This window comes from Pseudoalteromonas sp. S3178, assembly GCF_005886985.1.
GTDB lineage: Bacteria > Pseudomonadota > Gammaproteobacteria > Enterobacterales > Alteromonadaceae > Pseudoalteromonas > Pseudoalteromonas carrageenovora.
On sequence record NZ_PNCW01000016.1, the window covers coordinates 1 to 57,671 of the forward strand.

Annotated in this window: 58 protein-coding genes and 2 rRNA genes (1 of these 60 running past the window's edge); 44 read left to right on the forward strand and 16 right to left on the reverse strand. The window is 39.4% G+C overall.

The window, feature by feature from the left end:
* Positions 1-68 precede the first annotated feature (68 nt).
* From rrf (CWC11_RS03505) to glsB, 3 genes are all read left to right on the forward strand, one after another.
* Positions 69-183, forward strand: a 5S ribosomal RNA gene (gene rrf, locus CWC11_RS03505).
* A 59-nt stretch (positions 184-242) separates the two neighbouring features.
* Positions 243-357, forward strand: a 5S ribosomal RNA gene (gene rrf / locus CWC11_RS03510).
* Between the two features lie 386 nt (positions 358-743).
* Entirely contained in the window at positions 744-1,667 is a 924-nt protein-coding gene (gene glsB / locus CWC11_RS03515) for a glutaminase B (RefSeq protein ID WP_058548714.1), read from the forward strand.
* A gap of 33 nt (positions 1,668-1,700) precedes the next feature.
* Here the strand turns inward: glsB and CWC11_RS03520 are convergent, their stop codons facing one another.
* Positions 1,701-3,005: an inosine/guanosine kinase gene (locus CWC11_RS03520; protein ID WP_058548713.1), complete on the reverse strand. Its 1,305-nt coding sequence runs from the start codon at positions 3,003-3,005 to the stop codon at positions 1,701-1,703.
* 178 nt (positions 3,006-3,183) lie between these two features.
* Here CWC11_RS03520 and tadA point away from each other — a divergent pair, with 178 nt between their 5' ends.
* Positions 3,184-3,705: a tRNA adenosine(34) deaminase TadA gene (gene tadA / locus CWC11_RS03525; protein WP_138681579.1), complete on the forward strand. Its 522-nt coding sequence runs from the start codon at positions 3,184-3,186 to the stop codon at positions 3,703-3,705.
* Here tadA and CWC11_RS22780 read toward each other — a convergent pair.
* Positions 3,702-3,869, reverse strand: a complete 168-nt coding sequence (locus CWC11_RS22780) for a hypothetical protein (RefSeq protein ID WP_165491322.1) — start codon at positions 3,867-3,869, stop codon at positions 3,702-3,704. The two genes, tadA and CWC11_RS22780, sit on opposite strands and share 4 nt — an antisense overlap.
* A 166-nt stretch (positions 3,870-4,035) precedes the next feature.
* Entirely contained in the window at positions 4,036-5,511 is a 1,476-nt protein-coding gene (mltF, locus tag CWC11_RS03530; RefSeq protein ID WP_138681580.1) for a membrane-bound lytic murein transglycosylase MltF, read from the reverse strand.
* A 211-nt stretch (positions 5,512-5,722) separates the two neighbouring features.
* On the opposite strand from mltF, the gene purL reads away from it, so the two are divergent.
* From purL to CWC11_RS03550, 4 genes are all read left to right on the forward strand, one after another.
* Positions 5,723-9,613 carry a phosphoribosylformylglycinamidine synthase gene (gene purL / locus CWC11_RS03535; RefSeq protein ID WP_138681581.1) on the forward strand — a complete coding sequence of 1,297 codons (3,891 nt, stop codon included), beginning with the start codon at positions 5,723-5,725 and terminating at the stop codon, positions 9,611-9,613.
* A 137-nt stretch (positions 9,614-9,750) separates the two neighbouring features.
* Complete coding sequence (locus CWC11_RS03540; protein ID WP_138681582.1) at positions 9,751-12,207, forward strand: intermembrane phospholipid transport YdbH family protein; 2,457 nt, start codon at positions 9,751-9,753, stop codon at positions 12,205-12,207.
* A 2-nt stretch (positions 12,208-12,209) separates the two neighbouring features.
* On the forward strand, positions 12,210-12,407 hold the full coding sequence (locus tag CWC11_RS03545) for a YnbE family lipoprotein (RefSeq protein WP_010556932.1): 198 nt from the start codon (positions 12,210-12,212) through the stop codon (positions 12,405-12,407).
* A gap of 10 nt (positions 12,408-12,417) precedes the next feature.
* Positions 12,418-12,747 carry a YdbL family probable chaperone protein gene (locus tag CWC11_RS03550; RefSeq protein WP_138681665.1) on the forward strand — a complete coding sequence of 110 codons (330 nt, stop codon included), beginning with the start codon at positions 12,418-12,420 and terminating at the stop codon, positions 12,745-12,747.
* Positions 12,748-12,777: 30 nt separating this feature from the next.
* On the opposite strand, the gene CWC11_RS03555 is transcribed toward CWC11_RS03550, so the two are convergent.
* Together CWC11_RS03555 and waaA are read right to left on the reverse strand one after the other, a co-directional pair.
* On the reverse strand, positions 12,778-13,326 hold the full coding sequence (locus CWC11_RS03555) for a DUF1415 domain-containing protein (protein WP_138681583.1): 549 nt from the start codon (positions 13,324-13,326) through the stop codon (positions 12,778-12,780).
* Positions 13,323-14,606, reverse strand: coding sequence for a lipid IV(A) 3-deoxy-D-manno-octulosonic acid transferase (waaA, locus tag CWC11_RS03560; protein ID WP_138681584.1), 1,284 nt, complete (start codon positions 14,604-14,606; stop codon positions 13,323-13,325). The genes CWC11_RS03555 and waaA overlap by 4 nt, the downstream gene beginning before the upstream one ends.
* Before the next feature lie 182 nt (positions 14,607-14,788).
* Here waaA and CWC11_RS03565 point away from each other — a divergent pair, with 182 nt between their 5' ends.
* Both CWC11_RS03565 and hldE read left to right on the forward strand, forming a co-directional pair.
* Positions 14,789-15,379, forward strand: coding sequence for a D-sedoheptulose-7-phosphate isomerase (locus CWC11_RS03565; RefSeq protein ID WP_058548704.1), 591 nt, complete (start codon positions 14,789-14,791; stop codon positions 15,377-15,379).
* On the forward strand, positions 15,379-16,818 hold the full coding sequence (gene hldE / locus CWC11_RS03570; protein ID WP_138681585.1) for a bifunctional D-glycero-beta-D-manno-heptose-7-phosphate kinase/D-glycero-beta-D-manno-heptose 1-phosphate adenylyltransferase HldE: 1,440 nt from the start codon (positions 15,379-15,381) through the stop codon (positions 16,816-16,818). The genes CWC11_RS03565 and hldE overlap by 1 nt, the downstream gene beginning before the upstream one ends.
* A 73-nt stretch (positions 16,819-16,891) precedes the next feature.
* On the opposite strand, the gene CWC11_RS03575 is transcribed toward hldE, so the two are convergent.
* Complete coding sequence (locus CWC11_RS03575) at positions 16,892-18,397, reverse strand: capsule assembly Wzi family protein (RefSeq protein WP_138681666.1); 1,506 nt, start codon at positions 18,395-18,397, stop codon at positions 16,892-16,894.
* 211 nt (positions 18,398-18,608) lie between these two features.
* Between CWC11_RS03575 and CWC11_RS03580 the strand changes: the two genes are divergently transcribed.
* Both CWC11_RS03580 and CWC11_RS03585 read left to right on the forward strand, forming a co-directional pair.
* Entirely contained in the window at positions 18,609-19,679 is a 1,071-nt protein-coding gene (locus CWC11_RS03580; RefSeq protein WP_138681586.1) for a glycosyltransferase family 1 protein, read from the forward strand.
* Positions 19,679-20,761 carry a glycosyltransferase gene (locus tag CWC11_RS03585; protein ID WP_138681587.1) on the forward strand — a complete coding sequence of 361 codons (1,083 nt, stop codon included), beginning with the start codon at positions 19,679-19,681 and terminating at the stop codon, positions 20,759-20,761. The genes CWC11_RS03580 and CWC11_RS03585 overlap by 1 nt, the downstream gene beginning before the upstream one ends.
* On the opposite strand, the gene CWC11_RS03590 is transcribed toward CWC11_RS03585, so the two are convergent.
* The gene (locus CWC11_RS03590) at positions 20,750-21,472 is read right to left on the reverse strand and encodes a 3-deoxy-D-manno-octulosonic acid kinase (protein WP_138681588.1); all 723 of its coding nucleotides are present in this window, start codon (positions 21,470-21,472) and stop codon (positions 20,750-20,752) included. The genes CWC11_RS03585 and CWC11_RS03590 overlap by 12 nt on opposite strands.
* 123 nt (positions 21,473-21,595) lie before the next feature.
* Between CWC11_RS03590 and CWC11_RS03595 the strand changes: the two genes are divergently transcribed.
* The 6 genes from CWC11_RS03595 (at position 21,596) to glpG (ending at position 26,839) form a co-directional block, all read left to right on the forward strand.
* On the forward strand, positions 21,596-22,654 hold the full coding sequence (locus tag CWC11_RS03595; RefSeq protein ID WP_138681589.1) for a glycosyltransferase family 9 protein: 1,059 nt from the start codon (positions 21,596-21,598) through the stop codon (positions 22,652-22,654).
* Complete coding sequence (gene gmhB, locus CWC11_RS03600; RefSeq protein WP_138681590.1) at positions 22,654-23,214, forward strand: D-glycero-beta-D-manno-heptose 1,7-bisphosphate 7-phosphatase; 561 nt, start codon at positions 22,654-22,656, stop codon at positions 23,212-23,214. Before CWC11_RS03595 ends, gmhB begins: the two co-directional genes overlap by 1 nt.
* Positions 23,215-23,371: 157 nt before the next feature.
* A complete protein-coding gene (locus CWC11_RS03605) occupies positions 23,372-24,565 on the forward strand; it encodes a glycine C-acetyltransferase (RefSeq protein ID WP_058548696.1) in 1,194 nt (397 codons plus the stop codon).
* 47 nt (positions 24,566-24,612) lie between these two features.
* Positions 24,613-25,638, forward strand: a complete 1,026-nt coding sequence (gene tdh / locus CWC11_RS03610; protein ID WP_058548695.1) for an L-threonine 3-dehydrogenase — start codon at positions 24,613-24,615, stop codon at positions 25,636-25,638.
* Between the two features lie 68 nt (positions 25,639-25,706).
* Positions 25,707-26,024, forward strand: coding sequence for a thiosulfate sulfurtransferase GlpE (gene glpE, locus CWC11_RS03615; protein WP_138681591.1), 318 nt, complete (start codon positions 25,707-25,709; stop codon positions 26,022-26,024).
* Positions 26,021-26,839 (forward strand): rhomboid family intramembrane serine protease GlpG, encoded by an 819-nt coding sequence (gene glpG / locus CWC11_RS03620; RefSeq protein ID WP_104643192.1) that lies wholly within the window; start codon positions 26,021-26,023, stop codon positions 26,837-26,839. The genes glpE and glpG overlap by 4 nt, the downstream gene beginning before the upstream one ends.
* 4 nt (positions 26,840-26,843) lie before the next feature.
* On the opposite strand, the gene CWC11_RS03625 is transcribed toward glpG, so the two are convergent.
* Positions 26,844-27,242, reverse strand: a complete 399-nt coding sequence (locus CWC11_RS03625) for a flagellar basal body-associated protein FliL (protein WP_138681592.1) — start codon at positions 27,240-27,242, stop codon at positions 26,844-26,846.
* A gap of 156 nt (positions 27,243-27,398) precedes the next feature.
* Here CWC11_RS03625 and CWC11_RS03630 point away from each other — a divergent pair, with 156 nt between their 5' ends.
* Positions 27,399-27,938: a chorismate--pyruvate lyase family protein gene (locus CWC11_RS03630; RefSeq protein WP_138681593.1), complete on the forward strand. Its 540-nt coding sequence runs from the start codon at positions 27,399-27,401 to the stop codon at positions 27,936-27,938.
* Positions 27,935-28,813, forward strand: coding sequence for a 4-hydroxybenzoate octaprenyltransferase (gene ubiA, locus CWC11_RS03635; RefSeq protein ID WP_138681594.1), 879 nt, complete (start codon positions 27,935-27,937; stop codon positions 28,811-28,813). The genes CWC11_RS03630 and ubiA overlap by 4 nt, the downstream gene beginning before the upstream one ends.
* A gap of 34 nt (positions 28,814-28,847) precedes the next feature.
* On the opposite strand, the gene CWC11_RS03640 is transcribed toward ubiA, so the two are convergent.
* The 3 genes from CWC11_RS03640 to CWC11_RS03650 all read right to left on the reverse strand — a co-directional run bounded on the left by CWC11_RS03640 (position 28,848) and on the right by CWC11_RS03650 (position 31,239).
* Positions 28,848-29,468 carry a 2OG-Fe(II) oxygenase gene (locus CWC11_RS03640; RefSeq protein WP_138681595.1) on the reverse strand — a complete coding sequence of 207 codons (621 nt, stop codon included), beginning with the start codon at positions 29,466-29,468 and terminating at the stop codon, positions 28,848-28,850.
* A gap of 86 nt (positions 29,469-29,554) precedes the next feature.
* Positions 29,555-30,439 (reverse strand): LysR family transcriptional regulator, encoded by an 885-nt coding sequence (locus CWC11_RS03645; RefSeq protein WP_138681596.1) that lies wholly within the window; start codon positions 30,437-30,439, stop codon positions 29,555-29,557.
* Positions 30,440-30,816: 377 nt separating this feature from the next.
* Positions 30,817-31,239: a DUF2721 domain-containing protein gene (locus CWC11_RS03650; RefSeq protein ID WP_058548688.1), complete on the reverse strand. Its 423-nt coding sequence runs from the start codon at positions 31,237-31,239 to the stop codon at positions 30,817-30,819.
* Positions 31,240-31,322: 83 nt separating this feature from the next.
* Between CWC11_RS03650 and CWC11_RS03655 the strand changes: the two genes are divergently transcribed.
* The 3 genes from CWC11_RS03655 to tsaD are packed head-to-tail and all read left to right on the forward strand — an operon-like array spanning position 31,323 to position 33,307.
* Positions 31,323-31,673 (forward strand): putative signal transducing protein, encoded by a 351-nt coding sequence (locus tag CWC11_RS03655; RefSeq protein WP_058548687.1) that lies wholly within the window; start codon positions 31,323-31,325, stop codon positions 31,671-31,673.
* Positions 31,666-32,256: a YjaG family protein gene (locus tag CWC11_RS03660; RefSeq protein ID WP_058548686.1), complete on the forward strand. Its 591-nt coding sequence runs from the start codon at positions 31,666-31,668 to the stop codon at positions 32,254-32,256. The genes CWC11_RS03655 and CWC11_RS03660 overlap by 8 nt, the downstream gene beginning before the upstream one ends.
* Before the next feature lie 37 nt (positions 32,257-32,293).
* Positions 32,294-33,307 (forward strand): tRNA (adenosine(37)-N6)-threonylcarbamoyltransferase complex transferase subunit TsaD, encoded by a 1,014-nt coding sequence (gene tsaD / locus CWC11_RS03665; protein ID WP_138681597.1) that lies wholly within the window; start codon positions 32,294-32,296, stop codon positions 33,305-33,307.
* Between the two features lie 2 nt (positions 33,308-33,309).
* On the opposite strand, the gene plsY is transcribed toward tsaD, so the two are convergent.
* Positions 33,310-33,918 carry a glycerol-3-phosphate 1-O-acyltransferase PlsY gene (gene plsY / locus CWC11_RS03670; protein WP_138681598.1) on the reverse strand — a complete coding sequence of 203 codons (609 nt, stop codon included), beginning with the start codon at positions 33,916-33,918 and terminating at the stop codon, positions 33,310-33,312.
* Positions 33,919-34,135: 217 nt separating this feature from the next.
* Here plsY and folB point away from each other — a divergent pair, with 217 nt between their 5' ends.
* The 8 genes from folB (at position 34,136) to trmB (ending at position 40,294) form a co-directional block, all read left to right on the forward strand.
* Positions 34,136-34,495, forward strand: coding sequence for a dihydroneopterin aldolase (folB, locus tag CWC11_RS03675; protein WP_138681599.1), 360 nt, complete (start codon positions 34,136-34,138; stop codon positions 34,493-34,495).
* A complete protein-coding gene (folK, locus tag CWC11_RS03680; RefSeq protein ID WP_138681600.1) occupies positions 34,496-34,984 on the forward strand; it encodes a 2-amino-4-hydroxy-6-hydroxymethyldihydropteridine diphosphokinase in 489 nt (162 codons plus the stop codon). It abuts the gene before it with no gap.
* Positions 34,981-35,781 (forward strand): undecaprenyl-diphosphate phosphatase, encoded by an 801-nt coding sequence (locus CWC11_RS03685; protein WP_138681601.1) that lies wholly within the window; start codon positions 34,981-34,983, stop codon positions 35,779-35,781. The genes folK and CWC11_RS03685 overlap by 4 nt, the downstream gene beginning before the upstream one ends.
* Before the next feature lie 173 nt (positions 35,782-35,954).
* Positions 35,955-37,310, forward strand: coding sequence for a UDP-N-acetylmuramate:L-alanyl-gamma-D-glutamyl-meso-diaminopimelate ligase (mpl, locus tag CWC11_RS03690; protein ID WP_138681602.1), 1,356 nt, complete (start codon positions 35,955-35,957; stop codon positions 37,308-37,310).
* A 1-nt stretch (position 37,311) separates the two neighbouring features.
* Positions 37,312-37,932 carry a flavin prenyltransferase UbiX gene (locus CWC11_RS03695; RefSeq protein WP_131692464.1) on the forward strand — a complete coding sequence of 207 codons (621 nt, stop codon included), beginning with the start codon at positions 37,312-37,314 and terminating at the stop codon, positions 37,930-37,932.
* Positions 37,932-38,861, forward strand: a complete 930-nt coding sequence (locus CWC11_RS03700; protein ID WP_138681603.1) for an ABC transporter ATP-binding protein — start codon at positions 37,932-37,934, stop codon at positions 38,859-38,861. Before CWC11_RS03695 ends, CWC11_RS03700 begins: the two co-directional genes overlap by 1 nt.
* Complete coding sequence (locus tag CWC11_RS03705; RefSeq protein WP_058548677.1) at positions 38,862-39,629, forward strand: ABC transporter permease; 768 nt, start codon at positions 38,862-38,864, stop codon at positions 39,627-39,629. It begins immediately after the preceding gene.
* Positions 39,629-40,294 (forward strand): tRNA (guanine(46)-N(7))-methyltransferase TrmB, encoded by a 666-nt coding sequence (gene trmB, locus CWC11_RS03710; RefSeq protein ID WP_058548676.1) that lies wholly within the window; start codon positions 39,629-39,631, stop codon positions 40,292-40,294. The genes CWC11_RS03705 and trmB overlap by 1 nt, the downstream gene beginning before the upstream one ends.
* Here the strand turns inward: trmB and CWC11_RS03715 are convergent.
* Positions 40,291-42,174: a bifunctional diguanylate cyclase/phosphodiesterase gene (locus CWC11_RS03715; protein ID WP_138681604.1), complete on the reverse strand. Its 1,884-nt coding sequence runs from the start codon at positions 42,172-42,174 to the stop codon at positions 40,291-40,293. The genes trmB and CWC11_RS03715 overlap by 4 nt on opposite strands.
* A 266-nt stretch (positions 42,175-42,440) precedes the next feature.
* On the opposite strand from CWC11_RS03715, the gene panP reads away from it, so the two are divergent.
* Positions 42,441-44,066 carry a pyridoxal-dependent aspartate 1-decarboxylase PanP gene (panP, locus tag CWC11_RS03720; RefSeq protein ID WP_138681605.1) on the forward strand — a complete coding sequence of 542 codons (1,626 nt, stop codon included), beginning with the start codon at positions 42,441-42,443 and terminating at the stop codon, positions 44,064-44,066.
* Between the two features lie 67 nt (positions 44,067-44,133).
* On the opposite strand, the gene argE is transcribed toward panP, so the two are convergent.
* Entirely contained in the window at positions 44,134-45,285 is a 1,152-nt protein-coding gene (argE, locus tag CWC11_RS03725) for an acetylornithine deacetylase (protein ID WP_138681606.1), read from the reverse strand.
* 223 nt (positions 45,286-45,508) lie between these two features.
* Here argE and argC point away from each other — a divergent pair, with 223 nt between their 5' ends.
* From argC to CWC11_RS03780, 10 genes are all read left to right on the forward strand, one after another.
* Positions 45,509-46,519 (forward strand): N-acetyl-gamma-glutamyl-phosphate reductase, encoded by a 1,011-nt coding sequence (gene argC, locus CWC11_RS03730; RefSeq protein ID WP_138681607.1) that lies wholly within the window; start codon positions 45,509-45,511, stop codon positions 46,517-46,519.
* Positions 46,520-47,287 (forward strand): acetylglutamate kinase, encoded by a 768-nt coding sequence (gene argB, locus CWC11_RS03735; RefSeq protein WP_138681608.1) that lies wholly within the window; start codon positions 46,520-46,522, stop codon positions 47,285-47,287.
* A gap of 7 nt (positions 47,288-47,294) precedes the next feature.
* Positions 47,295-48,227, forward strand: a complete 933-nt coding sequence (locus tag CWC11_RS03740) for an ornithine carbamoyltransferase (RefSeq protein ID WP_002958764.1) — start codon at positions 47,295-47,297, stop codon at positions 48,225-48,227.
* Positions 48,224-49,426 (forward strand): argininosuccinate synthase, encoded by a 1,203-nt coding sequence (locus CWC11_RS03745; protein WP_138681609.1) that lies wholly within the window; start codon positions 48,224-48,226, stop codon positions 49,424-49,426. The genes CWC11_RS03740 and CWC11_RS03745 overlap by 4 nt, the downstream gene beginning before the upstream one ends.
* A 51-nt stretch (positions 49,427-49,477) precedes the next feature.
* On the forward strand, positions 49,478-51,343 hold the full coding sequence (gene argH / locus CWC11_RS03750; RefSeq protein ID WP_138681610.1) for an argininosuccinate lyase: 1,866 nt from the start codon (positions 49,478-49,480) through the stop codon (positions 51,341-51,343).
* Between the two features lie 290 nt (positions 51,344-51,633).
* Positions 51,634-51,840 (forward strand): hypothetical protein, encoded by a 207-nt coding sequence (locus CWC11_RS03755; RefSeq protein WP_138681611.1) that lies wholly within the window; start codon positions 51,634-51,636, stop codon positions 51,838-51,840.
* Positions 51,841-51,855: 15 nt separating this feature from the next.
* Complete coding sequence (locus CWC11_RS03760; protein WP_138681612.1) at positions 51,856-52,389, forward strand: hypothetical protein; 534 nt, start codon at positions 51,856-51,858, stop codon at positions 52,387-52,389.
* A 571-nt stretch (positions 52,390-52,960) separates the two neighbouring features.
* A complete protein-coding gene (locus CWC11_RS03770) occupies positions 52,961-53,392 on the forward strand; it encodes a hypothetical protein (RefSeq protein ID WP_138681614.1) in 432 nt (143 codons plus the stop codon).
* Between the two features lie 203 nt (positions 53,393-53,595).
* Positions 53,596-54,039 carry a hypothetical protein gene (locus tag CWC11_RS03775; protein WP_138681615.1) on the forward strand — a complete coding sequence of 148 codons (444 nt, stop codon included), beginning with the start codon at positions 53,596-53,598 and terminating at the stop codon, positions 54,037-54,039.
* Positions 54,039-54,530 (forward strand): hypothetical protein, encoded by a 492-nt coding sequence (locus tag CWC11_RS03780; protein ID WP_349304421.1) that lies wholly within the window; start codon positions 54,039-54,041, stop codon positions 54,528-54,530. Before CWC11_RS03775 ends, CWC11_RS03780 begins: the two co-directional genes overlap by 1 nt.
* Positions 54,531-54,597: 67 nt before the next feature.
* Here CWC11_RS03780 and coaD read toward each other — a convergent pair whose 3' ends face one another.
* Positions 54,598-55,089: a pantetheine-phosphate adenylyltransferase gene (coaD, locus tag CWC11_RS03785; protein ID WP_138681616.1), complete on the reverse strand. Its 492-nt coding sequence runs from the start codon at positions 55,087-55,089 to the stop codon at positions 54,598-54,600.
* Positions 55,090-55,263: 174 nt separating this feature from the next.
* On the opposite strand from coaD, the gene CWC11_RS03790 reads away from it, so the two are divergent.
* Entirely contained in the window at positions 55,264-55,917 is a 654-nt protein-coding gene (locus CWC11_RS03790; protein WP_104643173.1) for a TetR/AcrR family transcriptional regulator, read from the forward strand.
* A gap of 97 nt (positions 55,918-56,014) precedes the next feature.
* A complete protein-coding gene (gene thiI / locus CWC11_RS03795; protein ID WP_138681617.1) occupies positions 56,015-57,472 on the forward strand; it encodes a tRNA uracil 4-sulfurtransferase ThiI in 1,458 nt (485 codons plus the stop codon).
* Between the two features lie 39 nt (positions 57,473-57,511).
* Here thiI and CWC11_RS03800 read toward each other — a convergent pair whose 3' ends face one another.
* Positions 57,512-57,671 carry the 3' portion of a ketopantoate reductase family protein gene (locus CWC11_RS03800; protein WP_138681618.1) on the reverse strand. Its footprint extends 743 nt past the window's final position, so 160 of the gene's 903 nt are visible here — the last part of the coding sequence; its start codon lies off the right edge, out of view; it ends in the stop codon at positions 57,512-57,514.

The following is a 57,671-nucleotide window of genomic DNA, read 5'->3' on the forward strand; positions in this document are numbered from 1 at the left end:
AAAAAATATTATCAGATATTTCCCAAATTCAGTTAGTGCGTAGAAATACGAACTAACGCCCAAATTTGCTTGGTGACAATAGCGTTTTGGACCCACCTGACTCCATGCCGAACTCAGTAGTGAAACGAAACAGCGCCGATGATAGTGTAGCATTTGCTATGTGAAAGTAGGACATTACCAGGCTTCAAATTCAGTCGAAGGACTTTAAACTTAATAAAAATAAGAAAATTGAAAAGAATTTTCTTGGTGACAATAGCGTTTTGGACCCACCTGAATCCATGCCGAACTCAGTAGTGAAACGAAACAGCGCCGATGATAGTGTAGCATTTGCTATGTGAAAGTAGGACATTACCAGGATTTAATTAAAAGAAACCCGTTACAGCAATGTGACGGGTTTTTTGCTGTCTGAGGTTTAGTAAATAGCCAAGAGCCCATGTCGAACTCAGTAGTGGCCACTCTCGTACATCCTGTACTCCACGGCATTTGTATTCCTATACATCAAACAAAACAGCTCGAAGGCGAACCCCGGCCAACGATAGTGAAGCATTTCACTGTGACTCTCCACCGCTGTGGGCATTACGACGTTACCAGGATTTAATTAAGAGAAACCCGTTACAGAGATGTGACGTTTTTTTTGCTTTCAATTTAAAAAATCTCACCTTTGAATTCATTAACAAAACTAGGTGCGCCTCTTGGCGCGTGCTAAAATCCAATTTTTACCAATGACGATATAGAGGTCTAGATTGCCGACTGCTGATTACCAAAAGGTGCTTGATGAGATAGCACATGAAGTACGTCCTTTGTTATCACAAGGGAAAGTAGCTGATTATATACCTGCGCTTGCTGAGGTTGATCCTGAGCAGTTTTCTATCGCCATTTACACCACTAATGGTGAAACTATATGTGCAGGGGATTGCTCTAAACGTTTTACTATTCAATCGGTTTCTAAAGTAATGACTCTTACTATGGCTTTGCAGCGCTATGGTGACGAGCTTTGGCATAGAGTTGGTAAAGAGCCTTCTGGTACTGCATTTAACTCTTTAACTCAGCTAGAGTTTGAAAAAGGGATCCCACGAAACCCATTTATTAATGCTGGTGCAATTGTTACCTGTGATGCGTTATACAGCCGTTTATCTGCCCCGCGTCACTCAATGCTTGAAACGTTTAGGTTACTCTCAGGCAATAGCACTATTGTTATTGATAAAAAAGTAGCTAACTCTGAATATGAATTTAGACACAGAAATGCTGCCATGGCGCATTTAATGAAGTCGTTTGGCAATTTCGAAAATGACGTGGATGATGTGCTGTGGTCGTACTTTAATTTTTGCTCAATTGAGCTTAACTGTGTTGAGCTTGCTAAGGCGTATAACTTTTTAGCTAATAAAGGGATTGATTTTAGCTCTGGTAAACGTGTGTTATCGAGTCGCCAAAACAAACAGCTTAACTCACTCTTATTTACAAGTGGGTTGTATGATGCGGCCGGCGATTTTGGTTACAGGGTTGGTATGCCTGGTAAATCGGGGGTGTCAGGAACCATATTAGCGGTATTACCAGGTAAGTTCACAGTGGCTGTGTATTCCCCGGGGCTTAATAGTTTTGGTAATTCAGTGGCAGGGATAGCAGCACTAGAACTGCTATCTAAAAAGCTCGATATTTCAATTTTTTAAAATACCGATAGGGAGCTATTTTAGCTCCCTATATTATTGTTCCCAATACACTTGCTCGAGACAGTCTTCGCGCTCTGGTAAACCACGGGATAAACGTGGAGAGTGCTGAACTAATACTTCGTAGCTTGCACGGTTTGCATATTTACTGATTTGCGCAAGAGATGAGTAAGTGATTGCTTGTTGCTGATGCTTCGCTGAGTTTGCCACGTTTAATTTATGGTAAACGTTAGCTGATAAATCATGTAATACTGCGGCTAAAGCGCAATCGCCAGCACCGTTTGTATTTTTGATTGAATCAGGACCACCCATAAATGGTGCCGTATGGCTATAAGCTCTAATTGGTGTTTTACAGTCTTCTTTTCGCATAGCGCGAGAAAACTCATAACGGTTAAAGTCTGGGATAGCTCCTGGCAACAACGGGTACTCAGTTTCACGCTTGAGTTCGTCATCAACATAGCCTGCCATAAACAAACCTTTTTCACCTGCAGTACAAATAACTAAATCTACCCAGTCGAGAGCTTTATCTGCAGCAAGAAGAGGGTCTTCAAAACCTGTAATTGCTAGGCCTTCTTCTTCGTTCATTGCAAGTATATCTACGTGCTCATTAACAAAGTTAGCCCACCAAGTAGGATCTTGCTCAATAAGGAACTTGGTACCAAGGGTCAGTACTACCGGTACGCCAGCATCGTTGGCATACTTAACTGCCTGCATGGTCGCTTCGGTCATTGTCTCATTACCTTGAGTACGCATTAAGTAAGCGCTTATAACTAAAGCAGATGATTGTTCAATTAGCTCTTTGTCAATTGACTCAGGGCGTAAGTGATTCATTAACCCTGCGCTAATAGCAAAAGTACGCTCGCCAGTTTCATCAATAAGTGTGAAACAGCGACCTATTGGCCCATCAACAGGTTGAAGATAATCTAAATCTACTCGGCTTGAGGTATTACATAAAAAGCGATAAGCGTAGCTACCTATTTTTATGTTTTCACTCATTACACCAAGTAAAACAGAGCGGTCGTCTGCAAGTACCGAGTAATTGTGCATAGTGTTACCTATAGTTCCACCTGCAAACTCGTAATCAACCATGTCGTTTAATTTTAAACGGTCGTATAAGGCGTTTGTAATATCGCTATCAATAACTTGCGACATACCTCTGCGCAATTGAAACTCGTCTAGGAAAGCTTGATCAACTTTTGCCTCTATATCAACAACGATTTGATCGATACCCGTAATATAGCTACGTTGTAATCGCTCTGTTGCGTTAAGTTGATTGGTAAGTGGATCTTTGGCTTCCACTGGAAAATAATGTTTATGCCTGCGGCGTCCAGGAAATTTCATTTGCTACCCGTGTTGTGAGCTAAATAAAAAAAGCGTGAGATTATAGCGTAAATCACTGGCTATGAGCCATGACAAACCACACTATTTTGTTTTATTTTTGCAATAAACCAATCTCAAAGGCACTTTATTAACCTAAGTTGGTATAATTAGAGCATAAAAAGTTAATTAAGTTGATTGAATGAACGAGCCAATTGATGATTCCTACTGGATGGAATTAGCCTTAGAGTATGCACTTAAAGCACAGGCACTTAATGAAATCCCTGTTGGGGCTGTTGTTGTAAAAGATAATAAGCTTATAGCAGCGGGGTATAATCGCTCAATTACTGATAACGATCCTTCTGCTCATGCCGAAATGATAGCCGTGAGAGAGGCGGGCAAAGTACTTAATAATTACCGTTTAATCGACTGTACTTTATATGTAACGCTTGAACCGTGTTCTATGTGTGCTGGTTTATTAGTACACAGCAGAATTAGTCGCTTAGTATTTGGTGCCTCAGATGCAAAAACGGGTTCGGCAGGGTCAATTATGAATTTACTGCAAGAGCCTAGGTTAAATCATCAGGTTGAAGTATGTGGTGGGGTATTAGCTCAGCAATGTGGTAGTACTATTTCTGAGTTTTTTAAAAATCGTCGAGCGCAAATTAAAGCAGCCAAAAAAGCTGCTCGTGATGCTCAAATAAATAAGCCTTGTTCAAGCTAACTTGCAAGTGGCTCTGATATTGGAGCTTCCATTTGCTGCATTGCAAACATGCGGCGGCGCCAGATTATTTTTTTATGTAAACCACGTAACATAATACGACGGCGAGTTGCGGTTGAGTATATTACATTTCTTTTTAATTTTTGCGTGCGTCTACGTTTTAGCATGTGTTCTCCTAATGCGTGAGAGTGAGAAAGGCACAAGGTATATCTGTATAAAAGTGCAGATATACTATTAACACACATTAGTGATCATTTGATGACAAGTAAACAGCTTTTTAATTTTCTTAGTTTTTGTTTTTAAAGTAATTCGATTATTTATAGAAATTTGGTCTCACTGATTGCTTTCCTCTTCTTTTACTTGGCTTTGAGGTGCCGTTGTTTCTGTTTTAGCTGGTTCAGTAGGCACTGGTTCGTTTTGTACTGGCTCAGACTCAATTTCAGGTTCCGGCTCTGGAGCAATAGCATTGTTTTCATCAAGCCAAACGAGTGCGTCGTAATATCTGCGAATATTATCAACATATTTTACAGCCACATCTCCACGTGCATATCCGTAACGTGTTTTACGGTAGTAACGCTTTTTAATTAGCAGCGGTAGGCGTTTTTTAACATCGGCCCACTTATCAGGACTTGCCCCTTGCTGCTCAGTGATAATACGTGCATCGTTAACATGTCCCCAACCTACATTATATGCCGCCAATGCTAGCCACGTGCGATCTGGTTGCGGAATACGATCAGGAATGCGCTTAATGAGTTTACTTAAGTACTTAGCGCCACCGCGTATGTTTTGCTCAGGTTCTAATCTATTGGTAACACCTACTTGCTTGGCTGTGCTGCGCGTAAGCATCATAATACCACGCACCCCGGTTGGCGATTTTGCTCGTGGGTTCCACATCGACTCTTGATAACTCAATGCTGCAAGCAAGCGCCAGTCGAGAGTACCGGCATATTGCTCAAACCAAGGTCTGTAAGTAGGGAGTGTCTCTTTTATTGCTTCAATATAGGCAAGCGTATTAACGTAGTTAAATTGGCGCACATGGCCAAAGTACTTCTCTTCGAGCACGTAAAGCTGGTTACTTTGCTTTACATCACCAAAAAATGGCACCAATAACGCGTATAAAGAATCATCTTTTGATTTGTTAAGTATCCACGCAATTGGATCGTTATGTGATACAGAAAAGCCAATACTTAAATTAGGGTGGTAGCGCCTAAAAAGAGATAATGTATGGGAATCAGCTAGCGTGTAATCTATTTCACCATCTATAACGGCTTGAAGTAGTTCCTCTTCATCAAACTCTTCGCTTTCGGTCCAGGTGAGTGATGGATTGTTTTTCTTAATTTTTTGTAGGGTAAGCGAATGGCTACTTTTAGCTATTACAGTAAAGTTACCATCTAAATCATCAAATTCTCGCGGACGAACACGCCCTTGCTTATAAACAAGTTTTTGGCTAATTGTTCTGTAGGTAGGGCCATATCTATATTGCTGCGCGCGCGCTTTATTGTATGTAAGGCCTGAGGCAATTAAATCTAAGTCGCCACTTTCAAGGCGCGCAAACATGTCTGATAAATTAAAAAAGGGGACTATTTCAAGCTCAACACCTAGGTAATCGGCAAAAGCTTGAGAAAGCTCATATTCAAAGCCTTGCTCGCCTTGAACTGCTTGATAATAATTACTGGCACTAGCCAGCGTGCCCACGCGTATTTTATTTTGCTCTTTAATTTGAGCAAGTTGGGTTGACTGTTCTTGCATATCACATGCACATAACAGCATAACTAAAGTAATGATTATTATTAGTTTTTCTTTGAACATTCAGTGCCCCTCATACGCGCTAGCACCCGTTATAGCAAAACTTAGCCATTTCGTCACTTTCCCTTTTATTTTATTAGCTAAAACGGATTATAAATAAAGCTAAAAAGTTAATTTTATGAAAAGCGCAATTTGGAGTTAAATCTGGATGCTACTTAGACTATAATGTCGCCCTAAAATATCGTTCAATCCCTAACCCCGGATGAAATTATCTATGTTGATCCTTCGTGGTGCACCAGCACTGTCAGAGTTCAGAGTTAATAAAATTTTAGCGCGTTGCAAACAATCGCAACTTCCAGTCACCAACGTATATGCCGAGTATGCTCATTTTGCCGACTTAACATCGCCTTTGAGTGTTGATGAGCAAACCAAGCTTGAAAAGCTACTTACTTACGGTCCAACTATTGCCGAGCATACCCCAGCTGGCACACTCATTTTAGTTACACCTCGCCCTGGCACCATTTCGCCTTGGGCATCTAAAGCAACCGATATAGCGCATAACTGTGGCCTTAAACAGGTTCACCGTGTAGAGCGCGGTATTGCTTATTATATAGAAGGTGAACTAAGTGCAGAGCAACTTGTACAAGTAACGGCGCTATTACACGACCGTATGACTGAAGCAACACATACTGAGCTTGAAGCTGCAGCGCAGTTATTCCGTAATGATTCTCCGCGTGAAATGTCATCAGTTGATATTTTAGGTGGTGGTCGCGAAGCGTTAGCTGCCGCAAACGTTGAGCAAGGTTTTGCCCTTGCCGATGACGAAATTGACTACCTAGTAGAGAACTTTAAAAAGCTAGGTCGTAATCCTAACGACATAGAATTATTTATGTTTGCCCAAGCAAACTCAGAGCATTGTCGTCATAAAATATTTAATGCTGATTGGACAATTGATGGCATTGAACAGCCAAAATCGCTGTTTAAAATGATCAAAAATACTTTTGAGCACAACCCTGAAAATGTATTGTCGGCGTATAAAGATAACGCGGCAGTAATGAAAGGCTCAAAAGCGGGTCGCTTCTTCCCGAATGCGCAAGGTGAATATGCGTATCATCAAGAAGACATTGAAATATTAATGAAGGTAGAAACGCATAACCATCCAACGGCTATTGCACCGTTTTCGGGTGCGGCTACCGGTTCAGGTGGTGAAATTCGTGACGAAGGTGCAACAGGGCGTGGTTCTAAGCCAAAAGCAGGTTTAGTTGGCTTTACGGTTTCTAACTTACGTATACCAGGTTACGAGCAACCGTGGGAAAGCGACTTTGGTAAGCCTGGTCGTATAGTCAATGCTCTTGATATTATGATGGATGGCCCACTGGGCGGTGCTGCATTTAATAATGAGTTTGGTCGTCCTAATTTATTAGGTTATTTCCGCACGTACGAAGAAAAAGTAACAAGCCACAATGGGGAAGAGGTACGTGGTTACCACAAACCAATTATGCTTGCCGGTGGCTTAGGAAATATTCGTGCTGATCATGTTCAAAAAGGCGATATTCCAGTAGGCGCAAAACTAATTGCGCTAGGCGGCCCTGCTATGAACATTGGTTTAGGCGGTGGTGCTGCATCAAGTATGGCATCGGGTCAATCAAACGAAGACTTAGACTTTGCCTCTGTACAGCGTGAAAACCCTGAAATGGAACGTCGTTGTCAAGAAGTCATCGACAAATGTTGGCAGTTAGGCGACGAAAACCCAATTGCATTTATTCATGATGTAGGCGCTGGTGGTTTATCAAATGCGTTTCCTGAACTGGTAAACGATGGTGGCCGTGGTGGTAAATTCCAACTACGCGATATCCCTAACGATGAGCCAGGCATGGCACCTCATGAAATTTGGTGTAATGAATCGCAAGAGCGCTATGTACTTGCTGTAGGTATTGAAGACTTTGACCGTTTTGAAGCAATTTGTAAGCGTGAACGTGCACAGTATGCAGTGATTGGTGAAGCAACCGCTGAACCTCATTTAACTGTAGCCGATAGCCATTTTGATAATAACCCTGTCGATTTACCGCTAGATGTATTGTTAGGTAAAGCGCCTAAAATGCACCGCGATGTAACATCTCAGCAAGTAACTGGTACTGCCATAGATGCAAGCGCTATTGACGTAGCTGATGCCGCTCAGCGTTTGTTACGCTTACCTACAATTGCAGAAAAAACATTCTTAATTACTATTGGTGACCGCTCGGTTACCGGTTTAGTAGCACGTGATCAAATGGTTGGCCCTTGGCAAGTACCTGTTGCTAACTGTGCGGTTACTGCGGCAACGTACGATACTTATCACGGTGAAGCTATGTCACTCGGCGAGCGTACTCCGGCGGCATTATTAAATTATGGTGCTTCGGCTCGTTTAGCGGTGGCAGAGTCGTTAACTAATATTGCCTGTGCAAATATTGGTAGCCTTGAGAACATTAAGCTATCTGCTAACTGGATGGCTGCAGCGGGTCACCCTGGCGAAGACGCGGGCCTTTACGAAGCCGTAAAAGCGGTAGGTGAAGAGCTTTGCCCGGCACTTGGTTTAACTATACCTGTAGGTAAAGATTCTATGTCGATGAAAACGACATGGAAAAACGATGATGATAGTGCTGAGCAATCAGTAACGTCGCCGTTATCGCTTATTATTACAGCCTTTGGTCGTGTTGACGATGTACGTAAAACAGTAACTCCACAGTTACGCACTGATAAAGGCGACACTTCGCTTATTTTAGTTGATTTAGGTGCTGGTAAAAACCGACTGGGCGCATCAAGCCTTGCACAGGTTTATAAGCAGCTTGGTGATATTACACCAGATGTAGATAGCCCTGAGTTACTTAAAGGCTTTTACAATGCTATGCAAGCACTTGTCGCAGATAGCAAACTACTTGCTTATCATGACCGTTCAGACGGTGGTTTATTTACTACCGTAACTGAAATGGCATTTGCTGGGCACACAGGTGTGACTGTTGATTTAGCGGGTTTAACTGGCTCAGATCTAGAAGCGCTTTATAACGAAGAGCTTGGCGCTGTAATTCAAGTGGCTAACAGCGATTTAGATGCCGTAAAAGCAGTGTTAGAACAACACGGTGTAGCTGCAATTAGTCACGTGATTGGCTCGCTTAATAGCGACGATAGCATTGTATTTAACCGCGGCGAGCAAACTGTACTTAATCACACTCGTACTGAGCTTCGTACTATTTGGGCCGAAACAACGTACCAAATGCAAGCACGTCGTGATAACCCTGATTGTGCTAAGCAAGAGTTTGATGCCAAGTTTGATGCAAAAGATCCAGGCTTAAACGTAAAACTTAACTTTGACTTAAACGAAGATATAGCTGCGCCATACATTGCGACAGGTGCTAAACCACAAATGGCTATTTTACGTGAGCAAGGCGTTAACTCGCACCTAGAAATGGCTGCTGCGTTCAACCGTGCTGGTTTTGCCGCTGTTGATGTGCACATGAGCGATATACTCGAAGGGCGTTTAACTCTTGAGCAGTTTAAAGGCTTAGTGGCATGCGGTGGTTTCTCTTACGGTGACGTATTAGGCGCCGGTGAAGGTTGGGCTAAGTCTATATTGTTTAACGATATGGCACGCGATCAGTTCCAAAACTTCTTCCACCGTGAAGACACCTTTAGTTTAGGTGTATGTAATGGTTGCCAAATGTTATCAACGCTTAAAGAGCTAATTCCAGGTACTGAGCATTGGCCTCGTTTTGTAACTAATAAATCTGAGCGTTTTGAAGCACGCTTTAGCTTAGTAGAAATACAAGAGAATCCGTCTGTGTTCTTCAGTGGTATGGCGGGATCGCGTATGCCAATTGCTGTATCTCATGGTGAAGGCCATGCTGAGTTTGCCAATGATGCTGCCACTCAAGCTGCGCTTGAAAGCGGTACTGTCGCGGTTAAATTTGTAGATAACTACGGTAACCCTACAACGCAATACCCAGCTAACCCGAATGGTTCACCAGAAGGTATTACCGGTATTACCTCTACTGATGGCCGTGCAACAGTAATGATGCCGCACCCAGAGCGTGTATTTCGCGCTGTAGCTAACTCGTGGCACCCAGATGAGTGGAAAGAGGATAGCCCGTGGATGCGTATGTTCCGCAATGCACGTAAAAATGTAGGCTAGTGATCACAATCACTCCCTATACAAGCTAGATTCATAATCTAGCTGTAAAATAAAAAAGGCTGCCTGTGCAGCCTTTTTTGATTGCGTAGATTTAAAATTACGATAATTTGTTAGATATAAAGCTTATTAAGGATAGTATGTTAAAGCGCATTGGTTTAATTGTTGGTTTTGTATTACTAAGCATAGTATTGCTTGGTTATGTATTTCGTTTGCCATTATTACAATGGGCTGTAGCGCCTCAGCTTGAAAAAGCGGGCGTTACTTTAAGTTGTTTAGACTTTTCGCTTACCAGCAAGCTAAATGTGCATGTACAAAAAGCGTGCTTGAGTTACCAAAACCAAGAGCTTGTTGTTACAGGCATTACCGCAAATACTCGCCATGTTGAAATTAAACATGCGGCGCTTAATATAAATTCACTTCCTCAAAGTGATAAAGCAAGTAACCCTGCAACAATTTTAGATTTAGCCCTGCCCGAAAAAAGACCAACAATTACAGTTGAGCAACTAAGTATAAACAGTGGATTTTTAAATCAGCCATTAATTTTAAGTATTAACGAGCCTAAGCTTAACCAGTTTGTAGTAAGTGGTGATTTAAGTGCCAGCGCAACGCTTTACAATAATAAGGTACAAGGGCTGCTTAAAGTTAGTGATGAATTGCTTAAACAATTACTTAAAACCGATAACGCGTTATTAAGTCGGCTTAGCTTTAATACGTCGCAAGCATTTAGCTTTAATGGAATAGAGGGAAGCACCTCTGGTAATTTACAGGCGCGGTATGACTATAAATTTAAGAACTGCGACATTAGTAATAATACTGAAGGGGTGCTAAGCGCTGCGTATAATTTAAATAGCCAAAAGCTTGGGCTAGACTCAAGTAAGCTTAAAAACAATGTAACGCTTGGTAATAACTGCCAATCTCTTATTCCTGAAGGTGACTACAAAGCCTTTGCAGTTAAGCAACTTCCCCTTAATTGGCAGTGGGCTTTACCTAAACCAATAAGCCTAGTAGGTAATAATTTAACCTTGCCGTTAATAACGCTTACAAGCGATGAGCAAAGCGAGCAAGACATAGACATAACTTTTACAGATACGTTTGTTAATACAGCTACACCGTTGCAAAGTGCGCGCACGCAGCTTAAAGCACAGCTACACACTGATGATATAAGGGCTGTAGTGCTAAACACGCAGCTTGAAAACGCACAACTAAGTGGAGATTACGATATTGCGCTTACTGCTTTGCCTGAATTTTTACCGGCTCAGGCTAATAATGTAAAAGCCTACGGCGACTTTATACTTACTCAACTTATTGACTCTAAACCCATAGGTAAAGTAAGTACTACATTTAGCTTTAACAAAGCCGTTGCTTATGGCACTACTATTAACGCTTACACAGGTAAACTAGTGGCAAATATGAATGAAGAGCTCGATGCAAGCGTGGTTTTAAAAAGTGAGTTTAAAAGCGCTCAATACGATGAGTATAAGCTCACTGGTATCAACAATACCCTCAGTGCAAAGGCAAACTTAGGCGTGGGTGAGTTATTTGCTCATTTAGCAGCGAATACTCAAATAAGTACACTGACAAGCCCGAGCATTGATTTAGAAAATATAAACGTGGATTCAAAGGGCATTCAAAGCCGAGCGCTTAAAGCGTCTCATCATATATTTGTAAACGGTATAGAGCTGGTGGCTAATCACCATATTTCAAAAGTAGAACACCCGTTTGAAGTAATAGTTCCGCAGCAAAATGTACTTTCGCTAAATTCAATTATTAGCCAATTTGAGCCGTTAGCTCAACTCACTCAAGGCGAGTTTGGTGGGCGTATTAGTGGCGATGTTAACTTACAAAAAGCCAATTTTAATTTAACTATTGATAACACCAGCGCGCTTTATAACGATTACTTAGCTAATCAGTTTAGGGCGCAACTTAGTGGGCAATATGATTCAGGACAGCTTAATGTTGAGCCTACTACCTTTAAGGTTAATGAATTAAGAGCGGGCGCGGTAGTTAATAATATTAATGGCAAAATAGAAGTGGTAAATAATAGCGCGCAAGCATTTGATGTAAGTGGCAATGTGTTTGGTGGGGTATTTGAATTAAATAAATACTCGCTTTTAAAATCGCAGCAAACAGCTAATGTTACGTTTGAAAATGTTGATGCCAGCAAATTAATAACGCTTGACGATAAGTCGGGTATTACCCTAACAGGTAGGCTAAAAGGAACGTTGCCATTTTATTTTGATGAAACGGGGATTGAGGTAAAAAATGGCAGCCTAGTCAATCAAGGCCAAGGGAGGCTTATTATTAGTAATAACGCAGCGTTTGACTCTGTTATGCAACAGCAACAAGAACTACAGCCTGTACTGAGCTTACTTAAAAACCTTGATATACAAAAACTTAATAGTACAGTAGCACTTAAAAGTGATGGCTGGTTAAATTTAGGTGTTAACTTACAAGGCTTTAATGAGCCACAACAGCAGCAAGTTAATTTTAACTATAGCCACGAAGAAAACGTGTTTACGCTACTAAGAGCGCTAAGATTAAGTGACGAAATAACACAAAAAGTTGAGCAGCAATATTCTCAAAAAGGAAACTAATGATGAAAAATTCGTTAAGCATTAAGGCAATCATTGCCCTTGCTGCTATTAGCGCATTGAGCGCATGTACACACAGAGTAGAAGTAGCAGCTAAAGAGCCAATAACTATCAACCTTAATGTAAAAGTAGATCACGAAATTCGTGTGAAGGTGGATAAAGAACTCGATACCCTGTTCAGTGACGACAGCGAATTATTTTAGGAGCTAAATGATGACTATAAAAAATAAATTAAGTATTGCCACTTTAATTAGTGCGGTGTGTTTGTCGTTTTCGGCGTGGGCGATTAGTTTAGATGATGCTAAAAGCCAAGGATTAGTGGGTGAGAACAGTTCGGGTTATTTAGGCTTAGTTGTACAAAATAGCGAAGCTAAAGCCGTTGTTGAAGAAATTAACGCAAAACGCAAAGCTCAGTATTTAAAACTAGCTAAAAAGAACAATTTATCGCTCGCCCAAGTAGAAGCACTCGCAGCGGCTAAAACAATCGAAAAAACCCAAAGTGGTCATTATGTTGAAGTAAATGGCAGCTGGGTTAAAAAGTAACATTGAATTTGATACATAAAAACCGAGCGGTTATACGCTCGGTTTTTTTATGCCTTCTAAAAGCTGCTGCCAAAAGTCGATGCCTTTTCGCCTTGCAAGTTTAATATTGTGCTCAGGAATAGATTCTGGCTCGTCATAGCTTTCAAGCGCTTCACTCATACTTAGTTCGCGTATTAAATGCAGTGTAGGGTAGGGAGCTCGGTTTGTATAATTTGCGGCATCATCTTCGTCGCTGTCGGCAAATACGTAGTCAGGGTGGAAATTAGCAATTTGATATTTACCTTCAAAGCCTTGTGCAACCAGTAGCGCATTGGCTAAATCAACTAAATCTAAAAAGTTTTCAAAATCGCTAAAGCCTTTATCAAACAGTATTAATGTGGTTTCACGCTCTGGATTTTGATCAAGCTGTGTGCATTGCTCAAGCATATCCATTACTGCATCATCAATTTTTACTGCTGGGCTAAGCACATAATGAATGCAGTTGTTCTCAACTTCTTTGCGGGCAAAAGGACAAAAGTTATATTTTACAATTACAGAGGTTACCCACTCACGGGTTTGAATAATAGCTAAATTGGTCATGCTTGTGGCTCTAAATACTGATTAATTATGGTTAATGTTTTTTTTATGGCGCCTTGGTTTTTTAATACGCACTGCTGCGCTTTGTTCCCCAAAGTTTGGCAGGCTTTAGTGTTTTGGCTTAAATTAATTAATTGTGTAGCAAGCTCATCGGTATTTTCAACAACCACAGCGCCTTTTAACTTTATAAGCTCAGGATATACATGATCAAAATTATACGTATGTGGGCCAGTTATAACACCAACTGAAAAAGCTGCAGCTTCAAGTGGGTTATGCCCGCCGCGGCGAATTAAACTGCCGCCTACATAACTTACATTACCTGCGCCATATAAACATTGCAGCTCGCCAAGTGTATCAGCTAATAGTACGTGCTCGTTTTGATAGTTATTGTTGCTGCGACGACTAAAACTAAGGGGGCTTTGAGCTAACGTGTCGGCTACTTTATCAAACTGTTCAGGGTGTCGAGGGGCAATAACTAAAAGTGCATTTGGGTACTTTTTTAATAGTTGCTGGTGGGCATTTAATATCATTTCGTGCTCAAGTGGGTGAGTAGAGCCTGCCACCCATACAAACCGCTCTTGAGTTTTATATTGTGCTTTAAGGTTTGAAACTGAAGCTAGCTGCTCATTGCTTGGGCTTATATCAAACTTAATTGAGCCTGTAACATGGCTTTTTGAGGGGGTTAAACCTAGCTCAATAAACCGCTCAGCATCTTTTTTATTGTGACTTGCAAGTACCGTGATTGAACGCATAATTATCTGCGTTAACTTGGCAACCTTTTGATACCCTTGTTGCGATTTTTCGCTCAAGCGAGCATTAAGTACCAGTACCGGAATATTCTTTTTATGGCTTATTGCCATTAAGTTGGGCCAAAGCTCGGTTTCTAATATACATAGTGCTTGTGGGTTTATACGTTTTAAAAATCGGGCGGTCGAAAGCGGGAAGTCCATAGGTAAATAACTACACGCCACGGTATTTTTAAACTGATTAATTATTTGCTCGCGACCTGTAGGGGTATTGCAGGTAATAAGTATATTAAGCTGTGGGTGTTGTTTTTGCAGCGCTTTAATAAGTGGTGCAGCTGCAAGTACTTCACCTACAGAGGCGCAGTGCACAACTAACGGTTTGCCTTTGCTTGTAAATAAGCTTTTGCTTACAAAGCCAAAACGTTCTTTAAAGTGTGCGCGGTAGCCTTTGTTTTTTTTACCTCTTAATACATATAAGTAAAATATAATCAGCGGGCTAATTAAAATTAAAGCGAATGAGTAAAAAATGCGTGCCATACTGAACTTTTATTGAGGTAAGTGCCCTTAGTTTAACGCGAAAGTGATAATTTCTGAACATGTGAAGCACTAAATTATGCTCCAGTTCAGCTATATTCCTATAAAATACACACAACTAAATAAAACTGTGGAATAATGGATTTAATTTTTTCCTGCCATTTCAGTTCCTAGAGGAATTTTTCATGTCAATTATCGATTCTGTGGCAACAAGCTACGTTGAAAGTTTAAACCGTCATCAAGCCTTATTTGAAACGATGGAGGCTTATCATCAAGAGTCTATGCAGTTATTAGAAGCATGCCATAGTGCATTACAAGCTGGTGGTAAGGTTATTTGGTTTGGTAACGGCGGAAGTGCAGCGGATGCTCAGCATTTAGCGGCCGAATTTGTAGTACGTTATAAATTAGAGCGCGGACCGCTTGCGTCTATGGCATTAACAACCGATACGTCAATTCTTACTGCGCACAGTAACGACTACCATTTTGATACCGTGTTTGAGCGCCAAGTTCAGGCGCTTTGTAAACCAGAAGATTTAGTGATTGGTTTAACAACATCAGGTACCAGTGCAAATATTAATTTAGCACTTGAAGCCGCTAATAAAATTGGCGCATTTACTGTTGCATTAACAGGCCGTGATGGCGGAAAAGTAAAAAACATTGCCAAGCTGCCAATTATTATCAAAAACGATGAAACAGCACGCATTCAAGAAGCGCATATGTTTATTGGCCACTGGTTATGTGAAGCCATAGATATGGTTGTTGCGGAGCAGCAGTAATGGATTTATCGCTATTAAAAAACTTATCTAAAGCGCGTATTTTAGTGGTGGGCGATGTAATGCTCGATCGCTACTGGTACGGTGACACAGGGCGTATTTCGCCAGAAGCGCCAGTCCCTGTAGTAAAAGTAAGCAAGTTTGAAGACAAAGCCGGTGGTGCTGCCAATGTTGCCAAAAACATTGCTAGGCTTGACGCCAAAGTAGGGTTACTTGGCTTAATTGGTGAGGATGAAAGCGGGCAAATTTTAGAAACAATTTTAAAAGGTGAAAAAATAAGCTCACAGCTTGTGAGCGTATGTGATTTACCGACTATTTCTAAAATGCGCGTTATTAGCCGCCATCAACAACTTGTGCGCCTTGATTTAGAAGAGACATTTACTGAGCAGCATAGCCAGCTGTTATTAAATCGCTTAGAGCTGGTGCTTGATGAGTACGACTTTGTGGTGTTTTCTGATTACAGTAAAGGCTCACTAAGTTTAATTAAAGAGATGGTGAGTATTGCAAAAGCAGCGGGTAAAACCGTACTTATCGACCCTAAATCGCCAGACTTACACTTATACGAGGGCGCAGACTACATTACGCCTAACTTGCATGAGTTTAATTTAGCAGGTGGTAAAACTGGCTCTGAAGAAATTTTAGCGCAAAGTGCCCGTGAGTTGATTAGTAAAAATGGTATTAAAGCCATGCTACTTACACGCTCAGAGCAAGGCATGTCACTGATTAATGCCGATGAAAAACACGACTTTGCAGCTCAGCAGCTAGAAGTAAGCGATGTAACTGGCGCAGGTGATACCGTTATTGCAACTTTAGCTGTAATGCTTGGTGCAGGTATGGCCCCTAAAGATGCGGTAGAAATTGCCAATTTAGCTGCGGGCATTGTGGTAAGTAAACTGGGGGCAGCTACAGTGTCACCAGAAGAGTTAAGCCAAAAGCTTGGCCAGTACTTACACACTAATGGTGAGCACTACCAAACGCCGTTTGATGATGTACTGCAGCATATTGAGTTTGCAAAGCAAAACGGCGAAACCATTGTATTTACCAATGGTTGTTTTGATATTTTACACGCAGGCCACGTGCGCTATTTAGCACAAGCTAAAGCGCGCGGAGATAGACTCGTTGTTGGGTTAAATAACGATGAATCTATTACCCGTTTAAAAGGCCCTGAGCGTCCGATAAACCCGCTTGATGAACGCGCGATGGTATTAAGTGCTCTTGCCTCTGTTGATTGGGTAATCCCCTTTGGCAGCGCTGAGGAAAACGATACACCCGCTAAATTAATCGAGCAAATTAGCCCTGATATTTTAGTAAAAGGTGGCGATTATACTGTAGAGCAAATAGCTGGTGCCGATCATGTACTGCGCCATGGTGGAAAAGTAGAAGTGCTGACATTTTTAGATGGTTGCTCAACATCAAAAGTGATTAGTAAAATAAAGCAGTAATATAGATATTTTTTTAAATAAAAAGGGTTGAAAACTGCGTTTTCAACCCTTTTTATTATCACTCTACAACTTTTTAAAAGTTATATTCGTACTTAGCAAACGCAGATGTGTCGTTTTCAGCGCCATCATTGTTTGATGCAAAAGCGCCCAGAGTTAAACGTCCACCCATTGCAAGTTGCCTGTAACGTAGTTCAACCTGTTTTGAGTTATAACCCGTTTTAGTAATTGTATTACCTAAATCTGGATTATTAGGGTAGCGGTCGCGATTATCGCTGTTGTAATCAACGCTACGTAATTTTACTTGCCAGTCATCACCGTTTGAAAGTTGCCCAAGCAGTGTTAAAACCACCGATTGTGCATCGTTATCAAAGGTTGAGCCTATGGTGCGGCCATGGTAACGGTAACCTGATTTATAATCTGAGTGCTCGTAATAACAGTTTTCATTAGTTGATTCAGCAGTGCACGAAACACCCGTATCGATATATTCAACATTCACTAATACACTTTGATCGTAAATACGTTGGGTCGTTTGCACACCAAATAAGTAAGCTCTATCGGCAGGTTTAAACTGTGAGCTGGCATCTTCACCTACGGTACTGGCATAAATGGCATAGGGGTGGCTAAATAATGTATCAGACCAACGAACGTCTATACCGGCAAGCTGGTTACCAATTTTAGACTCTAATGAGCTATCGCAACTTTCATTGCCGTCAATACAGTTAGTTTGCCCAGTAATAACATCAATAAAGTCACCGGCAGAGCTTGGTTGGCCTTCGCCAGCCCATTGTGCAGACCAACTTAACGCAATTTCCAACTCTTGAATTGGACGAAAGTTTAAACGGCTGCTCCACAGTAACGCATCAGGAATTACGCGGGTTGATTCCAGCTTTGCCATTTGGGCGGTAAAGCTCCATTGGCCTATCCAGCTTAACCACGGTGTTTCAAAAGCAGTGCTTTGCTCACGCGTTACACTCAAAGCAGGTAGTGGCTTTGCATTACCCGACATAATTAAACTGTTATCAACACCAGGTCCCCAAAATTGCTCTACGGCGCCGGCTCTAAAAATCCAATTACCTAAGCGGTATGCTAAATAGCTATCGTCAAATGAGGTGTCGTTACAATCTTCCAGTGCTTGCTCATTTGCGGCTATATCATCAGTTGTTTTACCTTCAATTAAACACTTTTTGCCATCGTTTCGGTAGTTAATTGCAACCTTTGCTGCAAAATTATCCCCAAGGTAAGCGTATGCTGCGCTTAATTCAGACTCTTGAGTGTTTGTAGCGCCAAAGCTTGTAGCTATAATTGGATCTGATGCTGCAAAAGCTGAAAGTTGTACACTATGAGAACTACCATTTTCTGATTTATAACGATGTTTTACACGAAGTAACGCATCTTGTAAGCTCGGTGATAAAAGCTCAAGCTTGGTAGACTCAACCTCTCCAATAAAGCTTTTCCACATTAAAGGGTACGTTGTTACGGGCGCTAAAATAACGCCAGCATCAGCAAGCTGTTGAATATCGGCTCTGAGTCCGTAGTCGTCTGGTTTTACCCATGGCTCTGCATTTACTGATACGCTCATAGCGCAAAATAGAGAAGAAAGTAGGAAAATTCTGTTTCGCAAAGTTCAGATCCTTGTGATTAAGATTGCGGCTAAGTTTACCAACCTAGGGCGGTTAATGCAGTAAATAATCAAAATAATAGCGTTAATTTAATGTATAAAAATGTAACCTATCTATCGTAAAAACTATGGTGTTGATATACTGCTGCGCAAATAGGAAATAGAGAATGCAATGAGCAACAAACGACTTTTATTTATACCCGTATCATCACCGCAAGGGATTGGTGAATACATGCGCTCGTTGTTGCTAGCTCAAAGCCTACAAAATGAATGCTCAAATACTCTCGATATACACTTTATTTTAAATAAGCACACTGCTTATGCTAAAAGCTGTCCATTTAATACAACTTTACTTGAACATTCGCCGACAAAAGAGCTTGATAAGGTATGTCAATTTATAACTGAATATAAACCAGATGTTGTAATTTTTGACTGCGCAGGGCGCGCTGCACATATGAAGGCGGCTAAAAAAGTAGGCGCAAAAGTAGTGTTTATTTCTCAGCACGCAAAAAAACGTGCTAAAGGCTTAAAACTCAATCGTATTAATTTAATAGATAGTCATTGGGTAGTGCAACCCGATTACTGTATTGAGCCACTTAGCTGGGCAGAAAAAACCAAAATAGATATGTTTTCGCTAGCTATGCCCAAAAATGTGGGGCCTTATATTGCGTTTTCTTCAAAGCAACAAACTCAGCAAGTGCTAGATACCTATAAACTCGACAAAAAAGATTATTTTATTGTTAGTGCAGGCTCTGGAGGTCATTTGCTCAATGGTGAGAATTGCGCAGATGTTTTTTTTGCTGCCGCAGAGCAAATCTCATCTAAAACGGGATTAAAAGGGATGGTGGTCTTTGGCGCTAATTATAATAAGACCTTACCAACATCGAGTACAGTAATTAGTCTCACAAGCTTAGATAACAGTGAGTTTTTATCGCTGTTGGAACAAGCTAAATTTGCACTATTAAGTGCAGGCGATACCTTATTGCAAGCTATTGCTGTAAACACTCCTGCTGTTGCTTGTGCTATTTCAAAAGATCAAAATGAACGTCTAACTAGCTGTGAAAGTACAGGCGTAGTACTTAAAGCTCGTTTTGATAAAAACGACATTGTAAATAAAGTAGAAGCCTTACTTATAGAGCCTCACTTTAAAGAACTTTTGAGTAAATACTCACGCATTAAAAGTCCGCAAGGTTATGAAGTTATAACCCAAGGTGTAAAAAATATGCTATTGGATAAGCATTAATGAATGTTGTTATTGTAATTGATTCATTAGCGGGTGGTGGTGCTGAAAAAGTGATGCTAACCCTTGCTCAGCAACTTATAAAAGAGCATTGCGTAACCATTTTATCGCTGGCAGATAATTTTGAATACGCTATACCCGAGCAAATAAAGGTAGAGAGTTTATTTACTGATAGGGCATCTAAAGTCGATCGCTTTTGGAAAATAAATAAAAGCGTAGCAAAGTTAGAGGCCTGGTTTAGTAATAAAAAACAAGACATAGGCGTGATAGATTTAGTGCTTTCAAACCTTGATAGAAGTAATAATTTACTCGCTAAAAGTGCAGTTAAAAATGTGCATTTTATTATGCATAACTCAGTAAATGCAGAGCTTGCAAGGCAAAAAAAATTAGGCCCATTTTCTTATCGCTATCTTAAAAAATCAAAACAAAATTTAAATAATAAGTCACTCGTTTGCGTATCTAAAGGGGTGGAGCAAGAAATCATCGAAGGCGATTTAATTACGCCCAGTGCAATAACCACTATTTATAATCCATTTAATTTAGCTGATATAAAACGCCAATCTAATGAAGTAAATACGGCTATCCCGCAGTCTCCTTATTTAATTCATGTTGGTCGCTTAGCTAAGCAAAAGCGCCACGATATTTTATTTGCAGCATTTGCCAAGCTTGATAAAAAATATAAATTGGTACTTTTATGTAATAAGCCAGTAAAGGCATTTAAACTTGCAAAAGAGTATGGCATTGAAGAGCAACTTTTTGTCCCCGGGTTTGAGCAAAACCCATATAATTGGATTAAACACGCGCAGGCGTTAGTTTTAAGCTCTGACTTTGAAGGCTTGCCAACAGTGTTAATTGAAGCGTTAGCAGTGGGTACGCCTGTCATAAGTACTAACTGTACCTTTGGACCAAGCGAAATATTGACTGGCGAACTGGCTAACTACTTAGTGCCTGTAGGAAATAGCGAAGAGCTATCGGCTAAAATAAAGCAAGTTTTAGCAAATAAGCCTAATGTAGAAAATGCGGAAATTTTGCAAAAAGTGAATGCTGAACTAGTAGCTCAGCAGTATTTAGCTTTAAGTTGTTAGCTTCTTTTCGTAAAGAGTACACAAAGCTTCCCAATCATTACTTTGCCAATTGAAGACGTTATTACGGCCTTGTTCTTTTAGGAATGAACGCTCCAAGCGAGCCATATTAGCTTGCTGCCACTGCGCGTTTGGCTGCTTAATTTCACCCCGATCAAAATCGATAATATATACGTCGCCTTTTTCATTAAATAAAATATTATTGATATTTAAATCGGCGTGATACACCCCTTTGTTATGAAATAACGCAAGAGTGTTGGCTATATTTTCAAGCTCTTCACTATTTAAAGGGCGCTGAATTAAAATGTCGAGCAGGCTTTTAGCACCGCTTACGGCTTGTGTAATTATATCGCCTCGGTAAATCAAACCACTTTGAGATACTTTAGCTGCAATGGGCTTTGGCACATTTAGGCCTAGTTCAATAAGCTTTACCATTAAGCTAAATTCTTTATACACACGGGTGTTTTCAAGGCCAGGGTAAAGGTATTGATCGCTTAATACCTTACCAACCAAACCGCCACGCCAATAATGCCTAAGTACAGCGGTTAAATTATCGTGTTTAAAAAACCATGCTGTAGCGCGGCCTTTTTTAGCTCCCACTATTTTATTTTGCTGTTGCCAATAATCTGCATCAAACCAGTTTATATCAACAAGGTTAAAATATTCTGGGTGGCTTAAAATAGTGTGCTTGCCTTGCTTTCGTGTTTTAAACATAGCTCGTTAAAATAATTCAATAATAGGTCTATATTAACGTGTTTTATGGCGCAGGATAAGTGCTTGCATTAACGCGAGTATAATTTAAGATCCGTGCATACTATTTAAAGCCTAACGGAATGCGTGACTCAAGTGCCTAATTACTCCTCTATTTGTATTTTAAGACTCTCTGCTATTGGTGATGTATGCCATGCGGTTAGTGCAGTTCAAGCAATTCAAAAAGCGCATCCTAATGCAAAAATAACGTGGGTAATGGGTAAAGTAGAGGCTATGTTACTTGCTGATTTATCAGGTGTAGAGCTGGTAATATTTGATAAAAAAGAAGGTAAGGCTGCGCTTAAAAAATTAAAAAACACCTTTAAAGGTAAGCAGTTTGACGTGCTTCTTAATATGCAGGTGGCACTAAGAGCAGGCTTTGTAGCACGCTGTGTACCTGCAAAAGTAAAATTAGGGTTTGATTGGGCGCGCTCAAAAGAGCTACACAGCTTATTTATAAATAAACGCATAGCAGCACAAAAAGAGGCGCATGTATTAGAAGGCTTTAAAGGTTTTGCTAAAGCGATAGGCGTAGATAATTATACGCCTACTTGGCAAATGCCTTACACGAGAGAAGATGAAGTTAAAGCGGATGAGTTATTAGGGCAAGACTATTTAGCTAATAAGTTATTTGTTATTTCGCCAGCGGCTAGTAAAGCTCAGCGTAATTGGTTGCCTGAACGTTATGCCGCACTTGCAGAACACGCACGCGCGCAAGGTTTTAACGTTGCTTTAACAGGCGGGCCTACCGAGCTTGAAGTAAACTTAGCAGAGAATATTATAAAACACTGTAACAGCCCTATTTTAAATCTTGTAGGTAAAACAAAACTTAAAGAGTTGCTATGTGTTTTGAAAAGAGCTGATTTAGTACTTGCCCCAGATACCGGCCCGGCTCACATGGCAGTAACCGTTGGTACGCCAGTAATTGGTTTATATGCACACTCAAACCCGGCTCGTACCGGCCCTTATTTATATCAAGACTACGTAGTTGAGGTTTATCATAAAAATTTACTTAAACAAACCGGTAAAACTGCGCAGCAAGTACCGTGGGGCACCCGAGTAAAAGGCGATGGTTTAATGGGCCAAATAAGCGTAGAAAGCGTTAAGGCAATGTTTGATCATGTTGTATTAAAAGAGTCTTTATAATGAGTGGACTACAAAATAAAGCCCTTTTTTTAGACCGTGATGGTGTTGTTAACGTTGATCACGGCTATGTATATCAAAGTGAAAAATTTGAATTTATTGACGGCATTTTTAGCACCTGTAAAAAGTTTTATGATGCAGGCTACAAAATTATAGTCGTTACTAACCAATCAGGTATTGGGCGTGGTTATTATACTGAGGCTGATTTTATAGCGCTCACCCAGTGGATGAAAACGCAATTTAGTAACCACAATATTGAAATTGCCGATGTTTATTTTTGTCCTCATCACCCTAAAAAGGCTTTACCAGAATATTTAAAGCAATGTGATTGCAGAAAGCCAGCTCCCGGTATGTTACTACAAGGCATTAAAGAGCATAACATCAACCCCAAGCACTGCATTATGGTGGGCGATAAACTTAGCGATATGCAAGCTGCAAAAAAGGCACATATTGCTACACGTGTTCTTGTACGTTCAGGTCAAAGTTTTGACGAAAACGCAAAGCAATCTGCTGATCTAGTAATTGATTCAATAAATGATTTACCTGCATTTATAACATTATAAACCTAACCCACTTATCAGTGTGTAAAGTGGCAGGAATTCCTGCCACTGCATGTGTTTGCGATAAACTGCAAACCGTGCATTTTACTCATGAAACTTTTACAATACCCACCATATTAAACAGTACCTGTTTACCCGTTCAATTAAATGGAGACCACAGATGAGAGCATCTGCTTTTTTTAGCCAGCTACAGCAGCAAATTGAAGACGTAAAAACCGAAGGTTTGTATAAAAACGAACGTATTATAAAGTCTCAGCAACAAGCTGAGATAGAAGTTGCATCAGGCAAAGTAATAAATTTTTGCGCGAACAATTACTTAGGTTTAGCAAATAGCCCTGAGCTAATAAAAGCAGCTCAAAATGGTTTAAACGATCATGGCTTTGGTGTTGCTTCTGTTCGCTTTATTTGTGGCACGCAGGATATTCATAAAACACTTGAGCAAAAAATTAGTGCATTTTTAGAAACCGAAGACACCATTTTATACTCGTCTTGTTTTGATGCTAATACAGGCTTGTTTGAAACAATTTTGGGGCCAGATGATGCCATTATTTCAGATTCATTAAACCATGCGTCAATTATTGATGGCGTACGTTTATGTAAAGCTAAGCGTTTTCGCTATGCGAACAACGACATGGCCGATCTTGAAAAGCAACTTATTGCTGCAGACGAAGCGGGTGCTAAAACGAAACTAATTGCTACCGACGGCGTGTTTTCTATGGACGGCGTAATTTGTAATTTAGAAGCCGTGTGCGACTTAGCCGATAAGTACGATGCTCTTGTAATGGTAGATGACTCACATGCGGTAGGCTTTGTTGGCGAAAACGGTAAGGGTACACCAGAGTATTGTAATGTACTTGACCGTGTAGATATTATTACCGGCACACTTGGTAAAGCTCTGGGCGGCGCGTCAGGGGGTTACACTTCAGGTAAAAAAGAAATTGTTGAATGGTTACGCCAGCGCTCTCGTCCATACTTGTTTTCTAATTCACTAGCACCTTCGATTGTTACAGCATCAATTAAAGTACTAGAAATGCTAGAAAATGGCGGTGAACTTCGCGCTAAGCTTTGGTCAAACGCTAAGTACTTCCGTGAGCAAATGGAAGCTGCAGGCTTTACCTGTGCAGGTAAAGACCATGCCATTATCCCTGTTATGTTAGGCGACGCTAAAGTAGCATCACTTATGGCTGATAAATTACTTGCAGAAGGCATTTATGTGACTGGCTTTTCATTCCCAGTAGTACCAAAAGGCCAAGCACGTATTCGTACGCAAATATCAGCAGCGCACAGTGTTGAGCAGCTTGATACAGCGATCGCTGCCTTTACTCGTATTGGTAAAGAAATAGGCGTTATTTAATTTTTAATAAACCGGAGTCTTTTCGGTTTTTTTGTTGAGTGTAATTCATGAAAGCATTATCTAAATTAAAAGCAGAGCCGGGCATTTGGATGACAGATGCGCCAAAACCAGAAGTTGGCCATAACGATCTGCTTATTAAAATTCGCAAAACGGCTATTTGTGGAACCGACGTTCATATTTATAAATGGGACGAATGGGCAAGTAAAACGATACCTACGCCTATGGTGGTTGGCCACGAATATGTAGGTGAAGTAGTTGATATGGGTCAAGAAGTTCGTGGTTTTGCTGTAGGTGACCGCGTATCTGGCGAAGGCCATATTACCTGTGGGCATTGTCGAAACTGCCGTGCTGGGCGCGTTCATTTATGTCGTAATACCACAGGTGTTGGTGTTAACCGTGAAGGTGCTTTTGCTGAATACTTGGTGATCCCTGCATTTAACGCCTTTAAAATTCCAGATAACATTTCAGATGAACTAGCGTCTATTTTTGACCCGTTTGGCAATGCTGTACACACAGCACTTTCGTTTGATTTGGTGGGTGAAGATGTCCTTATCACAGGCGCAGGCCCAATTGGTATTATGGCTGCAGCCGTTGCAAAACATGTAGGTGCACGCCATGTCGTAATTACTGATGTAAATGAATATCGCTTAGAGCTTGCCCGTAAAATGGGGGCTTCACGTGCTGTAAATGTTGCCAATGAAAAGCTTGAAGATGTAATGAATGATTTAGGCATGACAGAAGGCTTTGATATTGGCCTTGAAATGTCAGGCGTGCCAAGTGCATTTAATTCTATGCTTAATAACATGAACCATGGTGGTAAAATTGCCATGTTAGGTATTCCGCCATCAGATATGGCGGTAGATTGGAACCAAGTTATTTTTAAAGGCTTAGTGATCAAAGGTATTTACGGTCGTGAAATGTTTGAAACCTGGTACAAAATGGCAAGTTTGATTCAATCAGGTCTTGATCTAAACCCAATCATAACGCATCAGTATTCTGTAGATGACTTCCAAGCTGGCTTTGATATGATGATTTCAGGTCAGTCAGGAAAAGTAATTTTAAACTGGGATTAATTCCACAAAAAATTACAAGAAGGGCGGCTATGGCCGCCTTTTTTATTTAATTTATTAAAGAGATTTCAATGGCATTTAAAAATATTTCTATTGCGCAAACGCATGAGCTGTTAGATAAAGAAGACGTAGTAATTGCAGATATACGCGACCCAAACTCGTATCAAGCAGGGCATATTCCAGGCTCTGAGGCACTATCAAATGCAAATATAGCCCAATTTATGATGGAAAAAGAATTCGACCAGCCCATTATTATAGTGTGTTACCACGGCATGAGCTCGCAAGGTGCTGCAAGTTACTTAGTTGAGCAAGGCTTTGAAGATGTGTATAGCATGGATGGCGGCTTTACTGCCTGGGAAGCTGCATATAGCGAGAAAGTCGAACGATGATTGAACTTGGCAGTTTAAATAACCCGCGCGCCGCACAAGGCTTTATAGATTATTTAAAAAGCCAAGGTTTACAAGGGCAGTTAAGCTCCTCTGATGGTAGTAATGTAATTATTAGCGTTGCGCCTGAGCATTTTCATAAAGTACAACCTTTATGGGATGAGTTTGTACAAAACCCTAATCATGCACGCTATCAGCAAGCTTCTTGGGATGTAGGAAGTACGCAATCAGGACTTACCTACCAAGGACAGTCGCTTAACTTAATAGCGCGATTTAAAGCCCTTAGCTGGTTAAACCAAACGGTAAGTATTGTAAGTGTAATTATTTATTTTGCATTTTTACTCGGCGGCTTTGAGAAAATATACACCGCGCTTCAATTTAATCCTGCTCAGCCTTTAAGTTGGCTTACACCTGCACTCGTGCATTTTAGTGCTATGCATATAGTGTTTAATTTAATTTGGTGGATGTCGCTTGGTGATAATATTGAAAAACAGTGTGGTAAAATTAGCTTAGTAGGGCTTTTTGTTGTAACTGCGCTTATTAGCAACTGGGCTCAGTACCTAATTGTAGGCCCCAATTTTGGTGGCTTAAGCGGTGTGGTATATGGGTTATTGGGCTTTTGCTGGATCCATAGCTATTTAAACCCTAAGCGGCCTGCGCTAGTTAGCACACCAATCATTGGCTTTATGCTTATTTGGTTAGTACTTGGTTTTGCTGATGTATTATTTGTTGGCATGGCAAACTGGGCACATTTAGGTGGGCTTTTAAGCGGTATGGCCTACGCATTTACCGCTAATATTTTTAATGCAAAAAAATAGCTCTCTAGTGATACAGGTATTTAGTAAACAAGACTTCACGGATGATCTCTTGGCCTGTTTCCTCTTTGAGTAACATTTTTAATTTTTCAGCACATTTTGCTCTGATCTCTTCACGACCAGTTAACGACTTTATTTTTTCTTCAGGCTCTTTTGATAGTATTTCAACCAAGGCATCACGTAGTAATGGTGTATGGTGCTCAACTATAGCAATGTCTGAAGTATCGGTTAGCATTAAATCGATAGTAACCCTTACGTAGCCCATTTTTTTACTAGAGGCGCCAATATAGTTAGTGATTATATCTGGCTCAAAACCAAAGTATCCTACGCTCGACTCAGCACGAGCACTTAAGCTCATTATGCTAGCTAAAAGTGTAAAAAGACCTGCGTATACTATTTTTTTCATAATTTAGTGCGTTTCCGTAAACCAGTTATAAATAGTTTATACTTAATAGTAGGTAATAAACAGCGCCAAGCAATTATTTATCGGCAATAAAACATCACTTTTTCAAATGCTTTGGCAATGTTATCATCGCGTTGGTTTTTATTTTATCGAGCTATTGTGATTACTTATCCCTTGTCTATTTCTGCTAATTGGCAGTCCACTTCATCTGTAAGTGATTTATCTTCTGCTGAACAAGAATGGCTATTTGAGCCAAATTCTTTAACCGCTAAATTAAAAAGTAAATCACAAATATTTAGTGTGAAAGTGTTAAGTGAGCAACTATTTACTTTAAGTCCTGAGCAACAAAATTTGCTAAGTTGTGCTATTCAAACAGCAATTAATCGAGAAGTTATTTTACTGTGCGATAACGTACCTATGGTATATGCACAAAGCTGGTTACCTAAAAGTGATGCAAGCAACCCGTTGCATACTATAGGGGAGCGTCCGTTAGGGGATGTGATTTTTCAAGACCCTGCATTAAAGCGTACAGATATAGAAATAGCTTCTTTCAACTTCTCTCATTCAATACAACAATTAGTGACGTTGCTAAACTTACCAAACAGAGATCTTTTAGGGCGCCGTAGTGTTTTTTCCCTACACGAATATAAATTTTTAGTGTGCGAAGTATTTTTACCAGGAGCGTATTTGTACTCATGAAATTAGCCTCATTGCATATCAAGCATATTCCTTTTTATATTCAACTAATGCGTATCGATAAGCCAATAGGTACTTTATTACTCCTGTGGCCTACATACTGGGCGCTATGGCTTGCAAATAGTGGTATGCCTAGTTTGCTTAACTTTATTGTATTTACACTGGGAGTGGTTGTTATGCGCAGCGCCGGTTGCGTTATTAACGATTTTGCAGATAGAAAAATAGATGGAGCTGTTAAGCGCACTGCAGGGCGGCCGCTCGCTACTGGGCAAGTAAGCGCTGGTGAAGCATTAAGCTTATTTGCACTGCTTATTACCATTGCTTTTGTACTCGTGCTGTTGCTGGATATAAACACTATATTATTGTCGTTTGGGGCGCTTGCTTTAGCATTTTGTTACCCTTTTATGAAGCGTTATACCCAATTACCCCAAGTGGTTTTAGGTGCTGCGTTTGGCTGGGCAATTCCAATGGCCTATATGGCATCGATTAATTCAGTACCACCGCAAGCGTGGCTATTATTCATTGCTAATATCTGCTGGACTGTAGCCTACGATACTATGTATGCAATGGTCGATAGAGATGACGATTTAAAAATAGGGGTAAAGTCTACAGCCATCTTATTTGGTCAATTGGATCGTCATATTATTTTTATATTAAATACTGTATTTATCGCAATTGTTGCTTTTATTGGGTTAAGTAATAATTTAGGTGCGGTATTTGGCGTTGGCGTAAGTGTTGCTGCGGGTTTACTTATTTATCAGCAAACACTTATTCATAAGCGCGATAGAAGTGATTGCTTTAAAGCATTTTTAAATAACCATTATGTGGGCTTAGCTATTTTTATAGGGTTACTAGTTTCTTATCCAATGGCAGCTTAAAGCCTCTAGGCAGGCTTCAAACTACTTATTATTACTACCTTGGTGGGTCTATAATACCGCTTATAGAAGCGTTTTTTCTAAACCATCCGGCTATAGAGTAACGCTCATCAACGGCGGGTAATACTTCATGGGCAAAACGCTCACTTTCAAACATAACTAATGTACCCGCAGTTGGTTTAATCGTTATTTCTATTTCTTTACTTTTAGGTTTATAAATAACAAGTTCACCACCTTGCTTAGGTGTATTTAAATAAAGCACAGTTGTAAATACGCGATTAGAGCGTCCTTTAAATGCATCTATATGTTTTTTATAAAAGTCACCATTCGTATACTTTGCATAGTGACATTCGTAATCAAATAACCCCATAAAAAAAGTACGGTTTAGCGTTGTTTTTATACTTTGCATAATAGCTTGATAGGTAAGCTGCGCCTGAGAGCTGCCATCAAACCAATAGGTTTTATCTTTACGAATAGTTTTATCTATTTGTAAATCATTTAAACGACCAATACCGGCAAGACTAAAGTGAGGGTTTATACGGTGACAATCGGTTACTAACTCATTAACTAATTCAGCAATAAGCGCGTTATGAATTACGGCGTATCCTTGGCGTTCTATATCATCTAAATAGACATCGGAACCAAAAAGTGTGTTCATTCATGTCAGCTGTTTAAAAAAGGTGCGACAGTGTAGCCGAAAAACAGCTAAAAGCTACTGTTTATTATGCCGCACTTTTTTAATCATTAGTTAAACGTAGTGCCTGCTTTTTTAATTAGCGATAATAAGTGCTCTACATGTTCACTAATCGCTGTTTGTTGGCTTGTTTGCACTACAAGCTGTTCATGGCTTAAATCTTTATTCGTTTTTAATTGCACTAAATTCGAGTGTTCAGCAATTGTATTAGCATGCTCAATACTTGCAATTGCAAAGTGATTAGACTTAACAACGCCCGCTATTACTTGCTCAATACTGCCTACTTTAATACTTGATGATTTGTTTAAAGAGTCAATGGCTTCGTTTAGCATAGTTTGTACTTGTTTTGATTGGGAAAAACAACCGTACATAGGGTAACTATCTAAGTCGTGCTTACTGATATCGTTTTTATGAGCCAGAGGGTGGTTTGTTGACACAAATAAAACAAGCTGATCAGGTAAATGTATATCGCTTCCAATACTATTAATAGCTTGCGAATATACGCTTATGTCTATTTCTCCTTGCTGGAGTTTACGTGTCAGTTCTTGCTGGTCTTGTAGCTGCATCTCTATTTTAATGTGAGGATACTGCGCTAAAAATTGTCCGCACGAAATAGGCACGATGCTACTGGCCTTATTGGTATAGCCAATAACTAGCTTTTCATCAGCGTTGCCATTAACAGATTGAAAAATTCGTTTTTTAGTTAGTTCAAGTTCCGACAGTGTGTTTTTCGCGTAATCAAGAAAAAGCTCGCCTTCAGGCGTTAATTTAACAGAGCGGGTTGAGCGTTTAACTAATTCATATCCCATTTCATCTTCAAGAGTTTGAATGCTGCGCGTAAGCGCTGAAGTACTGATTTGGGTTTGCTCAGCTGCTTGTCTAAAGTGACGTAACACACCAAGCGCTACAAATTGCTCTAATTGTTCAAATCTCACTTTATAGTCCCTTTTTATAAGTAAGTCGCAGTTACCGCGAACATCAAATATATTAATTTTTATTCTAAAGATTAGTAAAATTTAATACTGAAATACGTTTGCAAGTTCATGCATGATTTAGGCAGGATACCCCCCTTTAAGTATTAATTAAAGAGAAAAGCGACCAAATAGTATTACTTTTTTAATTTAAAACTAGTTGTTCATTCTTATTTATTTATCTTTATGCAATTATTTTTATTTTAAAGTTATTTTTACTCAGTAAGTTAGATGTAAAAGGTTAAGTTTATTATTCTAGTTAATGAAAAGGTATATGCTCAAATTAGTAGCCCATACCATGTAATTGTTACAATCAATAGGTGTGCTTAAGCGTATACGTATTATTTTACAAAGTTACGGTTTACTCTGTTACTTAATGGCTTGTTTTCAATACTTTGTAGCTCTATTTCAATTGCATCACAAGATATGTGTATTTCAAAAAGAGAAGTTAATAGCGATAAGCTTAAACACGCCAAACTTACGCCAAATAAAATAATGCCAGTGGTATTAAATTCAATAAACAATGCAAACATTGATAGCGTGCAAAGTAAAAATGATGCTACACCATACACTTGCATAGTTCGAATCAGCTTTATTCGCTTTCTTAAATTAGTAATTTGAGCAACAACAACTGGACGTATAGACTCACCTTCTCGCGCATTTAGCTCTCTAATTAATTGCGCTAAAACTAAAAAGCGGTTTGTATAAGCAAGTAACAAAAGTGAAATTGCCGGAAAAAGTAAGCCAGGGGTCGTAAGAGTCATTGTTTTATCCTAAAAAGTTACTTACTACACAGTTTAGTAGAGTATCGTAGGATATTGTAAACGCAAAACAAATGAGGTGATAATTGCAAAATATTAATACTGAAAACTCTCACAATGCATTTCATTGGATAACACTCTACAAAGCTGACAATAATCTTGAAGCGAATATTGTAAAAGGGCTTATATTGAGTGCTGGCATAGAGTGTCAAATTCAAGGTGAAATGTTACAAGGTGCGTTAGGTGAAATCCCATTTGAGCAAACCCAAGTTAGTGTGCAGGTTTATGCGATAAAAGAGCGCCACGCGCGTGAAATATTGGTAAACTATCAGCAAGTAAAACAATCCGCTCCAGATTGGGTGTGCCCTAATTGTAATGAGCATAATGGATCAACATTTGATTTTTGTTGGTCATGTGAGACTCTAAAGAATGACTAAAGCGAATAATTTTCAACGTATTAGAGAGCTAAACTACTTACAAAAAGCAGTGCTAGCAGGTGCTTTAATTGAGCGTATGTTGCCAAACTACGGTTTATTTAGTGAGGCCACTGGTTTTGGTGATGAAGCATTACTACGTAGTGCGCTTAACGTTTGTTGGGAAAAAATATTACTACCTAAAAGTAAAATTGATCTTGAAAAACAAGTTGAAAAAATTGAGCCAAATGTTCCAGAGCTTGCTGACTTTGATATGTTTGGTACTTACCCTGCGATAGATGCTGCTACCTCTTTGTTAAGTCTTATGCATGGCCTTATGGGTCAAGATGAGCAAGAGTTTATTAGCGTAAGTAAAATTTCGCAGGCTACAGTAGCGCGTTTTATTGAATACCAAATGACTGTTGAAGGCGAAGTAGCTGACAATAAGGCAGTGCGTGAGCACCCATTAATGCAATACGAAATTGACGTGCTTAGGGAGCTAATCGACTTTGTTGAAAATATGGGGCGTATTACCTCAGAAAACGTTAAAGCACTCAAAAAGCAAGCTATCGCAGATGGGCAAACCAACATTGGTTTGGCGTTATAAACACATTAAGTAGTGATTAAAAGGCAGGAGAAGTACAGTGCGAATTTTGGGCATTGAGTCATCGTGTGATGAAACAGGTATTGCGATTTACGATGATGAAAAAGGCTTATTGGCTCATCAATTATACAGCCAAGTTAAAGTACATGCAGATTATGGTGGTGTAGTACCTGAGCTTGCATCGCGCGATCATGTTCGTAAAACATTACCACTTATTGACGCCGCTTTTGCTCAAGCAGGTTGCGGCCCTGAAGATTTAGACGGTATTGCCTATACCGCAGGCCCAGGCTTGGTTGGTGCGTTACTTGTTGGTACCTCTATTGGTCGCTCTTTAGCATATGGTTGGGATATTCCAGCTGTTGCAGTGCATCATATGGAAGGGCATTTACTTGCGCCTATGCTTGAAGAAGACGTACCTGAATTCCCTTTTATTGCTTTACTTGTATCTGGTGGTCACACCATGATGGTGAAAGTTGCGGGCATAGGCCAGTACGAAGTGCTTGGTGAATCGGTAGATGATGCGGCCGGTGAGGCGTTTGATAAAACTGCCAAACTGTTAGGGCTTGATTACCCAGGTGGGCCACGCTTAGCTAAAATGGCAGAGCAAGGTGTTGCAAAGCGTTTTGTATTTCCGCGCCCAATGACAGATAAACCCGGTCTTGATTTTAGCTTTAGCGGTTTAAAAACAGCTGCTTCTATTGCGATTCGTGAAAATGACGACGACGCGCAAACCAAAGCAGATATAGCCCATGCGTTTCAAACTGCAGTAATAGATACTTTAGTCATAAAATGTAAGCGTGCGCTTAAACAAACGGGTATTAAACGCTTAGTTATTGCCGGTGGGGTAAGTGCAAATACACAGTTGCGTTTACAGCTAGAGCGCGTAATGCACGGTATGAAAGGGCAAGTATATTATCCTCGCACAGAGTTTTGCACAGATAACGGTGCGATGATTGCTTATGCAGGTATGCAGCGTTTAAAGGCCGGCCAATTTGCTAGCCTAGATATGAAAACCAAACCACGTTGGCCAATAGATAGCTTAGAAGCTATTTAAAGCTAGTGTTTTTTGTCATCAGTGGGGGCTTTTTTAGCGCCCACTTTTGGTTCGTCTCCGCTAAATAAACGAATTATATTAGTGCGGTGACGAAAAATGATTAATAGCGTAATAAACGCAACAGGCAAAGTGTAAAGCGGTTTTATTAACCAAGTATATAGCGGCGCTAAAGAGACAGCCACAAGCGCAGCAAGAGAAGAGTAACGCGTTATTGCAACAATAACCAACCATGTACAAATTAATAAGCCAGCCAAAGATAAACCAATAGGTAGCAATGAGCCAAATGCTGTGGCGACTGCTTTTCCACCTTTGAAACTAAAAAATACAGGGTACATATGCCCTAAACATGCAGCTACGGCTACTAAGCCAAGCTCTAAAGGTTCTAGCTTTAAAAAATAAGCGCCCCAAACGGGGATCGTGCCTTTTAAAATATCAAAAACCAATACCAAACACGCAGGAAGCGTCCCACCTAGTCTATAGACATTTGTAGCGCCAGGGTTATTTGAACCACTATTACGAGGATCTGGAAGTTTGAATAGCCGCGACACTAAAATAGCCGACGAAATCGACCCAAGTAAATAAGCTAAAACAAACATTAATGTGGCTAACACGCGCTTCCTTATTTTTTAATTGCTATACCAATTGAGGGTACTTTTAAGCTATTATTGGCGACAAAATTTATCGTAAAAATTATTAACAGCCTATTTAATAGCTAGCTTAGTTAATTTGCTATTGTAGAAGTTATTTTTACATATTTAAACACTGGCTAAACCATATACAGTATTAATTTTACTGATGCTTAGTAGTTTATTGTTATTTGGAGTATCAATGGATAAGGTTTTTATATCTCAATTGCACGTCGACACGATTATTGGCGTGTACGATTTTGAAAAAGAAAGTAAACAGAGCCTTTATTTTGATATTGAAATGCTTAGTGATATTAAACCTGCAGCAGAAAACGACGATATTAACTTAGCGCTTGATTACGCTAAAGTAAGCGAACGTATTATTGAGCACAGCACAGCCAAACCAGTCGAATTACTAGAAACACTGGTAGAGCAGTTAGCAAAAATAATATTAACCGAATTTAATACACCAAAAGTGACTATAAGAGTATGCAAACCTGCAGCAGTACCTCAAGCAAAAACTGTTGGTGTAGAAATTACTCGCACTAAGGTTTGTGATTAAATGGCGCAAATTTATATCAGCTTAGGCTCAAATATAAATAAAGCGCATTATATACAATGCGCACTGATAGCACTTAGGCAACATTTTGAGCATATCGTGCATTCGTCAGTATTTGAAAGTGAGGCAGTAGGCTTTGCAGGAAGTAACTTTTACAATTCTGTTGTTGCTGCAAGTACTGATATGAAATTGCATGATGTGTGTGCTTTATTAAAGCAAATCGAGCGAGATAATGGTCGTAACGCGCATGATAAAAAGTTTAGTCCTCGTACACTCGATTTAGACTTATTATTTTATGATGATGTTATTTGCGACTCTCCAGCACAATTACCACGCGACGAAATTACAAAAAATGCATTTGTACTTCAGCCACTGTCTGAAGTAGCCCCCAATTTTTATCACCCTGTAGCTAAGCAAACCATAGCTGAGCTTTGGGGTGAGTATAACAACCCTCAACAAAAACTATGGAAGGTGGAGTTTTCTAACCCATGAGCATTATAGAAATAATTGTTTTAGCCCTGATACAAGGATTTACTGAGTTTTTACCTATCTCAAGTTCAGCACATTTAATTTTACCTTCGCAAATATTAGGCTGGGAAGATCAAGGCTTAGCCTTTGATGTAGCAGTACATGTAGGGACGTTAATAGCCGTAGTAATTTATTTTAGAAAAGAGGTTGCCGATATACTCACGGCTTGGTTTAAATCGTTTGGTGCTCAAGGTACTACAGACGATAGTAAATTAGGCTGGTGGATTATTCTTGGTACTATTCCAGCTGCTATTTTAGGGCTGCTTTTAAAAGACTTTATAGAGCTTTATTTAAGAAGCGCTTGGGTAATAGCAACTACCACAATCGTATTTGGTTTATTGCTTTGGTACGCAGATGCCAAGGGCAAACAAATTAAAACGATTTATCAGCTTAACTGGAAAACGGCACTTATTATTGGCTTTGCACAAGCTGTTGCCATGATCCCGGGGACTTCTCGCTCAGGTATCACCATGACAGCTGGTTTAATGCTGGGTATGAATAAACAAAGTGCTGCGCGTTTCTCATTTTTATTAGCAATACCAATTATTTCTATGATGGGCCTTTATTACACTGCGGAGCTTGCGTTAGGTGACCACGTTGTTGATTGGAGCACATTACTATTAGGTGTAGCGCTTTCGTTTTTATCAGCTTACGCATGTATATTTATGTTTTTAAAAGTAATTGAGCGAATGGGGATGTTGCCATTTGTGATTTACAGATTGCTACTAGGCATTGGATTAATTGTTTTTTTTACACTGTAGTTTAGCTTAAAAGTAAAAGCCCTCTTTGTTAAGAGGGCTTTTTTATTTCTAATTAGCCGTATTTAGGCATTAGTGAATTGTGTATACGTGCATAGTAACTAAGCGCGAAATTTGGCATTATAGCGCCATTAAATTTGCAGACGTGCAAAGCAGTGAAGGATTAAATAAAAGTTATGCATATACATATTTTAGGCATTTGCGGCACCTTTATGGGCGGTATAGCAGCTATAGCTAAGTCACTTGGCCATAAGGTAACTGGGTCGGATAAAAATGTTTATCCGCCAATGAGCACGCAACTTGAAGAGTTAGGTATTGAGCTGACTCAAGGTTACAACGTAAACCAGTTAGAGCCTAAGCCAGATATGGTGGTAATTGGAAATGCAATGAGCCGTGGTAACCCGTGCGTAGAGTATGTGTTAGATAAAGGCCTACCTTATACGTCAGGTCCTGAGTGGCTTAAGCATAATTTATTACAAAACTCATGGGTGCTTGCAGTCGCTGGCACGCATGGTAAAACCACTACAGCGAGCATGCTGGCGTGGATACTTGAATATGCAGGCTTAAAACCAGGTTTTTTAATTGGTGGCATAGTACAAAATTTTGGTGTGTCGGCCAAAGTGGGCGAAACCCCATTTTTTGTAATTGAAGCCGATGAATACGATACCGCCTTTTTTGATAAGCGTAGTAAGTTTGTTCACTATTTACCGCGTACGCTAATTTTAAATAATCTTGAATTTGATCACGCAGATATTTTTGAAGATTTAAATGCAATTAAAAAACAATTTCATCATTTAATGCGTACATTACCTCAAAGCGGCAAAGTTATTTGGCCAAAGCAAGATGTAGCACTTAGCGATGTTATTAACCAAGGCTTATGGAGTGAAAGCGAAACGCTTGATGGCGATTGGACGTACGAGTTAATAAAAGCCGACGGTAGTGAATTTAATGTACTGTTAAATAATGAACACCAAGGCACTGTTAACTGGCAGGCAATTGGCGAGCATAATGTTAAAAATGCTATTATGGCTATCGCTGCAGCGCGCCATGTAGGTATTGCTATAGATCATAGTATTGCTGCACTTGGGGAGTTTATTAGCCCTAAAAGGCGAATGGAGCTTAAAGCAAATATAAATAACATTAAAGTGTACGACGATTTTGCGCACCACCCAACAGCCATTAAAACCACACTTGCTGGGCTTCGAGCAAAAGTAGGCGATGAAAAAATTATCGCTATTTTAGAGCCTCGTTCAAACACCATGAAAATGGGCGTACATCAGCATACATTGCTTGATTCGTTACGCGATGCTGACGATGTACTGTTATTTGAGCCAGATAACTTAAGTTGGTCACTGAAAGAGCAAGCAGATAAAGCGGGTATGCAATGCTTTAACAGCACGCAAACTATTATTGACAGTGTACTTGCAAATATAAAACCTGATCAGCACATTCTAATTATGAGTAATGGCGGCTTTAATGGTCTTCATCAACAGCTTGTTGATGGTTTGAGTAATAAATACAGCGGAGAATAATGTGCAATTTAAAGACAGAATCACACTGGCATTTAGTGGCGCTTCAGGTGCACCATATGGCTTAAGACTACTTGAAGTATTACTTGAACAGCAATTTCAAGTGTACGTACTTATATCAAGCGCAGCCCGTGTAGTACTTGATACAGAATCAAATATAAAGTTATCTGGCAACGAAGACAAAGCAACTGAACAGCTAAGTACGTTATTTAACGCTAAAGATGAACAGTTAAAAGTATTCGGTAAAGACAATTGGTTTAGTCCGGTAGCCTCAGGCTCTGCGGCACCTAAAAAAATGGTAGTATGTCCTTGTAGTGCAGGCTCTGTTTCGGCAATTGCGGTAGGTGCGTCAGATAATCTACTAGAGCGCGCCGCCGATGTTGTTATTAAAGAGCGCGGACAATTAATTTTAGTACCACGTGAAACGCCATTCAACGAAATTCATCTGGAAAATATGCTTAAGTTATCTCGTTTAGGGGTGACTATTATGCCCGCAGCACCTGGCTTTTATCATAAACCGCAAAGCATAGAAGACTTAGTTGATTTTATGGTGGCGCGAATTTTAGATCATTTAAACATTGAACATAACCTAACAAAACGTTGGGGTTATGGTGAGGGTAAATAATGAGTAAGCAAAATATTGCTTTAAATATAGAAGGCCTTACCAAGGTTTATAAAAATGGCGTAGAGGCTATTAAAGGTGTTGATTTACAAGTTAATGAGGGCGATTTTTTTGCTTTATTAGGTCCTAATGGCGCGGGTAAATCGACCACCATAGGTGTTATATCGTCTTTGGTTAATAAAACAAAAGGCAAGGTTGAAGTATTTGGGCACAATATTGATACAGACTTAGAGGCAGCTAAAGCGCATTTAGGGCTTGTTCCGCAAGAGTTTAACTTTAGCCAGTTTGAAACGTTAGGGCAAATACTGGTTAACCAAGCAGGTTATTATGGTGTTACTCGCAGCGAGGCGCACAAACGCGCTGATAAGTATTTAAAGCAACTAGGTTTACTTGAGAAAAAAGACAAGCAGGCACGCACGCTTTCTGGCGGTATGAAGCGCCGATTAATGATTGCTCGCGCACTTATGCACGAACCAAAGCTACTTATACTTGATGAACCAACAGCAGGGGTTGATATAGAGCTTCGTCGTTCAATGTGGGAGTTTTTACGTCAAATCAATGAGCAAGGCGTAACAATTATCCTAACTACCCATTACTTAGAAGAAGCAGAGCTATTGTGTAAAAACATTGCCATTATTGATACCGGTCGTATCGTTGAAAACACGACGATTAAAGCGCTGCTAGCAAAGCTTGATAAAGAAACCTTTATTTTAGATTTGAAAATGCCAGCCAACCCTGTAACGCTTGAAGGCTATAAATTTACAATGACGGACGATCATACAATTGAAGTCGAAGTTGCTAAGTCACAAGGCTTAAATGCTGTGTTTAGTGCGCTTACTGAGCAAGGTAATACGGTATTAAGCATGCGTAACAAAGCAAACAGGTTAGAAGAGTTATTTGTAGGACTACTAGAGCAAGGGCGGGGCGAATAAATGTTTAAGTATGGCGTAGCGCTAAAAAGTTTATGGATTAAAGAGTGTATTCGTTTTTTACGTATTTGGGTGCAAACCTTAGTACCGCCAGCGATTACAATGAGCTTATACTTTGTTATTTTTGGTAATTTAATTGGCTCACGTATTGGTGATATGGGCGGCTTTAGCTACATGGAGTTTATCGTACCTGGGCTTATAATGATGTCGGTCATAACTAACTCCTACTCTAATGTGGCCTCTAGTTTTTACTCAACTAAATTTCAAAAAAGCATTGAAGAGCTACTTGTTGCACCTGTACCTAATTACATTATTGTACTTGGCTATATGGGCGGCGGTATGACACGAGGCATGATGGTTGGCTTTATAGTGACCTGTGTATCGTTGTTATTTGTTGATATTCAAATACATAATATATTTGTAATTATGGCGACGGTTATTTTAACGTCAGCTGTATTTGCATTAGGTGGGTTAATTAACGCGATTTACGCAAATAGCTTTGATGATATTAGTATCATTCCTACCTTTATTTTAACGCCCTTAACATACTTAGGTGGTGTATTTTATTCGATTACACTATTACCTGAATTTTGGCAAAATGTGTCGCAAATTAATCCAATTATATACATGGTTAATGCATTCCGTTACGGCTTTTTAGGTGTGTCGGATGTTGATTTAAGCGTAGCACTTGGGGTTATTTTAGTATTTATTACGGTATTATTTACTTTAGCACTTACGCTAATTAAAAAAGGTGTGGGGCTAAGACACTAATGAGCGATGCAAATTCACGCAGTATTGTATCTAACCAAGCGGGCATTCACGAAAAGCTTGATGAAATAGTTAATAAACATTTAAATGCTGAGTTTAAAAAGCCAATTGCTGAGCATACTCAAAAAGCGTTTGATGAAGTAAACGCTAAAGTGCAGGCCTTTAATGGCCCGCTTATTTTAGACTCGTGTTGTGGAGTAGGTGAGAGTAGCGCGAACTTAGCTAAGCGCCACCCCGATGCACTGGTTATAGGTATTGATAAATCGTCTCATCGACTTGATAAACACGATGTAGAATACAAGCAAACAGATAGCGGGCAGTATATTTTAGTGCAAGCCGATTTAAACGACTTTTGGCGTTTAGCGGTTGCAGCTAACTGGCAGCCTACACATCATTATTTGCTTTACCCTAACCCGTGGCCTAAATCTAAGCATATTCAGCGCAGGTGGCACGGTGCGGCTATTTTTCCGTTTATTGTTAAGCTAGGCGGGCAATTAGAAGTACGCAGTAACTGGGATATTTACGTAAAAGAGTTTGCAAGGGCGCTTGCGCTAACTGGCAACCCTTGCGATGTAACATTGTATGAGTCAGATGATGCAATTACACCCTTTGAGCGTAAATACTGGGCTAGTGGTCAACAAAGCCACCGTTTAGTTATTAATCTTTAAAGTATTGTTTCTTCTTCAGTTACAGTATTAACGTGTGGCGCTGGATGAGCAAAGTAATTGCCTTGCATAAGTGTCACATTTGCTTTTTTTAGCGCCGTTACTATGGTGGTATTTTCAACTGATTCAGCTATTAGTTTTAGCCCTAATTGGTTTGCAAAACTCGCTATATGTTCGATAAACAAGTAAATATCTTTATCGTTTACTATTTGTTTTATTAGTGCGCCATCTAACTTTATTCCATCTACTTCAAGTTTTAGTACATTTGATATGTTTGAATAACCGCTACCAAAGTCATCAATAATTACTTTTACACCTTTTGCTTTTACCATACCAATAAAGGCTTTTACTTCTGAGAAGTTAGCAATAGCTTGGGTTTCTAAAAGCTCTAACGTGATATTACCTGGGTGCGGGTAACGTTTAAGTTCATAGGCAATGAATTCACTTAAATTAGGGTCAAGCATATCTTGTGCGGTTATATTTAGGCTCCAGCAAATACTGCTTTTTCTAAAGCGGCTTACACATTGCGAAAATATAGTACGAGTTAGTAAGCCATCCATTCGTGAGCGAGTTACTACATTTAAAAATGCGTCGGGTTTTAATATTTCACCTTGGGCCGTGACCATGCGCGCTAAACATTCGTATTGCACAATTTTATCTGTTGTTGTATCAACTATTGGCTGAAAGTAAGGGACTATTCGATTGTTATCAAATGCTTCGCGAACCTCTTTAGCCATTTCTACATTGTATTGGTATTGCGTTTTTACATCGTGCAGGGCTTTTGAATAGTTCACTATACTGTGGCGGCCTTCTTTAGCTTGCAGCGCTGCAATATGAGCATTTTCAAGTAGTAATGATTTATTACCGCTAGCAATGCCGGCACACAGAGTTATATAAATAAAAGGGTCGGTTAAAACGGGCGTATTAAAGTTATAAGTTTTAACAAGCTCGGTAAATTCATCATTACTCATTTCTTTAGGTGCAAGCAACACAATTTTATTGGTGGCTAAACGGTATATATAGCAATGTGCAGAACTGCGAAGTTTAAAGTGAGTAAGCAAATTTTTCATTACTTTATCGCCTACTTCGGTGCCGTAAAAACTGTTTATGTCTTCTATTTCATTAACCCAAATTACGGCTAATTGCATATGATGAGCATTGCTTTTTTTTATGTAGTATTCAAGCGCTATATGGTTTGAAAAACCTGTACTTGAGTCGGTCGCTAACGAACGTTTTAATAAATATATATAGATAGCAGAAACTAATATGGCGATAAAAAAGAAAAAGCTCGCCATAGCAGCAGCCTTCGATACGCTCTCTTTAAGTTGCTGGTTTAAATTATAAATAGTTATATCGGCACCGGTTAAGTAGGTTTTGCCGTTAATTGGGTCAACAAAGGGAATAAAAATAGTTTTAAAATGACCCCACTGATCACTCGAAATTTCAAACACAGGCTCAGTAGAATAAAATGCGCTAATGTTAGCGTCAGTGGCTTCAGGGTAGAGGTCTAAAAATTGAGTCACTTTGCCATTATCTTGATCGTCTTGGGTGTAGCTTGATGAGCTAAAGTGTACTTTGCCATCTTTTAGTATCATTGAATATACATATGCAATATCAAGGGCTTGAGCAAACTCAGAAAGCTGCTTACTTTTATTTTGATAGTCAGCAAAGCTAACATTGTTGCCTTGGTTTACTGCAATTAAGTATTTTTCACCTAAAATATGTTTAACGCTGGTGGCAGCATTTAATAAGCGGTTATCAACCGACTGCATTATTTCAGCACGTGTAGTTTGGTAAGTGTAGTAAACATAGGTAAGTAAACTTATTAAAAACAAGCTAAAACCAGCCATAATCCAACTAACTTTTACTCTTCCTTTAAGCATGTGTGTCCCTTTTTTAATATCAAATTTATTATACGCAAAATAAACAAATGCCCAATAAATAATTAGGTTTAGTGGAATATTAATTAAATTATCATTTTTTTGTCATCGCTTTGATTGCTTTTATGGGTTTAAACGAGACATTTTAGTTATATTGCAGTAAAGTTAGCGCAATTTTTAAAGAAACACGGTTGCTTAAAATAATGTCTTAATTTGACATTTTTAATAGGTAAATACGTGTTTTAGCTACACACACACTAGGTATAAAGATGGATCAAAAGCGTTGTGCCGTCGCCTCTAAAGAAAGCCTTAAGCGTATATTTACTGTACCTGAAGCGCCAGACTCAACTTTAAGCAAAATAGAGCTTGAAATTTCGAGTAATTTAGCAGGATTTCTAAACGAAAATATTGCGGCAATTGAAAAACCATTACACGAAATTGAAAAAGACTTTCAATCGGCAGTGATCCCAGAAGATCCAACGTTTGTATCTGCCTATGCACAAGATATTATGGACCAATTAGTTGCCCATTCTGTGCACACGGCTGCGCCGAGCTTTATTGGGCATATGACGTCGGCATTACCGCATTTTTTACTGCCACTTTCAAAGCTAATGGTGGGTCTTAATCAAAACTTAGTAAAAATAGAAACCTCAAAAGCATTTACCCCACTTGAGCGACAAGTACTTGGGATGATGCATCATTTGGCTTATGGGCAGGATGATGACTTTTATTCTAAATGGATGCATAGCGCTAAAACATCATTAGGCGCTTTTTGCTCTGGTGGCACTGTAGCTAACATTACTGCACTTTGGATTGCACGTAACCGTTTATTAAAACCCCAAGGTAGTTTTAAAGGAATTGGGGCACAGGGTTTAATTGCTGGCATGCTGCATTATGGTTACAAAGGATTGGCGGTATTAATTTCTGAACGCGGACATTACTCTCTCGGTAAGTCGGTTGATTTGCTGGGCATTGGCCGTGAAAATTTAATCGGTATTAAAACCTGCAAAAATAACAAAGTTGACGTTGCTGCCATGCGTGAAAAAGCCTTAGAGCTTGAAGCTCAAGGTATTAAAGTCATGGCAATTGTGGGTGTAGCTGGTACTACCGAAACCGGTAATATAGATCCACTTGATGATATGGCCGACTTAGCACACGAAATAAATTGTCATTTTCATGTAGATGCAGCGTGGGGGGGAGCGACTCTTTTATCGCAAACACACCGCCCACTTTTAAAAGGGATTGAGCGCGCAGACTCTATTACCATAGATGCACACAAACAAATGTATGTACCCATGGGCGCGGGTTTAGTGCTGTTTAAAGACCCTGCGGCAACCGATGCAATTGAGCATCACGCTGAGTATATATTACGTAAAGGTTCAAAAGATTTAGGTAGCCATACACTTGAAGGCAGCCGACCTGGTATGGCTATGTTAGTACATGCATGCTTACGGGTTATTGGTCGTAAAGGCTACGAAATGCTAATTGATCGTAGCATTAAAAAAGCACATTACTTTGCCGATTTAATAAAAGCAGATGAAGATTTTGAGCTTATTTCAGAGCCAGAGCTTTGCTTATTAACCTATCGCTATGTGCCTAAACAAATTAAGCAAGCTATTGCAGAAGCTGATGAAAAAACACGTATTGATATTTTTGCATCGCTCAATCGTTTTACTGCTAGTATGCAAAAACGCCAGCGTGAATCGGGTCGTTCGTTTGTATCGCGAACACGTTTAACACCCGTTCAATATGATAACCAGCCTACAGTTGTATTTAGGGTGGTACTTGCTAATCCACTAACCTCAGGTAAAATTTTGAAAGAAATTTTAGCTGAGCAAAAAGAGTTAGCAAAATCAGATCCGGTATTTAAAAAGTACTTAAGTAAATATATGTAATAACGTTAAAGTAGTTGCTAAAAAGGCGCCGATTGGCGCCTTTTTTGCTTTTTAATGCGCAATTACTTTAAGCGTTAAAGCAATTGGCCTTAATAATGTCAGTAATCATTTTTTGTGATGGGTTTATTTTTTCCATAGCTAAAAACTCATCAGGCTGATGGGCTTGATTAATAGAGCCAGGCCCCATCACTATTGTTTCACAGCCAAGCTGTTGTATAAAAGGTGCTTCAGTACAATAGTTTACTGCAACCGCTTTTTGTCCCGCTATTTTCTCTGCCATTTTTACTAAGGCGGTGTCGGTGCTACCACTAAATGCAGGTATAGGATCGTGTAAATCAATTACACTAACTGCATTAGGGTATTGCTCATTAATCTCTTTAGTTGCATCAATAAGTAATGCTTGTAAGTCTTTTATACTTAGCCCAGGTAATGGGCGCATATCTATGTGCATTTCACAGCAGCCGCAAATTCTATTTGCGTTATCGCCACCATGTATATGGCCCAAATTTAACGTAGGGTAGGGAATTTCGAAGTGCTCTACTGAATATTTATTCTTTAATAGCTCTTTTAAGTTTAGTAATTTTGTAGTCACTTTATGCATTACTTCGATGGCATTAAGACCACGTTCGGGATCGGAGCTATGGCCAGAACGACCGACAACTCTTATTGCAGTACTCATATGCCCTTTGTGTGTAAATACTGGTGTCATATCAGTAGGTTCGCCAATTATACAGCGAGCAGGTTTTAAATTTGGGTGCTTACAAATTTGCTGTGCCCCTGCCATTGTCGTTTCTTCATCGGCAGTGGCAAGTATCAAAATTGGCTGGGTTTGTTGTTTTTCATCAAGTTCATTAATTGCTTGCAGCACAAAAGCAAAAAAGCCCTTCATATCAATGCTACCTAAGCCATACAACTTATTATTGTGTTCCGTTAGTTTAAATGGATCGTGATTCCAACGGCTATCATCAAAAGGCACTGTATCGGTATGTCCTGCAAGCATTAAACCGCCATCACCTTGGCCGCGTTTAGCTAATAAGTTATAGCGGCCTTTACCACCTTCTAGCTCAATAATTTCACAGGTGAAGCCTAAGCTTTCACACCACTGTGCAAGTAGTTCAATTACGTTTTTATTACTCATACAAAGCGTATCTTCTATTGCGCTGATAGAAGGAGCGGCAATGAGTTGTTGGTACATAGAAATAAACGAAGGCAAAGGCATAAAAAATCCAAAATTATTATTCAATTTAATTGCATAACAATATAAAAGTATTTATGATGAATATCAATTCACTTTTTAAGCATAAATATATTAAAGTAAAGCTATGACAATAATGCGACGATAATCTACAAATTCATTAAATTAAGTCTTAATTTAGCGTTTTAGCTAATTTAAGCGAACAACATATATATTTAGTAATACATTTTAAAATAACGAGTAATCAATGAATGTAGTAATTATTGGCGCAAGCGGTTACAGCGGCGCAGAGTTAGCAAGCTTAGTTGCTAATCACCCACACCTTAAATTAGCAGGTTGTTATGTATCTGAAGGTAGTTTAGATAAAAATAAATTGCTAAGCGATCTTTATCCTGAGCACCTAGGCTTACTCGATACGCCTTTACTCCCTCTTAGCGCTTCAGCATTTAATGACATTAACAATAGCGCTGACTATGTTTGTTTATGTACAGACCATAAGGTAAGTGTTGATTTAGCACCCCAATTTTTAGCTATGGGCAAAAAGGTATTTGATTTATCAGGTGGCTACCGCCTAGCAAGCAACGACGATTACGTTACTTACTATGGTTTTGAGCATCAACACCCTGAACTATTAAACGAAGCTGCCTACGGTTTAGCTGAATGGAATAGTGATGCTATAGCAAATGCACAACTTGTTGCAGTGGCAGGTTGCTACCCGACTGCGGCACTTAATGCACTAAAGCCTCTTAAACAAGCCGATTTATTAAGTGATGAAAATATTATTATTAATGCGGTATCGGGTGTCACTGGTGCTGGGCGAAAAGCAAGCGTAGGTACTCACTTTTGTGAAGTGTCGCTGGCTCCATATGGTTTGTTTAACCATCGTCACGGTCCAGAGATTGAACAGCACTTAGGTCACAAAGTGCTATTTACTCCGCATTTAGGTAATTTTCCGCGTGGTATTTTAGAAACTATTTATGTACAGCTTAAGCCTGGCGTTACCAAGGAAAACGTTTTAGGCGCTTATAAAGTACTTGCAGATGAGCCATTGATTCGTCTACTAGAAAATAAAATACCGTCTATTAAAGGTGTTGCAAAACAACCGTATGTTGATATTGGTTGGCAACAACAAGGGACGCAGTTAATCGTTATGTCTGCTATTGATAATTTATTAAAAGGCGCTGCAGGCCAGGCATTACAGTGTATTAATTTATCCATGAATTTAAAACACACTACTGGCTTAAAAGGGGCGCTTTAAATGAGCAAAAAAACGTGGGTAATTAAACTCGGTGGTGCTGTACTTAATATAGATGATGCGGCAAAAGCTTTGTTTGATGTATTAAATGAGCAAAACAATGATGAGTTTGTCATTGTGCATGGAGGCGGCGCTTTAGTTGATACATGGTTAAAACAAGCGGGTTTTGCCAGTGCTAAACACCAAGGATTACGTATTAGCCCAGCAGAGCAAATGCCTTATATAGTCGGAGCACTCGCAGGTTGCGCTAATAAACAATTAATGACTCAAGCTATTAGTGTAGGGCACAAGCCTGTGGGCTTAAGTCTTTTTGAGGCAGGTGTTACTGCCACTCAAAAGCTAAAAGCGCTTTGCTTAGTGGGTAAATGTAAAAGCAACGACGATTCTATTGTTAATGATTTACTTAAAATCGGTCGCCTACCCATTGTTAGCTCTATAGGCTTTGATGAGCAAGGGCTTTGGTACAACGTAAATGCAGATGAAGCAGCAGCGGCTATTGCTAGTAACTTAAATGCTGAGCTTATTTTTATGACGGATGTTGAAGCTGTGCTTGACGAAAATAAACAGCCGTTACATCAACTTGACACAAAACACATTGATACTTTAATTACAAATGGAGTAATTGTGGGCGGGATGGAGGTCAAAGTTAAGACCAGCCTTCACGCTGCCCAACATTTACGACGCGGTGTGTATATTTCCAGCTGGCAAAAGCCAGAAAATTTAACTGCTCTGCTACAAGGCGAGCATGTCGGAACTAAGATTACACCATAGGTTTATTATGTTTGAGAATTTTTTAACGGGTTTAGAGTTAGACCAAGAAGGCGCACTTAATTTATTAAAGTTAGCGCAAGATATAAAAGCAAAACCAGAAAAATACAGCAACGTATTAGCGGGAAAATCAATCGTAACATTGTTTGAAAAACAAAGTTTACGTACTCGCTTATCGTTTGATATAGGTATTAACCGCCTTGGTGGCCATGCAGTTTATTTAGATCAGCAAAATGGCGCTATGGGTGCACGTGAATCAATTAAAGATTTCGCACTTAATATTTCTACTTGGGCCGATGGTATTGTTGCACGCGTAAATCAGCACAGCACATTAACTACATTAGGTGAATACGCATCAGTACCGGTAGTAAATAGTTTGTGTGATTTATACCACCCATGCCAAGCTCTTGCTGATTTTTTAACGCTTCAAGAAGTTCACGGCGATGTGAGCGAGCTTAAAGTGGCTTACTTAGGTGAGGGCAACAATGTAACTCATTCATTAATGCTTTTAGCGGCAACGCTTGGCACTGATTTTGTTGCTGTAACGCCAAAAGGCAGCTCGCCTGATTCGCAAATCCTTAAAAAGGCAGAGCAAATAGCGGCAATGAATGGCGCATCAGTGATGGTAAGTGACCGTGTTGAAGCGGCTGTGGGTGCAAACGTTGTATATGCAGATACTTGGGTATCAATGGGTGATACAACACCGCTTGAGCAAGTTAAAGAAAAATATATGCCTTATCAATTAAATCAGGCATTGCTAGATCAAACAGGTGCAACTACGGTATTACATTGCCAACCGGCACACCGTGAATTTGAAATTACCTCTGAGGTAATGGATGGTCCAGCATCTAAAATTATTCAACAAGCAGAAAATCGCATGCATGCGCAAAATGCTCTGCTAGTTACATTACTAAATCCAAATTTTGTTAAGGAACACCTATGAGTTCAATTAAAAAAGTCGTTTTAGCCTATTCAGGTGGTCTTGATACGTCGGCTATCGTGCCATGGTTAAAAGAAAACTACGATTGTGAAGTAATCGCGTTTGTTGCCGATGTAGGCCAAGGCGCTGAAGAGCTTGAAGGCGTAGAAGCTAAAGCAATCGCATCAGGTGCATCTGAATGTTACGTAGTTGACTTAAAAGACGAAATGGTAAGTGAATACATTTACCCAACGCTTAAAACGGGTTCTATTTACGAAGGTACTTATTTACTTGGTACTTCAATGGCGCGCCCAATTATCGCTAAAGCGCAAGTTGAAATTGCACGTAAAGTAGGTGCCGATGCACTTTCTCATGGTTGTACTGGTAAAGGTAACGACCAAGTTCGTTTTGAATCGTGTTTTGCAGCACTTGCACCCGATTTAAAAGTAATTGCGCCATGGCGTGAGTGGGACTTATCGAGTCGTGAATCATTACTAGATTATTTAGCTGAGCGTGATATTCCGTGCTCTGCTTCTGCTACAAAAATATACAGCCGTGATGCTAACGCATGGCATATTTCGCACGAAGGTGGTGAGCTTGAAGATCCATGGTGTGAGCCTAGCGACCAAGTGTGGACGTGGACTAACTCACCAGAGCAAGCTCCTGATAAAGCTGAGCATGTAACGCTTACTGTTATCGAAGGTGAAGTAGTTGCGGTAAATGGTGAAGAGCTTAAACCTTACGACTGTTTAGTTAAATTAAACGGCATTGCTGCACCGCATGGCGTTGGCCGAGTAGACATTGTAGAAAACCGTTTAGTAGGCATGAAATCGCGCGGCTGTTACGAAACGCCAGGTGGCACCGTTATTATGGCGGCACTGCAAGCCATTGATGAGCTAGTACTTGATAAATCAAGCCGTAAATGGAAAGAAGTATTGGGCGGTGAGTTTTCGCACTTAGTTTATGATGGTCGTTGGTTTACACCTCTTAAAGATTCTATTTTAGCGGGCGCAGAAGCACTTTCTACTTTAGCAACGGGTGAAGTTGTACTTAAGCTTTACAAAGGCCAAGTGACAGCTGTTCAGAAAAAATCACCTAATAGCTTATACAGCGAAGACTTTGCTACCTTTGGTGAAGACGATGTGTATGACCAATCGCACGCTGAAGGCTTTATTCGTTTATTCTCGCTTTCGAGCAGAATTTCAGCAATGGCTAAAAAGTAAATTATTTATAGCCCCTTGTAAAAGGGGCATTATAGGGTTTGGAGAGATTTCATGGCATTATGGGGCGGACGTTTTTCTACGGGTCCAGATGAGGCGTTTAAACAATTTAACGACTCACTTCCGTTCGATTACCAGTTAGCAGAGCAAGATATTATTGGCTCTGTGGCATGGGCAGGCGCACTTGAGCAAGTTAATGTGCTTTCAAGTGAGGAGCATACAAAATTAGTAGCAGCATTAAACGAACTGCTTGAAGAAGTAAAAGCAGATCCACAGGCTGTAGCAACCTCAGGTGCTGAGGATATTCACTCGCACGTTGAAGCTGCACTAATCGAAAAAGTAGGCGATTTAGCTAAAAAGCTACACACAGGGCGAAGCCGTAATGACCAAGTAGCCACCGACTTTAGATTATGGTGCCGCGATACTGCCGATCATTTGCTTGGTGCTATTGCCGGATTAAAAGCTGAATTTGTTGCCCTTGCAGAGCGTGAACTGGGTACTATTTTACCTGGCTACACTCACTTGCAACGTGCTCAACCTGTATTATTTAGTCATTGGTGTATGGCCTACGTAGAAATGCTTGAACGTGATGAAAGCCGCCTACAAGATGCCAAAGCACGTTTTAATTTTTGCCCGCTTGGCAGTGGTGCATTAGCTGGTACAGCTTACCCAATTGATCGCCAAGCTTTAGCGCATGGCTTAGGTTTTACAGGCGCGACGAAAAATAGCCTTGATGGTGTATCTGATCGTGACTTTGTAGTCGAGCTTTTAAGTTGTGCATCTATTTCGATGATTCATTTATCACGTATGTCTGAAGATTTAATTTTTTATAACTCGGGTGAAGCTGGCTTTATTGAGCTTGCAGATAATGTAACGTCTGGCTCATCTTTAATGCCGCAGAAAAAGAATCCAGATGCATTAGAGCTTATTCGTGGTAAAACTGGCCGTGTATTTGGCGCTTTTAGTGCCATGATGATGACCCTTAAAGCACTCCCTCTTGCTTATAATAAAGATATGCAAGAAGACAAAGAAGGCTTATTTGATGCTATGCCAACATGGCTTGCGTGTATTCATATGGCACAAGCGTGTATTAAGGGCGTAAAAGTAAACGGCGATAAAACGTTAGCCGCGGCAAAAGGTGGCCACGCTAATGCAACAGAACTCGCTGACTACTTGGTTGCTAAAGGTGTGCCATTTAGAGAAGGTCACCACATCGTTGGTGTGCTGGTGCAGCTTGCCATTAGTGAAGGTAAAACCCTAGAGGAGCTTTCACTTGAGCAGTACAAATCGGTTAATGACGTATTTGAAGATGATGTTTACCCAGTACTTGAGATAGATGCCTGCATAAAAGCTCGTCAAGCGCTTGGTGGTACATCTATCGAACAAGTAACGAATGCTGTTAAAGAAGCCAAAAAAAAACAGCAAATAACGGTTCGTGATGCAAATTTAGATGATGTTGAGGCTATTGCAACGCTCATTCAACACTGGGCAACCGTAGGTGAAAACCTACCTCGCGCTAAAAGCGACATGGTGCACTCTATTAACGAGTTTGCGGTAACTGAAATAAATGGAAAGGTATCGGGCTGTGCGTCGTTATATATTTACGACACTGGCCTTGCTGAAATACGCTCTTTAGGTATAGACCCTAAAAGTGCTGTATCAGGGCAGGGCAGGCAGCTTGTAGATCATTTATTAACAAAAGCCAAAAAATTGGCGCTTAACCGCGTTATTGTATTAACGCGAGTGCCAGATTTTTTTGAGCAACAACGTTTTACTTTTTGTAGCAAAGAATCGTTACCAGAAAAAGTAATGAAAGATTGCGAGCTTTGCCTTCGTAAAGAAAACTGTGACGAAGTTGCGATGGAATATATTTTGAAGCCGAGTACACGTGCGGAGATCCCGTGTAAATACGTGGCTTAAATTCCCTGGATACAAAAAACGTACGGTTACCCCTGTGCGTTTTTTTATGTGTATAATGCACTGGTCTGATGAGCTTGCAGTCTAGTGAAGGTTTTAGGTTAGTTTTAATAAATTGCTGCTGATAGCATATATTTTTAATATGTCAAAAAATGTTGGCACATTGGTTGCTTTGTATAAGTCAGATAGCAAAATAGCTATCACTGCTTAAAACAGGTAATGCAATTACCTAGATGATGGTGTGATTAAAAGTTGCGCCAAATAATATTAAAACTTTTACAAGGATCAATCACATGCAAGTTTCAGCTAATAGCCAGTTACAAATGCAAGCATACAATAAAACACAACAATTACAGCCTGCAACGGAACAAACTGCTAGCCCTAAAACCCTACAATCTGATACAGTAAGTTTCTCTCAAGAGGCAATGAGCGCTTCTAGTAATGATTTACAACGTGGTGGTACATTACTTTCTGGCGGTACTGGTTCTCGCCCAAAATAGTTATATAGGTATTTAATGTTTTTATTTGAGCTGTTTGGTCTTTTTTCGCTATCAGCCTTAGTTATGTGGGCTTTTCTCATGGCTTTCTTTTTCAACATTTTTGTTTATAGCTTAGGTGTTAAAAGAAATACGACTTTACTAATCAGCTCAATTATTATGATGGTTTCTTATTCTGCAACTGACTACTTTTATACTTGGATATCATATTATAATACGACCTACTTTGATTGGGCTATGCATGATGCTATCACTATTGTCAGTTTAATAATTGCTTATGGTATAGTTAGGCTTTCTAGTGCTTCTCTTTTGTATTTAATTACAGGTCTTTCTATAAATATGTTTCTTATGTTATCTATGCATTTAGATGTTTATGTTTATGGCAATCAAGAGCCTTGGATTTTATGGGATATTTATCTTTATAGTGTAAATGTAATTGATTTAACAATGGTCGTGGCTCTTATCGTTGATAGGGACTTTCTCGGTCTTCATAAATTAAAAAGCAAAGTCCTCAACTACTTCAAATCAAAAGATTCTCACGTAGTAACCTAGATTAAATGTACTTATCTGAAGCCCTAATGGATTATATCGCGGCTTTCTCTCAATGGGGCTTTTTAATGGCCTTCCTTTTTTGTTTAGTCTCCAGCATAAACAAAGAAAATAAGTCTCCTGTTTATTTGTCTGCGCTAATGCTCTGCTCATATATTGTTAGCAGCTATGTAAAATTGTTAGATAACCTATATCTTAATTGGGCTTTATACGACTTTGTTACAATTATCGCGCTATTCACTTTACAATACTTTATTGTTTTTCAACGTACTAAAGTTTTTCTGTTCCTCGTTCTGGCTTTAACTGCTAATGCCGTACTTACGTTGCTTTTGTATTGTGATATATACATTTTGTATAACTTTGAGCCATGGTGGTATTGGAGTGTTTATTCTATCGGCGTAAACGTAATTGATGTTTTAATGATGCTTTCATTAGTATTCAATCAATTAAAGAGTAATCGATTTAGTGAGAAGCTATAAGTGTGGTTGAGCTTTAATAACATGGCTATTTTTGATGTAATCTCTAACTTCGATTTCGCTTATGTATTAAGCGTCATTGTGAAGTGGGGGGGCTTATGGCCTTTTTATATTCATTCGTATCCTCAATTAATGAATCCTTTAAAGGCTTAGTCGCACTTTCGAGTATAATGACGGTAGGTTATTTACCTTGGATATTCACAAACTTTCAAACGGTTACTTATTTAGATTTTGCCCTTTTAGATATTGCTATTTTAGTAGCAGTGTATGTAACCCAGCGTTATTTTATTAAAGAGAAAACGACAGCTTATGTCTACCTAATTATCGGCCTTAGCGTTTACGACTTTTTAGCCCTTAGCATTTATCTAGATACCAATACTCTATATAATTATATCTGCTTGTGGTTTTGGCATTTTTATTCATCGGTCGTTATGTTTTCTGATTTGTGTATGAACGCCGTACTAATCATTTATAGGGACTTTTTAGGCTTAATTAAGTTTAAAAGGTGGCTTTTGCAGTTAGCACTTTAAATCAAATTATTGATATGTTTATGGCGATGAAAGTTTTAGTTTTAATAAGTAAAATACTAAGCTAGATGCTCAGCTAACGGTGTTGTTTATTATTTTTGAGGTGCTTATTATTAGCGTTTACTTTTAAGATGGGTATCATCTCTTTTTTATTAGATGTGAGAATTGCACATATAATCGGTGTGGTATTGCAATGGGGGTTCCTCATGGCATTTTTATATTCTTTAGTCTCATCTATCAATTCACGCTCTAAAGCGTTAGTTATACTTTCATCGATTATGGCTATTTCGTATTTTCCAGGTGTTTTGTTCAATTACGAAACCATTACTTACCTTGACCTCGCTATATTAGACGCTATTACCGTTGTGGTTTTAATTATTGCTCAATACTTTTATATTAAAGAGAAAACGATTGCATTTATGTATCTCATGCTTGGACTAAGTATCAACATGTGCTTTGCTCTAGGTATGTATTTAGACTCTTATATTTTACATAATTACACCTATTGGTGGCTTTGGGGGTTGTATTCATCAGTTGTGGCCATTTCTGATTTGAGCATGATTTTAGTGTTGTTTATAAATAAGGATTTTTTAAAAATTATTTATTTCAAAAACCTTATTCGCTCGTTATGTGCTAAGAAACCGCAATAGTGAATAATGTTCTAATCCCTCCAGAAGTGTCAGTTTATATTGGTGTGTTAGTACAGTGGGGCTTTTTAATGGCCTTTTTGTACTCATTTTCAACCAGCATAAACTATGCAGATAAAAAGCCTGTTTGGTTATCCTTAGTTATGGCTATATCTTATTGCTTTAGTTTCTTTCTCGATGTTTATGAAATTAGTTACATAGAGTTATTTTGCTATGATGTAGCCACTTTATTTTTTATTTTATTCCTGCGGTATTATCTACCTGAAAAGCGCATATCTACTTACTTATTATTTGGTTTGAGTATCAATTCGTTGTTGTTTTTAGCTATGCATATAGATGTGTTTGTACATGGTAATTACGAACCTTGGTGGTTTTGGTCTTTTTACACAGTTGTTATTAATATTATGGATGTCACCATGGTGAGTATTTTTTTCATTAAAAAGGATTTTTTAGGTTTAGTAAGACTTAAAAACTTCTTATTTACCAATAAGTAATTACAAGCTAGTGTGCAAAAGTAGCTAAGGGTATTAGCGCATTGCAGCGCTAATGCAAATGTGTACTTTAACACGCATCGCAGCCCAACTTTTCTGTTAAGGCATCAACAATAACAGGGTGAACAAACTCGCTTACATCACCATTATGGCGTGCCACTTCTTTAACCAGTGTTGACGATATAAATGAATTACGCTCTGAAGGTGTTAAAAACACGCTTTCTAAATCTGGATTTAGGCGACGGTTCATGTTCGCAAGCTGAAACTCGTAATCAAAGTCAGACACCGCTCTAATACCACGAATAAGCACATCGGCTTTATGTTCGTAGGCTAAATTTGCCAGTAAACCCGAAAAACCAATTACTTTTACATTACTTAAATGGCCTAAAATGTTGTTGGCTAAATCCACTCGTTCTTCAAGGCTAAAACACGGTTGTTTAGATGGGTTATGAGCAATAGCTACAATCACAGTGCTAAACATTTTAGCTGCGCGTTGAATAAGATCTGTGTGCCCATTGGTTAAAGGATCGAATGTACCAGGGTAAATTGCCGTAACGTTCATAAGTTTCACTAACTATTATTTTTTGAGTAGTCTATCAGTGTTTGTAGTACAAATCAGCTTAGCTCGTTTTTAAAATAGTAAATTATGGTGGTATTTAAACCAGCTCGATTTGTTTATACTGCAAAGATTATATTTAGTGTAATGTAGTTTATAAGTTAATTTGAGTAGTCGCATATGAATACCAAGGAAAAAATAATACACACCAGTATTTCGTTATTTAATGAACATGGTGAGCGTGCAATATCAACTAATCATATTGCATCGCATTTAGGGATGAGCCCGGGTAACCTTTATTATCACTTTAAAAATAAAGAAGACATTATCCGTCATATTTTTGCGCTTTATAGCGAGCACTTAAACACTCATTTTAAACCAATACATGCAAACGATGATGCATTTGATCACCTAACAGCGTATTTAGATTCATTATTTGAGTTGATGTGGCGTTATCACTTTTTTTACGACAACTTGGGCGATATTCTCTCCAGAGATGAAAGCTTAAAACAAGCGTATATTGGTTTTCAGTCAGCATTGCTCGAGCAGGTACGCCAAGTTATTTTAGGCTTACGCGATAGCGATATGATATTTATAGAAGAGCAAGACGCATTAGAACTTGCCCATACACTCAAGCTTACCGTGAGCTTTTGGACACCCTACATAAAAGCACGTAGACCAAGTGGCGCACTCGCTGAGCAAGATATTTACCATGGTATTTTAAAGGTACTGACTTTATTCAGGGCTTACAGTACTGATAAAAGTATTGATAAAATGAACCAACTACGTGAAAAGTACACCGAACTTGCACAACACGCCCCAAGTGTTGCTTAGTCTCATTTTTCTGGTTAGTTCCTAGACGCAAAATTTTTTGATATAATCGCGCGCCCAATGCCTGGGAGCGCGAATTCCCGCAGTCTAAGAGTGAACTATGCTTAAATTTATCGTCAAACTACATCCTGAAATTGCCATTAAAAGCCGTTCGGTACGTAAACGCTTTACTAAAGTGTTAGAAAATAACATTAAAATTGTATTGCGTCGTGTTGACGAAAAAGTACAAGTAAGAAACAACTGGGATAACATTTCAGTCGTTACTAAATTGGTTGATGCACAAACGCGCTTAGACTTTATTGACAGCCTACAGCGTATTCCTGGAATTGTGCAATTTATTGAAGTAACCGAAACAGACTTCACTACACTTGACGATATTTATAAAAAAACTATTGATCTAGTAGGGCATACGATTGTTGGCAAAACATTTTGCGTACGTGCTAAACGTATCGGGCAACACGATTTTACTTCAACAGATTTAGAGCGTTACGTAGGTGGTGGTTTAAACCAGCACGTAGAAGGTGCACGCGTTAAGTTAAGCCGCCCTGAAGTAACTATTCGCTTAGAAGTAAAAGACGATAAAGCTTATATAGTAACGCAAACACATTTTGGTATGGCTGGTTTTCCACTGCCAACTCAAGAAGACGTGCTTTCGCTTATGTCGGGTGGTTTTGACTCTGGTGTAGCTAGTTATCAAATGATCCGTAAAGGCGCTCGTACGCACTTTTTATTCTTCAATTTAGGTGGCGCAGCTCACGAAATTGGTGTTAAGCAAGCAAGTTACTATTTATGGAAAAAGTTTAGCTCTACCCATAAAGTTAAGTTTGTAACTGTTGATTTTGAACCCGTAGTCGCAGAGATTTTAGAAAACGTTGAAAACAGCCAAATGGGTGTTGTACTAAAACGCATGATGATGCGTGCAGGTAGCCAAGTTGCACAAAAGCTAAACATTCAAGCACTTGTAACTGGTGAAAGTATTGGTCAGGTTTCAAGCCAAACACTAGCTAATTTAAGCGTGATTGACCGCGTAACCGAAACGCTTATTTTACGCCCGCTTATTCAGCACGATAAGCAAGAAATTATTAATATCGCCCGCCAAATTGGTACCGCAGAAATGGCCGAAACGATGCCAGAGTACTGTGGCGTAATTTCTAAAAAGCCAACCGTTAAAGCTAAAATTGATGTTATTAAAGGCGAAGAAGAAAAGTTCGACTTTGATGTACTAAATACCGTAGTAGAAAATGCCCGCATTATGGATGTACGCGACATTGACGTAGAAGCTAAGCAAGAGCTGAAAGAAGCTGAGTCGGTTGCTGATTTACCAGCTGGCGCAGTGGTTGTTGATATTCGCTCACCTGAAGAAGAAGATGCAGCACCACTAGAGGTTGATGGCATTGAAGTGGTGCATTTACCGTTTTTCCGCTTAGCGACTAAGTTTGGTGATTTACCAAAAGATAAAGATTATTACTTATATTGCGAAAGAGGTGTTATGAGCCAGTTACAAGCGCTTATTTTACATGAGCAAGGCTTTGATACAGTTAAAGTTTATCGCCCGTAAGTAACCAAAATTTAGGTTAAGTATTTATATAAGCGTGGTTTAAACCACGCTTTTTTTTGCCTCAACTTTAGCAAGTAGCTCATTATTATAAGGTGTTTTAATATTATAAAGTTTGCCTTGCTGACGAATATACCCACAAATGGCTGCAATTTCGGTCGTTCTGTTATGAACAACATCTTGCTGCATAGATGAGTAATTA

Excerpts from the sequence above, each read along its gene's own strand:
- CWC11_RS03520 (WP_058548713.1), bottom strand. The coding sequence starts at position 3,005 with ATGAAATTTCCTGGACGCCGCAGGCATAAACATTATTTTCCAGTGGAA.
- tadA (WP_138681579.1), top strand. The coding sequence starts at position 3,184 with ATGAACGAGCCAATTGATGATTCCTACTGGATGGAATTAGCCTTAGAG.
- CWC11_RS22780 (WP_165491322.1), bottom strand. The coding sequence starts at position 3,869 with ATGCTAAAACGTAGACGCACGCAAAAATTAAAAAGAAATGTAATATAC.
- mltF (WP_138681580.1), bottom strand. The coding sequence starts at position 5,511 with ATGTTCAAAGAAAAACTAATAATAATCATTACTTTAGTTATGCTGTTA.
- purL (WP_138681581.1), top strand. The coding sequence starts at position 5,723 with ATGTTGATCCTTCGTGGTGCACCAGCACTGTCAGAGTTCAGAGTTAAT.
- CWC11_RS03540 (WP_138681582.1), top strand. The coding sequence starts at position 9,751 with ATGTTAAAGCGCATTGGTTTAATTGTTGGTTTTGTATTACTAAGCATA.
- CWC11_RS03545 (WP_010556932.1), top strand. The coding sequence starts at position 12,210 with ATGAAAAATTCGTTAAGCATTAAGGCAATCATTGCCCTTGCTGCTATT.
- CWC11_RS03550 (WP_138681665.1), top strand. The coding sequence starts at position 12,418 with ATGACTATAAAAAATAAATTAAGTATTGCCACTTTAATTAGTGCGGTG.
- CWC11_RS03555 (WP_138681583.1), bottom strand. The coding sequence starts at position 13,326 with ATGACCAATTTAGCTATTATTCAAACCCGTGAGTGGGTAACCTCTGTA.
- waaA (WP_138681584.1), bottom strand. The coding sequence starts at position 14,606 with ATGGCACGCATTTTTTACTCATTCGCTTTAATTTTAATTAGCCCGCTG.
- CWC11_RS03565 (WP_058548704.1), top strand. The coding sequence starts at position 14,789 with ATGTCAATTATCGATTCTGTGGCAACAAGCTACGTTGAAAGTTTAAAC.
- hldE (WP_138681585.1), top strand. The coding sequence starts at position 15,379 with ATGGATTTATCGCTATTAAAAAACTTATCTAAAGCGCGTATTTTAGTG.
- CWC11_RS03575 (WP_138681666.1), bottom strand. The coding sequence starts at position 18,397 with ATGAGCGTATCAGTAAATGCAGAGCCATGGGTAAAACCAGACGACTAC.
- CWC11_RS03580 (WP_138681586.1), top strand. The coding sequence starts at position 18,609 with ATGAGCAACAAACGACTTTTATTTATACCCGTATCATCACCGCAAGGG.
- CWC11_RS03585 (WP_138681587.1), top strand. The coding sequence starts at position 19,679 with ATGAATGTTGTTATTGTAATTGATTCATTAGCGGGTGGTGGTGCTGAA.
- CWC11_RS03590 (WP_138681588.1), bottom strand. The coding sequence starts at position 21,472 with ATGTTTAAAACACGAAAGCAAGGCAAGCACACTATTTTAAGCCACCCA.
- gmhB (WP_138681590.1), top strand. The coding sequence starts at position 22,654 with ATGAGTGGACTACAAAATAAAGCCCTTTTTTTAGACCGTGATGGTGTT.
- CWC11_RS03605 (WP_058548696.1), top strand. The coding sequence starts at position 23,372 with ATGAGAGCATCTGCTTTTTTTAGCCAGCTACAGCAGCAAATTGAAGAC.
- tdh (WP_058548695.1), top strand. The coding sequence starts at position 24,613 with ATGAAAGCATTATCTAAATTAAAAGCAGAGCCGGGCATTTGGATGACA.
- glpE (WP_138681591.1), top strand. The coding sequence starts at position 25,707 with ATGGCATTTAAAAATATTTCTATTGCGCAAACGCATGAGCTGTTAGAT.
- glpG (WP_104643192.1), top strand. The coding sequence starts at position 26,021 with ATGATTGAACTTGGCAGTTTAAATAACCCGCGCGCCGCACAAGGCTTT.
- CWC11_RS03625 (WP_138681592.1), bottom strand. The coding sequence starts at position 27,242 with ATGAAAAAAATAGTATACGCAGGTCTTTTTACACTTTTAGCTAGCATA.
- ubiA (WP_138681594.1), top strand. The coding sequence starts at position 27,935 with ATGAAATTAGCCTCATTGCATATCAAGCATATTCCTTTTTATATTCAA.
- CWC11_RS03640 (WP_138681595.1), bottom strand. The coding sequence starts at position 29,468 with ATGAACACACTTTTTGGTTCCGATGTCTATTTAGATGATATAGAACGC.
- CWC11_RS03650 (WP_058548688.1), bottom strand. The coding sequence starts at position 31,239 with ATGACTCTTACGACCCCTGGCTTACTTTTTCCGGCAATTTCACTTTTG.
- CWC11_RS03660 (WP_058548686.1), top strand. The coding sequence starts at position 31,666 with ATGACTAAAGCGAATAATTTTCAACGTATTAGAGAGCTAAACTACTTA.
- folB (WP_138681599.1), top strand. The coding sequence starts at position 34,136 with ATGGATAAGGTTTTTATATCTCAATTGCACGTCGACACGATTATTGGC.
- folK (WP_138681600.1), top strand. The coding sequence starts at position 34,496 with ATGGCGCAAATTTATATCAGCTTAGGCTCAAATATAAATAAAGCGCAT.
- CWC11_RS03685 (WP_138681601.1), top strand. The coding sequence starts at position 34,981 with ATGAGCATTATAGAAATAATTGTTTTAGCCCTGATACAAGGATTTACT.
- mpl (WP_138681602.1), top strand. The coding sequence starts at position 35,955 with ATGCATATACATATTTTAGGCATTTGCGGCACCTTTATGGGCGGTATA.
- CWC11_RS03700 (WP_138681603.1), top strand. The coding sequence starts at position 37,932 with ATGAGTAAGCAAAATATTGCTTTAAATATAGAAGGCCTTACCAAGGTT.
- CWC11_RS03705 (WP_058548677.1), top strand. The coding sequence starts at position 38,862 with ATGTTTAAGTATGGCGTAGCGCTAAAAAGTTTATGGATTAAAGAGTGT.
- trmB (WP_058548676.1), top strand. The coding sequence starts at position 39,629 with ATGAGCGATGCAAATTCACGCAGTATTGTATCTAACCAAGCGGGCATT.
- CWC11_RS03715 (WP_138681604.1), bottom strand. The coding sequence starts at position 42,174 with ATGCTTAAAGGAAGAGTAAAAGTTAGTTGGATTATGGCTGGTTTTAGC.
- panP (WP_138681605.1), top strand. The coding sequence starts at position 42,441 with ATGGATCAAAAGCGTTGTGCCGTCGCCTCTAAAGAAAGCCTTAAGCGT.
- argE (WP_138681606.1), bottom strand. The coding sequence starts at position 45,285 with ATGCCTTTGCCTTCGTTTATTTCTATGTACCAACAACTCATTGCCGCT.
- argC (WP_138681607.1), top strand. The coding sequence starts at position 45,509 with ATGAATGTAGTAATTATTGGCGCAAGCGGTTACAGCGGCGCAGAGTTA.
- argB (WP_138681608.1), top strand. The coding sequence starts at position 46,520 with ATGAGCAAAAAAACGTGGGTAATTAAACTCGGTGGTGCTGTACTTAAT.
- CWC11_RS03740 (WP_002958764.1), top strand. The coding sequence starts at position 47,295 with ATGTTTGAGAATTTTTTAACGGGTTTAGAGTTAGACCAAGAAGGCGCA.
- CWC11_RS03745 (WP_138681609.1), top strand. The coding sequence starts at position 48,224 with ATGAGTTCAATTAAAAAAGTCGTTTTAGCCTATTCAGGTGGTCTTGAT.
- argH (WP_138681610.1), top strand. The coding sequence starts at position 49,478 with ATGGCATTATGGGGCGGACGTTTTTCTACGGGTCCAGATGAGGCGTTT.
- CWC11_RS03755 (WP_138681611.1), top strand. The coding sequence starts at position 51,634 with ATGCAAGTTTCAGCTAATAGCCAGTTACAAATGCAAGCATACAATAAA.
- CWC11_RS03760 (WP_138681612.1), top strand. The coding sequence starts at position 51,856 with ATGTTTTTATTTGAGCTGTTTGGTCTTTTTTCGCTATCAGCCTTAGTT.
- CWC11_RS03770 (WP_138681614.1), top strand. The coding sequence starts at position 52,961 with ATGGCCTTTTTATATTCATTCGTATCCTCAATTAATGAATCCTTTAAA.
- CWC11_RS03775 (WP_138681615.1), top strand. The coding sequence starts at position 53,596 with ATGGCATTTTTATATTCTTTAGTCTCATCTATCAATTCACGCTCTAAA.
- coaD (WP_138681616.1), bottom strand. The coding sequence starts at position 55,089 with ATGAACGTTACGGCAATTTACCCTGGTACATTCGATCCTTTAACCAAT.
- CWC11_RS03790 (WP_104643173.1), top strand. The coding sequence starts at position 55,264 with ATGAATACCAAGGAAAAAATAATACACACCAGTATTTCGTTATTTAAT.
- thiI (WP_138681617.1), top strand. The coding sequence starts at position 56,015 with ATGCTTAAATTTATCGTCAAACTACATCCTGAAATTGCCATTAAAAGC.